Origin of the sequence: Oscillibacter sp. (genome assembly GCF_032018205.1) — a bacterium.
Classification (GTDB): domain Bacteria; phylum Bacillota; class Clostridia; order Oscillospirales; family Oscillospiraceae; genus Oscillibacter.
In genome coordinates this window covers 1-43,283 of the sequence record NZ_DALZOY010000010.1, presented here as the reverse complement: position 1 = coordinate 43,283, position 43,283 = coordinate 1, and the positions used below count along the sequence as shown (strand labels likewise).

46 protein-coding genes and 3 pseudogenes are annotated in these 43,283 nt (G+C 53.7%); 31 read left to right on the top strand and 18 right to left on the bottom strand.

Annotation, left to right across the window (positions count from 1 at the left end; all coding sequences use genetic code 11):
* The 9 genes from RTU96_RS09205 to RTU96_RS09165 all read left to right on the top strand — a co-directional run.
* Positions 1-1,191, top strand: a 1,191-nt coding sequence (locus RTU96_RS09205; protein WP_312636261.1) for a sodium:solute symporter family protein, incomplete at its 5' end; no start/stop codon positions are given.
* Positions 1,188-2,867 carry an ATP-binding protein gene (locus RTU96_RS09200; protein ID WP_312636260.1) on the top strand — a complete coding sequence of 560 codons (1,680 nt, stop codon included), beginning with the start codon at positions 1,188-1,190 and terminating at the stop codon, positions 2,865-2,867. The genes RTU96_RS09205 and RTU96_RS09200, both read left to right, overlap by 4 nt.
* Positions 2,864-4,213 (top strand): sigma-54 dependent transcriptional regulator, encoded by a 1,350-nt coding sequence (locus RTU96_RS09195; RefSeq protein ID WP_312636258.1) that lies wholly within the window; start codon positions 2,864-2,866, stop codon positions 4,211-4,213. The genes RTU96_RS09200 and RTU96_RS09195 overlap by 4 nt, the downstream gene beginning before the upstream one ends.
* A gap of 277 nt (positions 4,214-4,490) precedes the next feature.
* Positions 4,491-5,258: a 5-oxoprolinase subunit PxpA gene (locus tag RTU96_RS09190; RefSeq protein WP_312636355.1), complete on the top strand. Its 768-nt coding sequence runs from the start codon at positions 4,491-4,493 to the stop codon at positions 5,256-5,258.
* 38 nt (positions 5,259-5,296) lie between these two features.
* On the top strand, positions 5,297-6,529 hold the full coding sequence (locus RTU96_RS09185; protein WP_312636256.1) for a divalent metal cation transporter: 1,233 nt from the start codon (positions 5,297-5,299) through the stop codon (positions 6,527-6,529).
* 60 nt (positions 6,530-6,589) lie between these two features.
* Positions 6,590-7,327 (top strand): 5-oxoprolinase subunit PxpB, encoded by a 738-nt coding sequence (pxpB, locus tag RTU96_RS09180; RefSeq protein WP_312636255.1) that lies wholly within the window; start codon positions 6,590-6,592, stop codon positions 7,325-7,327.
* Positions 7,324-8,268, top strand: coding sequence for a biotin-dependent carboxyltransferase family protein (locus RTU96_RS09175; protein WP_312636254.1), 945 nt, complete (start codon positions 7,324-7,326; stop codon positions 8,266-8,268). Before pxpB ends, RTU96_RS09175 begins: the two co-directional genes overlap by 4 nt.
* 37 nt (positions 8,269-8,305) lie before the next feature.
* Positions 8,306-9,121: a putative hydro-lyase gene (locus RTU96_RS09170; protein ID WP_312636252.1), complete on the top strand. Its 816-nt coding sequence runs from the start codon at positions 8,306-8,308 to the stop codon at positions 9,119-9,121.
* A 281-nt stretch (positions 9,122-9,402) separates the two neighbouring features.
* Complete coding sequence (locus RTU96_RS09165; RefSeq protein ID WP_312636251.1) at positions 9,403-11,010, top strand: SulP family inorganic anion transporter; 1,608 nt, start codon at positions 9,403-9,405, stop codon at positions 11,008-11,010.
* Positions 11,011-11,188: 178 nt separating this feature from the next.
* Here RTU96_RS09165 and RTU96_RS09160 read toward each other — a convergent pair whose 3' ends face one another.
* On the bottom strand, positions 11,189-12,595 hold the full coding sequence (locus RTU96_RS09160) for an alanine/glycine:cation symporter family protein (RefSeq protein WP_312636250.1): 1,407 nt from the start codon (positions 12,593-12,595) through the stop codon (positions 11,189-11,191).
* A 159-nt stretch (positions 12,596-12,754) separates the two neighbouring features.
* The gene (gene glsA, locus RTU96_RS09155) at positions 12,755-13,702 is read right to left on the bottom strand and encodes a glutaminase A (RefSeq protein WP_293009574.1); all 948 of its coding nucleotides are present in this window, start codon (positions 13,700-13,702) and stop codon (positions 12,755-12,757) included.
* Positions 13,703-14,027: 325 nt separating this feature from the next.
* Here glsA and RTU96_RS09150 point away from each other — a divergent pair, with 325 nt between their 5' ends.
* A complete protein-coding gene (locus tag RTU96_RS09150; protein ID WP_312636248.1) occupies positions 14,028-14,963 on the top strand; it encodes a LysR family transcriptional regulator in 936 nt (311 codons plus the stop codon).
* 276 nt (positions 14,964-15,239) lie between these two features.
* Here RTU96_RS09150 and RTU96_RS09145 read toward each other — a convergent pair whose 3' ends face one another.
* The 3 genes from RTU96_RS09145 to RTU96_RS09135 form a co-directional block, all read right to left on the bottom strand.
* Positions 15,240-16,412, bottom strand: coding sequence for an FprA family A-type flavoprotein (locus RTU96_RS09145; protein WP_312636246.1), 1,173 nt, complete (start codon positions 16,410-16,412; stop codon positions 15,240-15,242).
* Positions 16,413-16,432: 20 nt separating this feature from the next.
* Positions 16,433-18,343: an acyl-CoA dehydrogenase family protein gene (locus tag RTU96_RS09140; RefSeq protein ID WP_312636245.1), complete on the bottom strand. Its 1,911-nt coding sequence runs from the start codon at positions 18,341-18,343 to the stop codon at positions 16,433-16,435.
* A 70-nt stretch (positions 18,344-18,413) separates the two neighbouring features.
* Positions 18,414-18,824 (bottom strand): Rrf2 family transcriptional regulator, encoded by a 411-nt coding sequence (locus RTU96_RS09135; RefSeq protein WP_312280207.1) that lies wholly within the window; start codon positions 18,822-18,824, stop codon positions 18,414-18,416.
* 297 nt (positions 18,825-19,121) lie between these two features.
* On the opposite strand from RTU96_RS09135, the gene spoIIID reads away from it, so the two are divergent.
* From spoIIID to RTU96_RS09115, 4 genes are all read left to right on the top strand, one after another.
* Entirely contained in the window at positions 19,122-19,376 is a 255-nt protein-coding gene (spoIIID, locus tag RTU96_RS09130; protein ID WP_293009569.1) for a sporulation transcriptional regulator SpoIIID, read from the top strand.
* 55 nt (positions 19,377-19,431) lie between these two features.
* Positions 19,432-19,692, top strand: a complete 261-nt coding sequence (locus RTU96_RS09125; protein ID WP_312636244.1) for a hypothetical protein — start codon at positions 19,432-19,434, stop codon at positions 19,690-19,692.
* Positions 19,693-19,970: 278 nt separating this feature from the next.
* Entirely contained in the window at positions 19,971-21,008 is a 1,038-nt protein-coding gene (locus RTU96_RS09120) for a YeiH family protein (protein WP_312636243.1), read from the top strand.
* A gap of 109 nt (positions 21,009-21,117) precedes the next feature.
* A complete protein-coding gene (locus RTU96_RS09115) occupies positions 21,118-21,300 on the top strand; it encodes a hypothetical protein (protein ID WP_312636241.1) in 183 nt (60 codons plus the stop codon).
* Between the two features lie 206 nt (positions 21,301-21,506).
* Here the strand turns inward: RTU96_RS09115 and RTU96_RS09110 are convergent, their stop codons facing one another.
* Complete coding sequence (locus tag RTU96_RS09110; protein ID WP_312636239.1) at positions 21,507-21,947, bottom strand: YaiI/YqxD family protein; 441 nt, start codon at positions 21,945-21,947, stop codon at positions 21,507-21,509.
* On the bottom strand, positions 21,944-22,552 hold the full coding sequence (locus RTU96_RS09105; RefSeq protein WP_312636237.1) for a CatA-like O-acetyltransferase, family 2: 609 nt from the start codon (positions 22,550-22,552) through the stop codon (positions 21,944-21,946). Before RTU96_RS09105 ends, RTU96_RS09110 begins: the two co-directional genes overlap by 4 nt.
* Positions 22,553-22,718: 166 nt before the next feature.
* Here RTU96_RS09105 and RTU96_RS09100 point away from each other — a divergent pair, with 166 nt between their 5' ends.
* From RTU96_RS09100 to RTU96_RS09065, 8 genes and pseudogenes are all read left to right on the top strand, one after another.
* On the top strand, positions 22,719-23,177 hold the full coding sequence (locus RTU96_RS09100) for a hypothetical protein (protein ID WP_312636236.1): 459 nt from the start codon (positions 22,719-22,721) through the stop codon (positions 23,175-23,177).
* Positions 23,170-23,376, top strand: coding sequence for a hypothetical protein (locus RTU96_RS09095; protein WP_312636234.1), 207 nt, complete (start codon positions 23,170-23,172; stop codon positions 23,374-23,376). Before RTU96_RS09100 ends, RTU96_RS09095 begins: the two co-directional genes overlap by 8 nt.
* A gap of 57 nt (positions 23,377-23,433) precedes the next feature.
* A complete protein-coding gene (locus RTU96_RS09090) occupies positions 23,434-23,679 on the top strand; it encodes a hypothetical protein (RefSeq protein ID WP_312636233.1) in 246 nt (81 codons plus the stop codon).
* A gap of 158 nt (positions 23,680-23,837) precedes the next feature.
* Complete coding sequence (locus tag RTU96_RS09085) at positions 23,838-24,011, top strand: hypothetical protein (RefSeq protein ID WP_312636232.1); 174 nt, start codon at positions 23,838-23,840, stop codon at positions 24,009-24,011.
* Positions 24,012-24,014: 3 nt separating this feature from the next.
* Entirely contained in the window at positions 24,015-24,425 is a 411-nt protein-coding gene (locus RTU96_RS09080) for a peptide deformylase (RefSeq protein WP_312636230.1), read from the top strand.
* Positions 24,422-25,183 (top strand): MBL fold metallo-hydrolase, encoded by a 762-nt coding sequence (locus RTU96_RS09075; RefSeq protein WP_312636228.1) that lies wholly within the window; start codon positions 24,422-24,424, stop codon positions 25,181-25,183. Before RTU96_RS09080 ends, RTU96_RS09075 begins: the two co-directional genes overlap by 4 nt.
* A 16-nt stretch (positions 25,184-25,199) precedes the next feature.
* Positions 25,200-25,919, top strand: a complete 720-nt coding sequence (locus RTU96_RS09070; RefSeq protein WP_312636227.1) for a DUF5131 family protein — start codon at positions 25,200-25,202, stop codon at positions 25,917-25,919.
* Positions 25,920-25,940: 21 nt separating this feature from the next.
* Positions 25,941-26,538 (top strand): annotated as a pseudogene (locus tag RTU96_RS09065) (abortive phage infection protein).
* 259 nt (positions 26,539-26,797) lie between these two features.
* Here the strand turns inward: RTU96_RS09065 and RTU96_RS09060 are convergent.
* From RTU96_RS09060 to RTU96_RS09035, 6 genes are all read right to left on the bottom strand, one after another.
* Entirely contained in the window at positions 26,798-27,514 is a 717-nt protein-coding gene (locus tag RTU96_RS09060; RefSeq protein ID WP_312636225.1) for a hypothetical protein, read from the bottom strand.
* Complete coding sequence (locus tag RTU96_RS09055; RefSeq protein WP_312636224.1) at positions 27,507-29,696, bottom strand: M1 family aminopeptidase; 2,190 nt, start codon at positions 29,694-29,696, stop codon at positions 27,507-27,509. The genes RTU96_RS09060 and RTU96_RS09055 overlap by 8 nt, the downstream gene beginning before the upstream one ends.
* The gene (locus RTU96_RS09050; RefSeq protein ID WP_312636222.1) at positions 29,693-30,559 is read right to left on the bottom strand and encodes an ATP-binding cassette domain-containing protein; all 867 of its coding nucleotides are present in this window, start codon (positions 30,557-30,559) and stop codon (positions 29,693-29,695) included. Before RTU96_RS09050 ends, RTU96_RS09055 begins: the two co-directional genes overlap by 4 nt.
* Entirely contained in the window at positions 30,556-31,824 is a 1,269-nt protein-coding gene (locus tag RTU96_RS09045) for a S41 family peptidase (RefSeq protein ID WP_312636221.1), read from the bottom strand. The genes RTU96_RS09050 and RTU96_RS09045 overlap by 4 nt, the downstream gene beginning before the upstream one ends.
* Before the next feature lie 89 nt (positions 31,825-31,913).
* The gene (locus RTU96_RS09040; RefSeq protein WP_312636220.1) at positions 31,914-33,437 is read right to left on the bottom strand and encodes an ATP-binding protein; all 1,524 of its coding nucleotides are present in this window, start codon (positions 33,435-33,437) and stop codon (positions 31,914-31,916) included.
* Complete coding sequence (locus RTU96_RS09035) at positions 33,421-34,086, bottom strand: response regulator transcription factor (protein WP_312636219.1); 666 nt, start codon at positions 34,084-34,086, stop codon at positions 33,421-33,423. The genes RTU96_RS09040 and RTU96_RS09035 overlap by 17 nt, the downstream gene beginning before the upstream one ends.
* A gap of 142 nt (positions 34,087-34,228) precedes the next feature.
* Here RTU96_RS09035 and RTU96_RS14775 point away from each other — a divergent pair, with 142 nt between their 5' ends.
* A complete protein-coding gene (locus tag RTU96_RS14775) occupies positions 34,229-34,486 on the top strand; it encodes a DUF4417 domain-containing protein (protein WP_397356787.1) in 258 nt (85 codons plus the stop codon).
* Between the two features lie 14 nt (positions 34,487-34,500).
* Here the strand turns inward: RTU96_RS14775 and RTU96_RS09030 are convergent, their stop codons facing one another.
* The 4 genes from RTU96_RS09030 to RTU96_RS09015 all read right to left on the bottom strand — a co-directional run bounded on the left by RTU96_RS09030 (position 34,501) and on the right by RTU96_RS09015 (position 37,792).
* Positions 34,501-35,157 (bottom strand): hypothetical protein, encoded by a 657-nt coding sequence (locus tag RTU96_RS09030; RefSeq protein WP_312636218.1) that lies wholly within the window; start codon positions 35,155-35,157, stop codon positions 34,501-34,503.
* Between the two features lie 166 nt (positions 35,158-35,323).
* Entirely contained in the window at positions 35,324-35,512 is a 189-nt protein-coding gene (locus RTU96_RS09025) for a hypothetical protein (RefSeq protein WP_312636217.1), read from the bottom strand.
* 324 nt (positions 35,513-35,836) lie between these two features.
* A complete protein-coding gene (locus RTU96_RS09020) occupies positions 35,837-36,838 on the bottom strand; it encodes an SPL family radical SAM protein (RefSeq protein WP_397356748.1) in 1,002 nt (333 codons plus the stop codon).
* A gap of 309 nt (positions 36,839-37,147) precedes the next feature.
* Positions 37,148-37,792: a DJ-1/PfpI family protein gene (locus RTU96_RS09015; protein ID WP_312636215.1), complete on the bottom strand. Its 645-nt coding sequence runs from the start codon at positions 37,790-37,792 to the stop codon at positions 37,148-37,150.
* 114 nt (positions 37,793-37,906) lie between these two features.
* On the opposite strand from RTU96_RS09015, the gene RTU96_RS09010 reads away from it, so the two are divergent.
* Positions 37,907-38,833: a YafY family protein gene (locus RTU96_RS09010; RefSeq protein WP_312636353.1), complete on the top strand. Its 927-nt coding sequence runs from the start codon at positions 37,907-37,909 to the stop codon at positions 38,831-38,833.
* A gap of 91 nt (positions 38,834-38,924) precedes the next feature.
* Positions 38,925-39,800 (top strand): AraC family transcriptional regulator, encoded by an 876-nt coding sequence (locus tag RTU96_RS09005; protein WP_312636214.1) that lies wholly within the window; start codon positions 38,925-38,927, stop codon positions 39,798-39,800.
* Positions 39,801-39,870: 70 nt separating this feature from the next.
* Here RTU96_RS09005 and RTU96_RS09000 read toward each other — a convergent pair whose 3' ends face one another.
* Positions 39,871-40,074 carry a helix-turn-helix transcriptional regulator gene (locus RTU96_RS09000; RefSeq protein ID WP_312636212.1) on the bottom strand — a complete coding sequence of 68 codons (204 nt, stop codon included), beginning with the start codon at positions 40,072-40,074 and terminating at the stop codon, positions 39,871-39,873.
* A gap of 94 nt (positions 40,075-40,168) precedes the next feature.
* Here RTU96_RS09000 and RTU96_RS08995 point away from each other — a divergent pair, with 94 nt between their 5' ends.
* From RTU96_RS08995 to RTU96_RS08970, 6 genes and pseudogenes are all read left to right on the top strand, one after another.
* Positions 40,169-40,348, top strand: a complete 180-nt coding sequence (locus tag RTU96_RS08995; protein ID WP_312636211.1) for a hypothetical protein — start codon at positions 40,169-40,171, stop codon at positions 40,346-40,348.
* Between the two features lie 82 nt (positions 40,349-40,430).
* Positions 40,431-40,840: pseudogene (locus RTU96_RS08990) on the top strand (peptide deformylase).
* Between the two features lie 49 nt (positions 40,841-40,889).
* Positions 40,890-41,429, top strand: a complete 540-nt coding sequence (locus RTU96_RS08985) for a DUF1697 domain-containing protein (protein WP_312636209.1) — start codon at positions 40,890-40,892, stop codon at positions 41,427-41,429.
* A 265-nt stretch (positions 41,430-41,694) separates the two neighbouring features.
* Positions 41,695-42,216, top strand: a complete 522-nt coding sequence (locus RTU96_RS08980) for a sigma-70 family RNA polymerase sigma factor (RefSeq protein WP_312636207.1) — start codon at positions 41,695-41,697, stop codon at positions 42,214-42,216.
* Complete coding sequence (locus RTU96_RS08975; RefSeq protein WP_312636206.1) at positions 42,213-42,923, top strand: DUF4367 domain-containing protein; 711 nt, start codon at positions 42,213-42,215, stop codon at positions 42,921-42,923. Before RTU96_RS08980 ends, RTU96_RS08975 begins: the two co-directional genes overlap by 4 nt.
* Before the next feature lie 112 nt (positions 42,924-43,035).
* Positions 43,036-43,283, top strand: a pseudogene (locus RTU96_RS08970) (hypothetical protein); the annotation flags it as partial.

Below are 43,283 nucleotides of genomic sequence, written 5' to 3'. Positions count from 1 at the left end.
ATACACGTCAGCGGAAAGCTGTATGCCACGGGCGTCACCACAGTGCCGGAGCTGTTTCGCGTCCGATACGGGTCCAAGGGACTTCAAGCGGCGTTCGGCGCGCTGCTTGCGGCGGTGTACGTGCTGTATCTGGTGATTCAGATCAAGGGCTTCGGCATTGTGGCTTCCACGTTGTTCGGCATCCCGTACAGCCTGTCCATTCTGCTGGTGTACCTGTTCATTTTGTACACGTCCTTCGGCGGCTACCAGTCGGTGACCCGCAGCGACGCGTTCAACCTGATTCTCATGATTGTGGGCTTAGGCGTTCTGCTGGTAATCATCGTGGCCCGGGTGGGAAGTCTGGGCGAAATCTATTCCGGCGCGGGGGGCGTGACGGGATACGCCCATGGGGGAATGGAGTATGCCACCGAGGCCGGGGACCTTCTTCGGCCCTTCGGGCAGGGAGACTTTGCGCCGCTTATGAGCATCAGCATGTTTTTCGGCTGGGGGCTGGGTCTGGCGGTAAATCCCCAGTATGCCGTGCGAATCTTAGCCTCGCGGGATGCCCGCTCCGCTCGGCGGATGATCTGGATTTCGCTGGCGCTGCTGGCGGGAATTTACTTCACGTTAAGCAGTATCGGCCTTGGTATGCGGGTGCTGATCCCCGCGGTGAATGAGACCTTGTCCACCGATGAGATTTTTACCTATATTCTTAACAACGACCTGTACAGCGAGTGGAGCGGATTTTTGCTGTTTGCCATTATCGGCGCGTGCGTTTCCACCGCCAACTCTCAGCTTTTGCTGATCGCGTCCAGTTGCTCCTGCGATATTGTAGGGGCGCTGTGGCCAAGACCGCTGAAGGAGAGCACGCTGGTGAATCTGAGCCGGGGGGCGGTGATGGCGGGGGGAACGCTGTCGCTGCTGCTGGCCTTGTCGCCGCCGGCCTCTCTTTTGACATATGGCGGGGACGTGTGGGGCGTGTTCAGCGTGACGCTGCTGGCCCCGGTGTTTGGGACCCTCCTGTGGGAGAGAACCACCCGGACAGGCGTATGCGCCGCGTTGGGGGCCGGACTTTTGGCGCTGGCAGTATTTTATCCGCTTTACTATGAGGGCCTGCTTCCCGTGCATCCCGCTCTGCCGGGAACGCTGATCTCCGCCGGGGCACTGTGGCTGGGGTCCGTACTGAGTCGGAAAAAGGAGGGGGAGGGATGAGGAGAAGACAGTCGCTGACCATTGAGAATAAGATTCTTATGGCGGTGGTGGGCATCTGTGTTCTTTCCGTGCTGTGTTTTGGCTTTTTGATGCTCCGGGAGGGGTATACGAGTAAGATGACGCAGGAGCGGGAAAAGGGCGAGGAACTGCTGGCCTATATTAGCTGGGATATCCGCCAGTTTGGAGACAATGTGGGGCAGGACGCGATTCTCGCGGGCTGCGCCGCTCTTGAAAACGACGGGCTTGTCATTTTGAACGACAGGGGCACCCGTCTTCTGGGAACGGAACAGGGGGCCGCTCTGGTGGCGGAGGGAAGCATCTTGGCAGAGCATCGGGACAATGGGTTTGGCTGGAGACTTTGTTATACGCTGGATGAGGCGGCGTTTCAAAGCGGTCTTGTGGAGGAGCAGAAATACGCCATTCTCGCCACCATTGCCCTGTTAATCATCACGATTCAGGTGGGCGTCTTTGTGTCTTACGGGATTTCGGAGCCGGTCCGGCGGCTGGCAGCGGCCTGCGCCGCCATCGGAGAGCGGCCCCAAGAGGCGTCGCCGGAGCTGATTCCCACGGATGTGGGCAGCGCAGAAACGCGGCAGTTGGCGGATGCGTTCCGCAGAATGCTGGAAGAATTGCGGCGATATAACGCAGCGCTGGCGGAGCAGAAAGCGTTGAACGAAAATATTGTGCAAAATCTGCCGCTGGGCGTGGTGGCCTATGGCGCGGACGGGCAGGTGCTGTGCGTCAACGACAGGGCCAGCGCCATGTTGGCGGATGAGACGTTTTTTGCCGCTGGACAGACGCTTCGTCTGGTGCTGGAGCGCCGACTTACACAGGCCAGCGTTCCCCTTGAGGCAATTCGGCTGGAGAATGGCGGGGGGGATGTGCGGGTCTATCAGATAGGAGTCTGGCGGCTTGGGCGGGGAAGTCTTGAAACGAAGCCCGGGACGCTTTGCACGATTGACGACGTGACCTATGACAAGATTATGGAAGAAAAGGTGGGCGAGAGCGAGAAGCTGGCCTATATCGGAAAGCTGGCCGCCATGCTGGCCCATGAGATTCGCAATCCTTTGGCGGGCATTCGCGCCTCGATTCAGGTGGTGGGCCGGGGACTGGAGCGGGAGCGGGACCGGACGCTGTGCGCCAGCGTCATCAAAGAGGTGGACCGCATCAATGAACTGATTGGGGACCTTTTGAATCTGTCCCGCAAGCGGGAAAGTCACAAGGCCGTGGTGGAGCTGAGGCCGCTGCTGGGCGAGGTGGCCATGCTATACTCCAAGCTGGCCGGGAATCACGGCGTTACCATGGAAACCACGGCGGAGCCGGGCCTTGCGATTTATGCCGACGAGGCAGAGCTGAAGCAGGTTTTGATAAATCTTGTGAGCAACGGGCTGAAAGCCGTGGGACAGGGGGGGCGCATTGCACTGCGGGCGCAGGGCGGTCCCGCCGAGATCCTTTTGTCGGTGACGGACAACGGCGCGGGAATGGACCGCGAAAAACTGCGCTCCGTGGAAAAGGGAATCGCCTCGGGAGGGACCGGACGATACGGCCTTGCCATTGTCAGCCGATTGCTGGAGCAAAATGGCGGCGAAATGAAAATACTCAGCAGTCCCGGCGGAGGGACGTGCATTGAAATGCGGTTTCGCCGGACGGATACAGGGGAAAAGGAGACGCTATGAAAGAACGGGTACTGGTCATCGACGATGAAAGTCTCATCCGCATTTCTCTGGAGGCGGGTCTGTCGGATATGGGCTATGAAGTTGCCACGGCGGGGACGATTGCCCAAGGCCTTGCAGCGGCGGAGCGGATGCGTCCCAATGTGATATTGCTGGATAACTGCCTGGAAGGGGATGTGGGGACGGATTATATCGAGGCGCTCCGCCATCTTGATGAGGAAGTGCGCATCATCATGATTACCGCTTACGGAACGGTTGCTCAGGCGGTGGAAGCTATCCGCCGGGGGGCCTATGATTTTGTGCAAAAGCCCTTTGATCTGGATGAGCTGCACCTGATCATTCGCCGTGGTCTGGACGAGCTGAAAAAAGACCGCAGCTTGAAGGCTGTGAAGGGCAAGCAGCGGGAGCTGATTGGAAACAGCCCCGCCACGGAGAAAATCCGGTCCCAGATACGCCTGCTGGCGAAGAACGACAACGTGGATTTGCTGATCCGGGGTGAAACCGGCACCGGCAAGGAGGTAGTGGTGAATATGATTCACTATGCCTCCGCCCGGCAGGCAGGCCCTATGGTAAAAATCAATTGTAGCGCCATCCCAGAAAATCTTTTGGAGGCGGAGCTGTTTGGCTATGAAAAGGGCGCGTTCACCGGGGCGGTGAAGACCAAAAAGGGCCTGTTTGAGCTGGCGCACGGCGGCACGGTGTTTCTCGACGAAATTGGCGAGATGCCCCTTGCCATGCAGGCAAAGCTTCTGACATTTCTGGAGGACCGCTGCTTTAAGCGGGTGGGTGGCCTGACGGATATCCCCGTGGATGTGCGGGTGGTGGCTGCCACCAACCGCCGGCTGGAGGAAGAGATTGCCAAAGGGACCTTTCGGGAGGATTTGTTCTACCGGCTCAATGTCATGCAGATATTTATCCCGCCCCTGCGGGAACGGGTGGAGGACATTCCCGTTATCGCGGATTATTACCTGCGGCACTTCAATCAGAAATTTTCCAAGGAGATTGAAACCATTGACCCGGCCTATCTTGGCGAAATGCGCCGCTATTATTGGAAGGGCAATGTGCGGGAATTAAGAAACGTTTTGGAACGGGAGGTTTTGTTTTGCGAGGGGAAGACCCTTCGGGGTGCGCCGTTGGCTGCTTTCGGCGGAGGGGGCGCCCCCGCTGGGGTAAAGGACCTTTCCTTGGGGCCCATTGATCTGGAGGCCGAAACTGCGGCATTTCAACGGGCTTATATCCGCCGGGCGCTTGCGCTGAGCGGGGAGAACAGCACCGCGGCGGCGGAGCTGCTGGGCATCAGCAGGTTTACGCTGAAGCGGCGGATGGAAGATGAAACCGTGCGGAATTGAACGATTGGCCCGTGCAGAATCGCACGTCCGCCTAGGAAAGTGGTTTGTTTTCCTAAGCGGACGTGTTTTTCTATGAAAAAGTCAGAGACTATGAAAGTGAAAATCACAAAAAGCAACTCGAAAAAATGTGAAATACAAACAATTATTTGGAGGATGAAACGGGAATGATGTGCGTTTGTAATAAAAACTTGAAAGCTTGGTATGAAACTTGCTGCTAAGTATGGCAGGTACATCTGGAATTGTGCCCATGGGGCAAAAAAGGAAGGAGCTTACAATTATGAATCTGGTGGATCTAAACAGCGATTTGGGAGAGAGCTTTGGTGCATACACCATCGGTTTGGACAGTGAGGTCATCCGGCACGTATCGTCCGTCAACGTGGCCTGCGGCTATCATGCGGGGGACCCGCTGGTAATGGCGCAGACCGTGGCCATGGCGAAGGAGGCGGGTGTGGCCATCGGCGCGCATCCGGGGTTTCCCGATCTGATGGGCTTTGGCCGGCGGAACATGGTGTGTTCGCCCAAGGAGGCCAAGGCCTATGTCCAATATCAAATGGGCGCTTTGCTGGCGTTCACCGCCGCGGCGGGAGTGAAGCTTCAGCATGTGAAGCCCCACGGTGCGCTTTATAACATGGCGGGCAAGGACATGGAACTGGCGTCCGCCATCGCGGAGGGCATCGCAGAGGTGGACAGGGATGTGATTCTGCTGGGCCTTGCCGGAAGCAAGATGATTGAGGCGGGCCGGGCCGCAGGACTGCGGGTGGCCAGCGAGGTGTTTGCGGACCGCGCCTATCAGGCGGACGGTTCTCTGGTTCCCCGCAAGCAACCCGGCGCGGTAATTCACGATAAGGACGAGGCCATTCGCCGCACGGTGCGTATGGTGATGGAGGGAAAGGTCACCGCCATTACAGGCGAGGAGGTTTCTATCTCCGCCGATTCCATCTGTGTACACGGCGACAACCCCTCGGCTGTGGAATTTGTGAAAAATATCCGTGCCGCCATGGAAGCACAGGGCGTGAAAATCGCGCCCATTGCCGCCATTGTTTAAGTGCGTGCTACAAATAAAATTGAAGTGAGGAAATCCCGATGAGTGCGAACGAGACGACAAAGAATAGATCTGTTTTGCTGGGCGCCGCGTTTTTGATGGCAACTTCGGCCATCGGCCCCGGCTTTTTGACTCAGACCTCCAAATTTACCGCACAATACGGTCCCGCGCTGATTCTCATTATTCTCCTGGCAATCCTGATGGATATTACCGCGCAAATGAACATCTGGTCCATCGTCAGTGTGTCCAAGATGCGGGCGCAGGACGTGGCAAACAAGGTGCTGCCCGGCCTGGGCGTCGTACTTGCTGCATTGGTGGCAATCGGGGGGCTTGCATTCAACGTGGGCAACGTTGGCGGCGTAGCGCTGGGCTTCAATGCTATGTTCGGCTTGAATGAAAAGGTGGGCGCGGTCATCGCAGGCTGCCTTGGCATCATTATCTTTATCAACAAAAACGCCAAAACCATCATGGATAAGGTTGCCACGCTTCTGGCTGCCATCATTCTGGTCACGGTGCTGGTGGTGGCGGTGATCTCTCAGCCGCCTCTGGGCGTGGTGGCGTCCAGCCTGACCAAAGTCAATGAAATCCCCTCCATGTTTGTGGCACTGACCACCTTGCTGGGCGGCTCCTGCGGCGGCTACATTGCCTTTTCCGGCGCGCACCGGCTGCTGGACGCGGGCATTTCCGGCCCCGAAAATGTGAGCCATGTGCGCAAGAGCGTGCTTCAGGGCTGCGGAACCTCCGGAACCGTGCGTATCTTGCTGTTTCTGGCTGTGCTGGGAACCTGCATGATCGGGTCCCAGTGGAATGCCGCCAATGCCGACACCATTATCAACGCCAGCAACCCCGCCGCCGAGGCATTCCGCCTGTCCGCAGGCAATTTGGGTTATCGGCTGTTCGGCCTGTGCCTGTTCTCCGCCGGCGTTTCCTCCGTGGTGGGGGCGGCATTTACCTCCGTCTCTTTCCTCAAGACGCTGCACCCCTTCATCAACAAGTATGAGCGCCAGTTCGTGGTGGGCTTCATCACCTTTTCCACGCTGATGATGGTGCTGGTTGGCAACGCCGCACAATTGCTGATTGTTGCGGGGGCTTTCAATGGCCTGATTCTGCCGGTCAGTCTGGGTGTGATGCTGCTGGCGTGCCGGAACAAGAAAATTGTGGGCGAGGAATACAAGCATCCTACATGGATGATCGTGTTGGGTGTCATTGTGGTCTGTGTCTCTCTCTACGCCGGAGTGAAAGCCGTTCCCGGCATTTTGAAGCTCTTTGCCTGATAAAAGGCGTATCATTGGCGCTGGGCGCGGCGGTGCCGCGCCCAGTGGAAAGGAACAAGTATGGACGAAGTGAGATTTTTAAATGCCGGAGATACGGCTGTGACCGTGGAATTCGGCAATGAGATCAGCGTGGCGATTAACAGCCGCATCCGGGCATTTAACATTGCCCTGCTGGAAAGCGGCATTTCGGGCATCGTGGAGACGGTTCCCACCTATCGCTCCCTAATGGTGCACTATGATCCGGGCGTCATTCGCTATGCCGCGCTGGAACAGAAATTAAAGGGGCTGCTGGGCGGGTTGGACAAGGTGCGGATTCCCCCCAGCGAGGTGCTGGAAATTCCCGTGCTGTACGGCGGAGAGGAAGGGCCGGACCTTCCGTTTGTGGCGGAGCAGGGAGGCAGGTCTGTGGACGAGGTGATCGCCATTCACAGCGCGCCGGAGTATCTCATCTACATGCTGGGCTTTACGCCGGGTTTCACGTATCTTGGCGGCATGGATGAGTCCATCGCCACGCCCCGGCTGAAAACGCCCCGGGTCAAAATTCCCGCAGGCAGCGTGGGGATCGCCGGGGCGCAGACCGGGGTGTATCCCATCGACTCTCCGGGGGGCTGGCAGTTAATCGGGCAGACCCCTGTTCGGATGTACGCGCCGGAGCGGGAAAAGCCCATTTTGCCGGAGGCGGGACAGTATATGAAGTTTTACCCCATTGATCGGGCGGAATATGATAGAATTGCAGGGCAGGAGGCCGCCGGGACTTATGTCTGCAAGCGACACTCCAGAGAGGAGGGGGCGGAATGAGTATCACGGTTCTGCATCCCGGTATGCTGACAACGGTTCAGGATCAGGGACGGACGGGGTATCAGCAGTTTGGCGTGCCGGTTTCCGGCGCGGTGGACCCCCGCTCCGCCGCTGTGGCCAATATTTTGGCGGGCAATGAAGAGGGCGAAGCCGTTCTGGAGTGTACCATTATGGGCCCGCAGCTCCGCTTCGACCAGCCTGCGGTCATCGCAATTAGCGGCGCGGACTTAGGCCCCACGCTGGACGGCGTCCCCATGGACAATTACCGCGCCGTCCGGGTAGGGGCGGGGCAGGTGTTGCGCTTTACCGGCCCCAAATCCGGCTGCCGTGCGTTTATCGCCGTGGCGGGCGGACTGGATGTTCCGCAGGTGATGGGAAGCCGTTCTACCTATATGAAAGCAAAGATCGGCGGCTTCTATGGCCGAAAGCTGGAAAAAGAAGACGTGCTTGGCCTCCGTGCGCCGGGAACGGAGCCGAAGGCACTGGCGACCCGCGCCATCGCGCCGGAGTTTCGCGCCCGGGCGGAATATACCCTCCGGGTGGTTCCGGGACCTCAGGACGATGCGTTTACCCATGCGGGAATGGAGACGTTTTTCTCGGGCCTTTATACCGTCACGGCTGAGTTTGACCGAATGGGCTGCCGACTGGAAGGCCCGGAGATTGCCCATGAAACCTCCGGCGACATTATTTCCGACGGCATTGCGTTCGGAGCGATTCAGGTGCCATCTTCCGGGCAGCCCATCGTGATGCTTTCCGACCGGCAGACCACCGGAGGCTACACCAAGATTGCCAATGTAATTTCCGCAGATTTCCGCATTTTGGGCCAGCTAAAGAGCGGAGACAAGGTCCGTTTTGAAAAGATATCTCTGTCCGCCGCGCAGGAGGCTTTGCTTGCCCAGCGAGCGTCGCTGCGGCTGCTGCGGCATGTGCTGGACAATTGACGAAAACAGGCGCTGCCATAAAAAAGGAGGAAGACCAATGTCATTTGATATTACGCCCTATATCGACCTTTCTCCCGCTGTGGTGCGGGGAAAAATACGCGCCGGGGAAATCGACTTTCCAACCGCCGGGATGTGCCGGGGCTATGCGCAGGCCAACCTTGTAATCCTGCCGCCGGATTATGCGGCGGATTTCAGAGAGTATGCCCGGCGCAACCCGTTCCCCTGCCCGATATTGGAAGTGATCGAGGGCACGCCCGCGACCCATGCCATGGGAGAGGGCGGGGACATTACCACCGACATTCCCCGTTACCGCATCTATCGCGCCGGTGTTTTCACGGAAGAACTCACCGATGTGTCCGCCTATTGGGAGGACGGCTATGTGGGATTTTTGATCGGCTGCTCCTTTTCCTTTGAAGAGGCGCTGCTTTCTGCGGGAATTGAAGTCCGGCATATTACGCAGGGCCGCAACGTGCCCATGTACAAAACAAACATTGCAACGGTGCAGGCGGGACCGTTTTATGGCCCCATGGTCTGCTCCATGCGCCCCATGACCCCGGAGCACGCCGAAATTGCCAGAGCCATTACGGAAAAGATGCCCAATGTCCATGGTGCGCCTGTCCATATGGGCGACCCGGCGCAGATTGGAATTCAGGACATCATGAAGCCGGATTACGGAGATGCCGTGGAGATCAAACCCGGCGAAATCCCTGTATTCTGGCCCTGCGGCGTCACGCCGCAGGCGGCGGTGGAACATGCGAAGCCGCCCATCGTTATCACCCATGCGCCGGGACATATGTTTATCACCGACGTAAAAAACGCAGAGCTGAACGATTATCTGGAAACGCGCAAGTAAAAATGATGAGACGCCGCCGCCCGCTTTCGCGGGCGGCGGCGTTATGCGTTCAGCATTTGCGGCAGGCGAATTTTTTACGGGGTGAAATGACTTGCGCGCTTGAATGATTTCACAATTTCCGGACGCTTGCCCGAATCCATATTAAAACTTGCCCCTCCAGATGAGTTGTGTTATACTGAAAAACGTATGTCTTTAGAACGATTTTGGGGGAATTTGCTTTGTTTTTGCGGTTCATATCGGATTTAAAAAATGAGTTTCGGGGATATGGCTCCCCGGGCCTGATGCAGGACGCAATGGCCGGACTGACGGCCTGCGCGGTGGCGCTGCCGCTGGCCTTGGCATTTGGCGTCAGCTCTGGCGCCACGGCGGCGGCCGGTCTTGTGACGGCGATTATTGCCGGTGTGGTGATTGCCTTGCTGGGGGGCGCGTCCTATCAGATATCCGGGCCCACCGGCGCTATGAGCGCCGTGCTGATTGGCATTGTGGGAACCTACGGATTGCAGGGCGTATTTTTGGCCAGCTTTGCCGCGGGAGCACTGCTGCTGATTGCGGGAATTTTCCGAATGGGCCGCCTGATTTCATTTATTCCAATGCCCGTGGTGATGGGGTTTACCTCCGGGATTGCGGTCATTATTGCCATGGGGCAGATTGATAATTTTTTTGGAACTGTTTCTCAGGGAAGCTCTAATTTGGAAAAACTGGCCTCTTATGGAAGACTCGGGTTTTATCCCAATTGGCAGGCGGTGGGTGTGAGTGTTCTGGTGGTGGCGGTGATGCTGCTCTGGCCTAAGAAATGGGGTGCAAAGGTGCCCGGGTCTCTGGCGGGAATTGTTCTGGCGGCTGTGGCGTCGATTGCGTTTGGCATGGACGGCTTGACGACCGTGGGCGATATTCCGCGCTCATTGCTGCTGAGCGACCGCCTGACCCTTGACGGCGACAGCTTTGGGATGCTGGCGAGCTTAGGCTCGCCGATTGTCACCATTGCGGCGCTGGGCATGATTGAAAGCCTGCTGTGCGGTGCGTCCGCCGCCCGAATGAAAAACGAGACGTTCAATGCCGATCAGGAATTGATTGCACAGGGCGTTGGAAACATGCTGCTGCCCTTGTTTGGCGGCGTACCCGCCACGGCGGCCATCGCCCGCACCAGCGTGGCGGTGAAGTCTGGGCAGCAAACCAGACTTACCAGCGTGTTTCACTCCGTATTTCTGCTGGCGTCCATGCTGCTGCTGGGCGGCGTTATGGCAAAGCTGCCGCTGGCGGCGCTGGCAGGGGTGCTGATGGTCACGGCATGGCGCATGAACGACTGGGACGGAATCCGGTACATCTTTTCGCACCGCTTTAAGTCCGGCATCAGCCAGTTTTTCGTGACGATGCTGGCCACTGTGGTCTTTGATCTGACCATGGCAATTTTGCTGGGTGTGCTGTACTCCGTTATTTTGTATATGTCCCGTGTCAGCCATATCTCCGTCAGCTTTTCTGCGATTGACGCAAATCGGCTGCGGGATGTGCCGGATGAAAAAGCCGCTGTTTGGGAGACTTCCGGCGTGGCCTATGTGACCGGTTCTTTGTTTTTTGGCGCGGTGGATGAATTTAATCGCTGCATCAGAGAAATGCCCCCATATGATCATGTTATTTTGTCTCTGCGGGGAATGCCCAGTGTGGATGTGTCGGGCGTTCAGACGATGTTGGAGCTTTGCCAGAGCATGAAGGAAGAGGGAAAGACAGTCGCCTTTTGCGGTGTGACGACTTCCGTCCGCGCTTATTTTGATCGGGCGGGAATTACCGCATTGCTGGGAGAGTCTGCTTATTATTGGAGCGCCGACCTTGCAATCCTTGATCTTTTGAAGAAGGAGTTGAAGGAGCAGGAGCAGGCGGCATCCGTCGGGTGAGGAAAAAGCAGATTACACCCCAAACGTTATCCAACATACTATGCTGGATAACGTTTGGAGTGCTTTTTTGTGTAAAATTAAGACAGGCCGTTCCGCAAGAGCTTTAGCCCTTACGGAGCGGCCTATTCTTTGGCAGACTCCAATACTCGCCGCCTGAAGCAGCCTCAGAGGAGAAGAATTACTTCCAGTAGTCCAACTGGCTGACATCCATCCCGATGTCGGCGGCGTGGAAGACGGGATTATTGCCCGCTTTCTTCTGGGCCACATAGTCGCGGCAGGCATTGACCGCCACCTTGCTGAGAACAATGCACGCCGGAAGGTTGATCAGGCACATAATGGCCATCATAATATCAGCAATGGCCCACGCTGCGGACATGGACAGGGCCGCGCCGATGACAATTATCGCCGCGCACACCAGACGGAAGCCCAGCATAAAGCGCTTGCTGGGCACTTTGCGGTGAATAAAGGTTAAGGCGTTATCCACATAGAAGAGGTTGCCCAGCAGCGTGGTAAACGCAAAGAGGACCATTGCCGTCGTGACAAAGATAGGGCCGAAATTACCCATGATGGTTTTGACGGACTCCTGCACGTAGGGCGCGCCGGCAAGCTCGGCGGTGGGCTCCACACCGGAGCACAGGCACATCAGCGCCGTGGCGCTGCAAATCAGAATGGTGTCAATAAACACGGACAAAACCTGTACGAGCCCCTGTTTGACAGGGTGGGAAACGTCGGCAGCCGCTGCGGCGTTGGGGGCAGAACCAACGCCCGCTTCGTTGGAGTAAAGTCCGCGCTTGATGCCATACATCATGCAGGAACCTGCAATACCCGAGAAAATCGCCTTGAAATCAAACGCGTCGCGGAAGATTTCCTTGAATACGGCGGGAATCAGGCTTGCGTTGGAAACCAAAACGATCAAAGAAACGGCGATGTACATCAGGCCCATGAAGGGGACGATGGCGCTGGTGGCTTTCACCACGCGGCGGCCGCCGCCCAGAATGCACCAGCCCACGAGGATCGCCAGAATCATGCCGATCACCCACGGAGAGGTTTTGGCATCGTAAAAGCCGTATACAGAGAAGGTGGATTGCAGGTTGTAAGAAGCCAGCATGTTGAAGCCGCCCGCATAGGTGAGAATCAGACACACGGAAAATAAAACGGCAAGACCGCGGTTATGGAGGGCCGTTTCAATGTAATAGGCCGGGCCGCCATAGCTGTCGCCGTTTTCGTCCCTGCGTTTGTAGACCTGTGCCAGAGTGCTTTCCACAAACGCGGAAGCGCCGCCGATGATGGCGATCAGCCACATCCAAAACACCGCGCCATAGCCGCCCAGACACACCGCGGTGGAAACACCCACAATGTTGCCGGTACCCACGCGGGAGGCAGTGGAGACCATCAGCGCCTGAAATGAAGAAATTTTTCCCTCGGAAGAGGGCTTTTCCATCACCACGCGGATCGATTCGGGGAAGAGCCGGAGCTGAACAAAGCCGGTGCGCACGGAGAAAAACAGACCGGCTGCCAGCAGGACAACAATTAGTACCGGGTAGTACAAAAAGCTGTCCAGTCCATCCAAAATTTTCAATATCATGGTGTACCTCTCTCTTTCGTCCTTAAATTTGCAGAAATCCTTGGCGCCTTACCGCAATTCGCGTTTGGCAAGGCAAAGCTGTTGATAGAACACCCCCTTTGTCTGTGTCGCCGTTTTACGCGGCAAGCTGTGTGCGAAGCCGTCAGCCGCGATTTTACATTATACCGTATAACCGGAGCCGGAGAAATAGTGAAGTCCCAAATAATGCGAAAGATATTCCAGCACACGGTATGCGCCCACGCTGTTTCCCTTGGGGTCCAGCGCCGGATTGAAGGCCGCCAGCCCCATTTTCCGCTCCACGGTTCCCATAATGCCGCCGCCCACGCCGCTCTTGGCCGGGATGCCCACCTTCATGGCAAACTCTCCGGAGGCGTCATACATTCCGCAGGTCACCATCAGGGTTTTCACAATGCGCACAATCCAGTCCTCCAAAAGCGTCTCGCCGGTGCGGGGGTCCACGCCGTTATTGGCCAGAATCAGCGCATAGTTTGCCAAATCCTCCACGTTCACGCTGAGCGAACACATCCAAAAATACAGGTCCACCACGTCTTCGGCGTCATGTTCCAGAATATTGTCGCCCTGCATGAGGTATGCCATGGAACGGTTGCGCATCCCCGCCTTTTTTTCAGACTGAAACACCGCTTCGTCCAGATGAATGGTATCCCTGCGGCAAAGTCTTCGGGTGAGCGCCAGAAAATCCCCGGAGGGGTCCTTGCTGTCCATGCAGCAGTCAGCGGTGGCAATGGCGCCTGCGTTAATCATGGGATTGAGAGGATGGGTGTTTTTCGTTTCCAGCCGCACCAGCGAATTAAATGCGTCGCCGGTCGGCTCCACCCCCACCTTGCTGAACACTCTGTCATAACCCGCCGTCTGCAAAGCCATGATAAGAGTGAGGGTTTTGGAAATGCTTTGGATGGTAAATTCCTGATGCCAGTCGCCTGCGGAATAAATCTCCCCGTCGGTGGTGATGACGCAGGCCCCCAGTTTGTCGGGATATCCTTTGGCAAGCTCGGGGATATAGGTCGCCACCTTTCCTGTGTGAAGGAAGGTGCGGGCATAATCCATCGCATCAACCAGCGTTTTTTCAATCAGTTCATTGCGAGCCATCGGAAATCATTCTCCCTTTTTCTATCGGTTTGCCTTTAAATACGGAGATGGAATTGGGCAAAACGCCTTATATTTAACAATATCCTAACATATTTTTTGGCAAATGTATAATAGCAATCTCCGATAGGGTTATGCAGCAGCCGTTATAGCAAATTCGACTGATTTGCCAAAAATTCTTTGTCGATTTCGCATACTAAATCACTGCATCATTTGTCTGAAAAATGCGCTATAATAGAAAATATATGCAAAAAGGGGAAGGCGAGGCCCAGCCTGTCCGGGCGGACGCACGCCCCGGCGTGTGTGCCGGGATAAAGGAGAGAGCAGCATGGATATCAAGCATCTGGAGTTTTTCTGTGCGGTGGCCCGCTATGGGTCAATCAACCGCGCGGCGCAGGAGCTATACATTTCCCAGCCACATCTCAGCCACATCATTCGGGACATGGAGACGGACGCGGGAGTGCCCCTGTTTCAGCGGACCAAACAGGGCGTTACGCTCACGGCGGAGGGACAAGCCTTTTTGGAGCACTCTAAGGTCATTCTTAAGGAGATGGAGAGCCTTAAGCAGGTCTCCTGCCGGACCGAGCCGGAGGGGGACTGCATGAGGCTCTCCATGACCAAATTTACTCATACGATGGAAAGTTTTAACGAGGTGTGCACCCGCCGACAGCGTCTTCCTAAATTTACTTATTTTCTAAACGAGGGGACTACGCTGGATGTGGTGTCAGATGTGGAGGAATGCGTTTGCGATGTAGGGTGCATTCACTTTGCAAGCCATGAGGCAGAGCGCTTTCACAAGCTTCTTTCCGAAAAAGGGCTGGAGCTGACGCCGCTGGTCACTATGGCGCCGCACATCGTCGTGTCCAAAAACCACGAGCTTCTGCGCAGGAACATTCCTGTCACGCTGAAGAACTTGAGGGACTATGGGTTTGTCCGCTATATAGGACAGTATGAAGATTTTATTTATAATATTTCCACGGAGGACCATCAGACCGATCTGAACAATTCTTCCCGCATCATCTATGTGTATGGACGGGCGGCGCTGATGCACCTGATTTCCGAGAGTGATTTTTATACAATTGGGATTCAGGGCTTTTCCACGCAGGATTCTCTGTATCAGTGCGTCTCCATCCCCATTCAAAACTGCAAGGAGAGGTTGGAGTTCGGCCTGATCACCCGTAAAGGGGCCGTGTTGTCTGACTCTGAGCAGGAGTTTATCCGGAACGTGACCACCCGTTACCACGCGCTTCAAGAGACGCCCTGACTTTGGCCGCTGCCCGGCTGGGTTTCTATGCGGTCCCTTGCCGGGAGGAGAGCGGCGGATCATCTGCGCCTTCGGAAGGGAAGTCCGAGAGGTGAAGTCTGGCCATAGTGGTTTTCGTAATATTCGCTGCTTTAAAAAGTGGTTAAACAGATACCCGGCACACAGATGCAAAAATGCAAATAAAAAACGGGACCTGTCGCAAGCCTTAGGCTTGCGACAGGTCCCGTTTTCTTGCGTATTTAACAATGTTGGGGGAGGGAGCTGATTCCGCGGGTCTTACTGCATGGACTCCATGATGGCGTCCGCCAGTGTTTCCAGCTCAAATGCCTTGTCCTCGTGCAGAGAGGAGGCCATGCTCACCCGCTCGTTCAGCACGGTCATATTCTTCATTTCCTCGTCGAGGAACTTCTGCATCAGATCGCCAGATTTGATGGCCCAAGACCCATTTTCCATAATGGCCACAGTGCGGCTTTGCACGTTCAGCGCCTTCATATCCATGAGGAAGTTGTGCATCGCCGGATAAATCCCAAGGTTATACGTAACCGAGGCCAACACCAGATGGCTGTACTTAAAGGTTTCCGAAATAAGCTGGGAGACGTCTGTGGAGGAGACATCATAGATGGCGACCTTCGTCATGCCCTTGTCGCACAGCCGCGCGGCCAGCGCCTGCGCGGCGGACTCCGTATTGCCGTACATGGAGGCGTATACAATCATCACGCCCTTCTCCTCCGGCTCATAGCGGCTCCACGTATCGTACTTCTGGATAAAATACATCAGGTCCTTGCGCCACACCGGTCCGTGGAGTGGGCAGATGTATTTGATCTGGTTCAGGATGCCTCCGGCCTTTTTCAGGATGAGCTGAATATGAGGGCCGTATTTTCCAACAATGTTGGTCAGATACCGGCGGGCAAACAGCTTCCCGTCCAGAGCGCCAAAGGTTCCGAACGCGTCGGCGGAAAAGAGCACGCCGTCGGTGGTGTCAAAGGTCACCATGACCTCCGGCCAGTGAACCATGGGGGCAAACACAAATGTAACCAGATGTTTCCCGAAGCTGAAGGTATCGCCTTCCTTCACCTCAACGATCGTGTGCTCATCCACCGGGAACTTGAACTGGCGCATCATCATGAAGGCCTTTTCGTTGCTGATAATCACCACGTTGGGCCACCGGAGCAAAATTTCTTCAATAGAGCCTGCGTGGTCTGGTTCCAGATGATTGATAACAAGATAGTCTAGCGGGCGGCCCGCCAAAACGTGCTCCATGTTTTCAAGAAGCTGGCGGCAGCCGGACCAATCCACTGTATCAAACAGGGCGGTCTTTTCGTCCATCAAAAGATAGGAGTTATAGGAAACACCTCTGGGAATGGGATATGCATTTTCAAACAGAGAAAGGCGATGGTCGTTGGCTCCTACCCAGTATACGTCCTCGGTTACATTTCTTACACTATACATATTTTTTCCTCCCTTCGGTTTTAAGCCTGAATGAATTGGTCCTTGGACTCGGCACACTCAGGGCAGGCCCAGTCTTCCGGCAAATCCTTGAACTGCGTACCCGGCGCGATTTCGCTCTCCATGTCGCCAAACTCAGGCACATATTCATAACCGCAGCCGCTGCAAACATAGCGGGGGCCGATGGGCTCCGGCTTGGGCATGCGGGGGCGCTTCATCTTCACCATGGGAGGGGCGGGCTGCTTGTCACCGGTGTCCAGCGCAGCGGTGAGCAGGGGCAGAATTTCATTCACGTCGCCCACGATGCCGTAGTCGCAGTTCTTAAAAATCGGGGCGTTGCCGTTTTTGTTGACCGCCACGATGATTCCCGCATCCTTAATGCCTTTTAGATGCTGGCTGGCCCCGGAAATACCGCAGGCGATATAGAGGTTGCCGGTGAATTTCTGGCCGGACATACCAACGTAGCGGTTGAGCGGCAGATACTTCAGCGTTTCAGCCACCGGGCGGGAGGAGCCGATTGCGGCGCCCGCGGCCTTGGCCAGATTCTCCACCAGAAGCATGTTTTCCTTGTCTCCGATGCCCTTGCCTGCGGAAACCACGCGCTCTGCCTGCACAATGGGCGTATCCAGAGGAATCCCCACCGCAAAGTCAAAGCCGTCCTTTTTCAGCGCATCCACCAATGCGGAAACCTGCTCCGTGGCGGCCCCATCCCGGAAAATCTGCTTTTTCCGGATTCCGGTGATGGGCGCGGGCTTTTTAGACCGACTGGAGGAAGCGCTTTCCTCCTTGGGCGGCTTTCCCAGAATGTGCGAGGCAATGACCACCCGCTGAATCTCGTTGGTGCCCTCATAGATGGTGGTGATTTTCGCGTCGCGGTACATCCGCTCGACTTCCATGCCCTTGAGATAGCCGCTGCCGCCGAAAATCTGGAGCGCGTCGTTGGTGACCTCCAATGCAATGTCGGAGGCATACTGCTTGGCCATGGCGGATTCCATGCCGAAGGGCTCGTGGTTCTCCTTCAACTCTGCCGCCGAATAGACTAGGAACCGCGCCGTGCGCAGTTTGGTGGCCATGTCCGCGATTTTGAAGGAAATGGCCTGCTGGAAGCCGATGGGCTTGCCAAACTGGACACGCTCCTTGCCATAGCTCACCGCCTGCTCGAACGCGCCCTGCGCAATGCCCAACGCCTGCGCCGCGATGCCGATGCGTCCGCCGTCCAGCGTGGCCATGGCGATTTTAAAGCCCTCGCCCTCCTTGCCCAGCAGATTTTCCTTCGGAACCTTTACATCGTTGAAAATCAACTCCGCGGTGGAGGAGGAGCGAATGCCCATTTTGTCGTAGTGGTCGCCAAATTCAAAGCCCTTCCAGCCCTTTTCCACAATAAAAGCGGAAATGCCTTTTACGCCGATGTCGGGAGTGGTCACTGCGAACACCACATATGTATCGGCCTTGGGCGCGTTGGTAATGAAAATTTTTCCGCCGTTCAGCAGATAATGGTCGCCCTTATCCACTGCGGTGGTTTCTGTTCCGCCCGCGTCGGAGCCTGCGTTTTGCTCGGTCAGACCGAATGCGCCGATTTTTTCGCCCTTACACAGCGGGACGAGATATTTTTTCTTCTGTTCCTCGGTGCCAAACCCGAAGATGGGCCAGGTACCCAAGGAGGTGTGCGCCGACAGAATGACGCCGGAGCCGCCGTCAACTCGGGACAGCTCCTCCACCGCGACGGCGTAGCTGATCATGTCCAGGCCTGCTCCGCCGTACTCCTTCGGGAAGGGAATGCCCATCAGCCCCATTTTTCCCAGAGTTGCCACCGCTTCATCGGGAAACTGGTTTTCCTTGTCCATGAGGAAGGCGAGGGGCTTAATCTCCTCTTCCGCAAACGCTCGGACCTTGGCACGAAGCTTTTCCTGCTGCTGCGTGGTCGTGAATAACATACTGCTTCCCCCTTTTTAATTGACCACCATATTCGACAAAATATGTCCACTTTGAAAGCGCAAAAAGTAATTACCCGTCGAATAAGATTTCCTGAAGGCTGTGAGTCTCCAGTTCCTGATCCAGCTTTTTCTGGATGGAGGTTAAATTGATATGCGCGCGGCAGACGGTGTTTCCGTGCGCCTTGCACCAAAGGCACTGATAGTCTGGATTCATACATGGACTGATGAAGGAATCCTCTTCCATGACCTGCATCAGTCGGAAAAGCGACACCTGTTCCAGCTTGGCCGCCAAAATATAGCCGCCATCCGCTCCGCGTAAAATTCGGACAATCCCGCCTTTTTCAAGCTTTTTTAAAATTTTGTAGGCAAACTGCTGGGGAATCTGTTCTCCCCGGGCAAGCTGCGCCGCAGTGGCCCGCTCCTCGTCCGCAAGTACCCGCAAAATCCGCAGAGCGTAATCCGTTTCCTTTGTAAGAAGCAATGTTTCATCTCCTTTGTGTCTTCCACTCTACTATTCTGGATATAAATTGTCAAGTATATTCTGGGAGAAATTTAAACTTTTTTGTACATATTAATTAACAAAAGAATTTGGTGCTTTCTTATAGTTGGAGTAAATTGCAAAAGGGGCATATGAACATGCAGATTTGCCGCAATCGGGGGCGAACTGTCTTCTAAAAGACAGCGAATTTCCGCATCGGGCCGCCCCGCGCGTTTGGCGTACATAACCGCCCGGCTTTTTGCATAGGATGGAGCAACGCAAGGCGGGGAGTGTTGCTTTTTGAAGGGAAACATGGAGGAGCGGGCCGAGCAACTGGCCCAGTACATTATAGAAAACCGGGCGACGGTCCGCGCCGCCGCCGGAAAATTTGGAATTTCCAAATCTACCGTACATAAGGATATCACAGAGCGGCTGCCCAGAATGAATCCGGCGCTGGCGGCGCAGGCGCGGCGGGTGCTGGACGTGAACAAGCAGGAGCGCCATATCCGGGGCGGAATTGCCACCAAGGAAAAATATCTCCACGGGCATCGGTGACGGGAGGCAAAAGCCGCCCGGAAACCGGCACAGTTTAGAACTGGAGGGAGCTTTGATGGAAAACAAATTCAATCGGGACCGGAGCGCGGCTGCTTCCCCCATCCCGGAAGCGGGCGCCTGCGAACCGGAGGTCCGCCGGTGGGTTCATCCTATCCCGCAGCCCGGCGGCCCGGCGCTCCCGGAGTCCACGCTGCATTATATCTGCTGCGCCCTCAGCTATCAGAACGAACTGCTCAGCGAAATCAAGACGCTGCTGGAGCAGTTCTGCGGGGAAGAGTCTAATCATTCGCCGACTGGCGAGCAGGCTCCGGAGTAAACGGAGAAAAACGGAAACCGTCGTCTTTTCGCACAAGGTGCAGGCGCAGCAAAACAGGCCAGCCGGCAGGCTGGCCCGTTTTGCTTTTGGAAGATTGGATGAAAAGAAGTTTTGTCTCTTGCAAGTATTATAATAACGGCAATATGTTAACCGAAAAAGCGAGGATTGTTACAAAAGTATGAAATCTTCTATCGCCAATTAAAACAAATAAGACGTTTGAATTTCCGCGATAAAAGGCGTATGATAGCAAGAGAATTTTGTGAAAAGAGGAGAGACCAATGCAATTTTTAAAGAAAAATGGGCTGGGGCTGTTGCTGTGTCTGGCGATTGCCGCGCCGTCCTGGCTGCTGGGCAAGCGGTTTCCTGTGGTGGGCGGGGCGGTGATTGCCATTCTGGCGGGAATGGTGATCGCGCTTTTCCTGCGAAGCAGGGGCCGTTTGGAGAGCGGAATAAAATTTGCCTCCAAAAAGATTCTTCAGTGGGCAGTGATTTTACTTGGCTTTGGGATGAATCTGCGGGTGGTGATCGAGACGGGGAAGCAGTCCCTGCCCATCATCCTATGCACCATCGCAACCTCTCTTGCGATTGCCGCCGCACTCCACAGGGTGCTTCGCATCCCCGGAAACATCTCCACGCTAGTGGGGGTAGGCTCCTCCATCTGCGGCGGCAGCGCCATCGCCGCCACCGCCCCTGTGATCGACGCGGACGATAAAGAGGTGGCGCAGGCCATCTCGGTGATTTTCTTTTTCAATGTGTTGGCGGCGGTGCTGTTTCCTCTCCTTGGAAGCGTGTTGGGCTTTGACACTGGTTCCGGCGAGGCGTTCGGCGTGTTTGCAGGCACGGCTATCAATGATACCTCCTCTGTCACCGCCGCCGCTTCCACATGGGACAGCATGTGGAATCTCGGGTCCGCCACGCTGGACAAGGCCGTGACTGTAAAGCTGACCAGAACCCTTGCCATCATTCCCATCACGCTGGTGCTGGCCCTGATGCGCGCCCGCCGGGAAAAGGCTGCCGGAGGCACGGGGAAGGCCCTGCGGCTCCGGGATATTTTCCCCTTCTTTATTCTCTACTTTGTGGCGGCCTCCGTTGTCACCACCGTGGCGCTGCGGATGGGGGTTCCGGCGGCGGTTTTTGGCCCGGTGAAGGAACTGAGCAAGTTTTTTATTGTGGTGGCAATGGCGGCCATTGGGCTGAACAGCAATCTCGTTGAGTTGATTAAAACCGGAGGGAAGCCTTTGGCTCTGGGGGCCTGCTGCTGGGTGGGTATTACCGTGGTCAGCCTTGTGCTGCAAAGGACCTTGGGTATCTGGTGATACAGGACGGAGAGGCCCGCAAATTCCGGATTCTCGGGTATATTTCCATTTGCATCATCACATTCAGCGTAGCGGAACAAATTGTTCTAAACTATACCCTGTGAGGTGAATGGATATGCCGGATTATCCGGATTATAAAGAGATGTACCTGAAGTTGTTCCGTGCTTCGGAGGAGGCGGTCAACCCGCTCATCGCTGCTCAGCGGGAATGCGAGGAACTATACGTGAACACTCCTGAACCGGAGCTTAAGGTCATAACCATGCCAGTCGACGACGCAAAAGATGAAAAATAAACGCCACATAGCAAGAGAACGGGGAATTATCACCCGGCCTCGTCTGCATCCGGCCGTTCTCGCCGGCGTATTTCTTTGATTACAGCCATGCAGATTTTCCAGATGCCTTACCCAACATGATAATTAGCTGCGGGCACGTTATCTCCAATGAGTTGAACCATTCGGTAATTTCGAATGGTTCAACTTCTATTGCCTGTATCAGCAGCCTAGCCGAAACATTGATTGAGCAGATCTTCCAGCTTAGCCCGAAACGCGTCGTCCTGCTCATGTCTGCGTTTGGAGGGACCCTTGAGCCGCCCGCCGGCGTTGCGGATCTTTTTGGCCACGTGGCGCTGTAAGAGTAGGGCGTCGATATTGTTCGGCGTGTACTCCATGCCGTCCTGATTGAGCACCACGGCGTTCCGCGCAAGGCACATGGCGGCAAGACCGTAGTCCTGCGTAATCACAATATCGCCGGGCTGAACCAGATTGACCAATGCGAAATCCACGCTGTCCGCCCCCTTAGAAAAGGTCAGCGTCTTTGCACCATTTCGTTCAAAGACATGGGAAGTGTCGCACAGCAGCAAGCATTCTATGTTGTGCGCTTTTGCCAGCGCAATGGTGCTGTCCACCACCGGGCAGCCGTCCGCGTCCACCAAAATCCTCATCGGTTCATACACTCCTGTAAGTTTTCGAGAAAGCGACAGGCCTGCTCACCGTCCATCTGCACATGATGGAATTGGAAGGACAGCTTCAACTCGGTTTTCAGCCAGCGGCGGCGGTATTTGCTCCAGATGAGGAAGGGGTTGTTAAAGATGCCGCTGTAGAAATTCGCCACACCGTCCAGATCGTAATTGACCAGCGCAGAGGTGCCGACGATCATGCGATCGGGCAGCTCGTAATTCTCGCAGTTTTCCCGGCAGCGCTCCGTCAGCTCCGAATAGGTACGGGCAAATTCGTCCAGCTCGCCGCAAAACGGAATGTCGCAGGTGCACAGTTCACCGCGCTTGTTTTTAACAATCACATTGACGCCCAGACTGTCGTACTGCATCAGCTTCTTGCCCACGGGCAGCAGATAGAATTCCGGAACACTCTGCGCGGCGCGGGCGATGCACCAGCACATGAGCATGTTAAAAGGATATCCCTTTTTCGCGAGCCTTGCGAGGTGCGTCACATCCATCGTTTTGAAGATGGTGACCATGGGCATGGGCGCGTCGATATAATATTCGTAGCTCATAGCGCGGTTGGTGTTTTTGGGGTCAACTTCTCTCATTTTGCGTTCTCCGTCCGCTGCTTCAATAATGTTTTTAGTATAACCCCTTGCGTGAGGGTTGGCAACAAGAGCGCAGGGCAGGGGGTTCAGGATGCTGTAATCGCTTCAGAAAAGCATGACGATCTCTTGTTTTCGTGCTATGATAGTTTCACAAGGGGGTGGCCGTATGCAGTTCGGTTTTCTGAATCTTACAGGCTTTTTTATCGTTGCGCTGATGATGATTCCTAACTTAATTTACGCACGGCGCAATCCTCATATAGAAAATAAATGCATCTGCAAGCCGATGCCCATGCTGGAGCAGGTCGGGCGGTATGGCTCCATGTCGATGATGGTCTTTCCGCTTTTCGTGTGGGAGTTCGGCTTCAAGTCCCCGGAGGAGCTTGTGATCTGGCTGTTTCTGCTTCCTGCGCTGCTGCTGGCTTATTTCATTTTCTGGGCGGTCTATTTTCGCAGGCCGTCGCTGTCCGCCGCGTTGTGGCTGGCGATCTTGCCCAGTGCCATCTTCATTCTGCGGGGCGTGATTTTTCGGCATTGGCTGCTGACGGCATTCGGCGTTATATTTGCAGTTGGGCATATCTATATCACTTGGTATAACAACAGGTCGGGGGGGACGGATGATGAGTAAATATGAGCCGCTTTGGAAGGCCATCGGCGGGCGCACGGAGGACTGCTTCACGCTGACCTATGCCGAGATAGAACAGATTCTGGGCTTTCCCATTGACCACGCCTTTCTGACCTTTAAGAAGGAGCTGCCCGCCTACGGTTACGAGGTGGGTAAAATCTCCATGAAGGCGCAGACGGTGGCGTTCAAACGCTGCGTTTGACAAGCGGCTGTGTTTCTGCTATCATCGGCTACACCCATCCACGAAAGGAGAATCACGATGGAAAAATTCATTCCCTTTGAGAAGCTCTCCAAGAAGGAGCAGCAAAAGAGGAACGCCGCACGGCGCGGCAGCTGGTACGGCCTGAATCCCGTAACCCGCACACCGGAAAGCTCAAAAGCGTATAACAGACGAAAGGCACAGAAATGGAGTGATGACTCCGGTTCTGTGCCTTTTGTTATCTCGGTGCGCCTTTCATCCGCCGCCGTATTCTTTGATTACAGCCCCGCAGATTTTGAACGCTAATTAAACCTTGGCAAATTCTTCGAATGTCCAGAGTGGCCCCTCGTCCGAGTGGGGAGAAAACGCGGAATAGAGAATATTGTGCGCCCAAACACTTGGATGTTTTTTCACGACAATAATTGGAAAGTGTGATAGAATGATAAAAAAGGGCGTTGATGTCAGTGATGAACTATATTGCGAATATACTGACCGCGTCCGGCTTGATTTTATGTGTGGCGGCGCTTTTCTCCTCCGTGGAGGAGTTTGCGATCACCGTCAGCTCTCCCACGTTGAATCGGAATTGCAAAGGGTTCTATCAAAAGGCAGACTTTTTGGCAACACAAAAGGAGCGATGAATAATGGTATGTGAAATCATGATAGATGAGGACTTTTTAAAGCAGGTCTCGGAGCCTGCAACACAGGCGGACATTCCGGTGGCGGACGACCTGCTGGAGACGCTGACCGCCCACAAGGACGGCTGCGTGGGCATGGCGGCGAATATGATCGGCATTTCCAAGCGCATCATCGCCATTGATAATGACGGTGAATGCATGGTGATGTTCAATCCGGAAATCATCAAAAAAACCCAACCTTATGATGCCGAGGAGGGCTGTCTGTCGCTAATCGGCACACGCAAGGCGCTGCGTTGGAAGTCCATCAAGGTACGCTGGCAGAACCGGGATTTTCAGGTTCGTATCAAGACCTTCACCGGCTGGACAGCTCAGATTATTCAGCATGAAATCGACCACTGCGAGGGGGTTATCATATGAAACCATGGTTCACCATCGACCAGATTGATGAAAAGACGCACATCATCAGCGAATACCGCCACTGGGAGGAGACTCATTGCTATCTGCTGGAGGGAGGCGACCGGGCGCTGCTCATTGACACAGGACTTGGCATCTGCGACATTTCAGCGGAGGTAAAAAAGCTGACGGACAGGCCGGTGACGGCGGTCGCCACACACATCCACTGGGATCATATCGGTGGCCACAAATATTACTCCGACTTCTACGCCCATGAAGCGGAGTTGAACTGGCTTTCCGGCGAGTTTCCCCTGAGCATGGAGACAATTCACGGCATGGTGGTTGACCGCTGTGACCTGCCGAATGGCTATGATGTGGCTACTTACCAGTTCTTTCAGGGAACGCCGACGCGGGTTCTGCAAGACGGCGATACCATCGACCTCGGCGGAAGGGAAATCACCGTGCTCCACACACCGGGGCACTCCCCCGGGCATATGTGCTTCTGGGAAGACGCGACAGGGTATTTGTTCACCGGCGACCTGGTCTATAAGGACACGCTCTTTGCCTACTATCCCTCCACCGACCCGCAAGCGTATCTTAAAAGCCTTGAAAAAGTCGCGGCGCTGCCGGTGAAACAGGTGTTTCCCGCCCACCACACGCTGGATATCCAGCCCGAGATTTTGATTCGTATGCGGGACGCATTCCGCGAGTTTGACGCTGAGGGCAAGCTGCATCACGGCAGCGGCACGTTTGACTACGGTGACTGGGCAGTCTGGCTGTAAGTGCAGGAGGTTTACCATGGCAATGTGGAATCCGTGGCGGGGCTGCCACAAATACAGCGAGGGCTGTCGGTTTTGTTACATCCACAAGGGGGACGCAAGGCGGGGCGTGGACACGAATGTGGTGACGAAAGCGGATAGCTTCTGTGCGCCCGTAGAGCGGTATAAGAGGGGCGAAAAGAGGGGCGAATACAAGATAAAGTCCGGTGAAACGGTCTATCTCTGCTTTTCCTCCGACTTCCTGCTGCCCGACGCAGACCAGTGGCGCAGCGACTGCTGGCGCATGATGCGTGAGCGGCCCGATCTGAACTTTCTATTTCTGACGAAACGCATTGAGCGGTTTGTGGACTGCATCCCACCCGACTGGGGCGACGGCTACGAGAATGTGACCGTTGGCTGTACTGTGGAAAATCAGGCGGAGGCAGACAAGCGGCTGCCCCTCTTTGATACGCTTCCCATTGTTCATAAAAACATCATTCTTCAGCCCATGCTGGAGAAGATGAACATTGAGCGGCATCTGGGCGATGTGGAACTTGTGGTGGTGGGCGGCGAGTCCGACCGAAATGCAAGACCACTGGACTATGCTTGGGTCTTAGATGTGCGGGAGCAGTGCCTGCGGCAGGGTGTGAAGTTTGAATTTCGCCAGTGCGGCAGCAATTTCGTGAAGGACGGAAATCTTTATCAGCTTCCTGTCCGTCAGCTGATGTCACAGGCCAGAAAAGCAAACATCAATATATGATTAAGAACCACCTGTGATGGAATTTTCCAAGCTTTGGCTGTGATTGCCGCAGGCGTTCCCAAGCCGGTGTTTTACCAATACATCCGGCAAAATAATTTAGAGCAGGCTGCACATGGAATCTATGTTTCCAGAGACGAATGGGTCGATGAAATGTATCTGCTGCACCTGCGCTGCGCACAGGCAGTGTTCTCCCATGAAAGTGCACTGTTCTTCCATGACCTCACTGACCGCGAGCCGTCGCCTTATTCCGTTTCGGTTCAAAGGGGGATATGGCCCGACCCGATTAAAAGCGGACGGAATTACCGTTTATCCGGTGAAAAAGGAGCTGTACTCCATCGGCATTACCCATGCAAAGACCCCCTTCGGACATACTGTGCCGACATTCGACATGGAACGCGCGGCCTGCGATTTGATTCGGTGTCGGAACGATATGGAAGCACAGACCTTTCAAGATGCATTGAAACGATATACAAAACGAACCGACAAAAACCTGAGTAATAATCGAGGGGCGACAGGATATGCTCTTCGTTCAGCTTTGCGGCAATTTTTCGGTATCCCCAGCCCTTGCGCCGATTGGCAAATATCTTCCGCACCACCCCGGCGGCAACCTCATCAATGACAAAATTGTGCTTATTATCAGGATGCGCCTTGTACCCATAGGGCACATAACAGCCAAGGTAATTCCCCATTTTGGCGTTCGCCTGCTTGACTGCCGTGATTTTCTTGCTGGGGTCCCTGCTTTGGAACTCGTTGAACAGATTCCGGAACGGCATAATGTCGTTGTCATTGCGAATGATGTCCACACCGTCATTCAGGGAAATAAAGCGGCAGCCAATCATGGGAAATTAATACGTAAACTGCCTCACCTGAATGTTTGCTCAATTTCCGCGAAGGCGGACTCTTTTGGATACCATAGTTTGAAGCAGTAATCCGACACCAACAAGCAGCACAGCCAATTTCCCAATTGCCACGGATGGCGGCATGGAGAATGCGGGGTCAAGCACGCCGAGGGTAAGAGGATATTCCGTAAACAGCGATGCTCCGTAGAAATCGCCCGGCAGGAATCCGACTCCAAAGGCCAGGGCCATGAGCACAAACAGCGTCCACGAGTGCAAGCTGCCTGCCATCGCGCCGACCCCCAGCAGCAGAGCAGCCGGCGGCACCAATGTAATAACGGCCACCAGAAGCAGTGACGCCACAGGGACAGAATCGCCAAAGAGTGTCCACAGGAAGCTGATACCAAGCATGGTCAGCACCACGACCAACGAGAGCCACGCAGTCAGCGCCGCCAAATATTTTGTCAGATGATAGCGTTCCCGCCTCACGGATGCGGCGTCTGTCAGGCTCTGCACCCCACGCGCCTGCGCATTGCACAGATTCCAAAGGAAAAACAGAAGCACCACGCCAAGCAGTGGCAGCAGTCCGGTCAGATATGCACCGAAGCTCCATGGGGAGAAAGGCGCGGTATTCGCTATGCCCAAAATAGTGACGTTGTTCAAAAGCTGCCAGCCGTACCACAGAATAACCGCCCCAAAACCGAGATAAAATTTACTGCCCAGCATCCGGCGCAGTTCATAGAGAAATATCTTACTCACGTCCAACATCCCCCTTCTCCAGACCGCAAGCGGTCAGAAAGTCATTCAGGCTGATATACGGCGGCAGCTCCGTTCCGCCTTCGGTGAAGAGCTGGGCCCAGACCCCGTCCAGCTTCTCCTCTCCGATCAACTGCGCCGCGCGGTAAATCATCAGCGCGTTGCCGTCATACCAGTTCGCGCCGTCAGCGTTGGCCCGGATGCTGGACTGCAACCGCTCCGGCAGAAGCTTCACATACTCCGGATACCGCTGGTAGAAGGATGCATTGAGATTGTCCATCGTGTTTTCCCACTTCTCAACATAATTTTTCCGCGCGTATTCCTGCCCCTTAATCTGGCACATCAGGCGGTAAGTTGTGTAGACGGTGATGCCTTCGTCGTTCCAGGCGCTGTCCTCCATGTCCATCAGCGCTGCACTCAGCCCCCACCACTGGTGGATAATCTCATGTGCCAATATCTCCGCGCTTCCCGGACCCTTGTCCGGGTCGTTGAGATTTTCGTCGCTGAAATAGCTTTCGCCCATGCCGCTGATATTACCGTTGGCAAAGCCGCCGAAGTTGAAGGCCGTGGTCTGGATGACATGGAAGCCCTCGTCGCCGGTAAATTTGGACCCATAATGAGCTGTACAATACTGCACCGCCTGCTCCATCAGCTCCAGCGCGCCATTTTCCAGCCGGGACTGATACTTTTTGCTGTAATAAAACGGAATGGCCGTTCCGTCGCCTGCGCCCAGATCCTTGCAAACATAGTCCCCTGCGTAGAGGAACAGCCGATCGGTGCCCGTGTCCTCCATGCGCCACGTCACCGTCCCGTTATCATTCTCGGAAATCCGGGTCAACGTCCCGCTTCCCACCGGCGTAAGGCTGCTTTTCAAATCAATCGACAGAGAAACCTTCGCATCGTCGGAGATCATCACGCAACCTGATACCACAGGCGCAAGCGACCGGCTGGTCATCGTGACGCTTTCGCCGCTGATGACATCCGCACTAAGGGCGTATTCCTGCTGATTCCACATCTGCGCCATGCCGCCGTACTCCACCCGCAGGTCGATTTCTGCGTCTGCGGGAAGTGTGCAGCGCACCTCGTGGGCGGCGATGCTGTCATTTTTTAAATCCTCCCATGCAATCGGCTCACCGTTGGCCGTAATAGAGCGGATGGCATGACCGGATTTCAGGCTTAAGTACAGCTCCTGCGCTGCGCCGGATGCGTTTTGAATGCGATACTCCGCCACCCCTGACATCGTTCCCAGCAGATAGCTTTCAATTTTCACATTCAACTGCGTGCTTTGCAGCGTCAGGAACGCGTTGCTGCGGTCCGGCTCCGTGTCCATCAACTTCTGCCAGTTGGCGGGGGTGTGATCAACAAAGGGTTGATTCCGCCACAGCAGACCACCGCCGCAGAGCAGCATCACGGCCAGCAGTGGCAGTGCCCACTTGCGAGCATGTCGGAGAAACGAGCCAAGCAGACCTTTTCCGTATTGCCTCACGCAAAGCAGGGACAAAAACCATGCGCCGCCCAGCAGGCACAGCCAGACCATCCGGCTGTAGATGGCCGTGCGCCAAACGATGGCGCTGCCAAAGGCATCAGATAGCGTAGGTACCAGCGGTACGTTCCAGTGCAGCAGAAAGAAACCGCTGCAAATGGAGCTGCGCGTGAACACCCATGCGGCCAAAATGGCGACAAGGCTCACATCCAGCCGACGGGTCAGATGCCAGAGCGCGGCGGCGGCAAGGACGCCCATCACAGGTCCGGAAAGCATAAACAGCAGCACCGCCAGCACATAGTCGGACAGAGAAAACACGATGTCCAGCTTCCATGCGGTATAGGGCAGATATAAAAGGCCGATGGTCACTGATGCACCCAGCGCCGCCGTCAGCACCGCAATCAGGCGTGCGGCACATATGGTCATGGGACTAACGATGGCGTCCGTCAATGCATTCAGGCCATTCTTGCAAGCCTGCTGCAAGGTGGTCAGCATCAAAATCGCAAAGCACAGCGTCCCGGCGATACCGCAGGTGAGCAGAGGATTGGCAAGGTATAGCGCCGCCATGGAATCCCCAATGGTTGGATGAAAAAACTGATATCCCGCCAAAGGGGCCAGAGCGGTCAGCGCACACGCCAGCCAGGTCAGGCGGCTGCGCGCCACCCGTCCCAGCTCCACGCGAGTCAGAGCGGAAAATTTCATTGCGCCCCGCCCTCCCTAGTGATGAGGAACAGGTATGCGTCTTCCAGCGTCGGCTCCACCGCCTGCGCCCCACCGGGCAATGTCTCCGACACACCGCGGCAAAGCACCCCTTGGGCTGTGTTGACCCGAGATGTAATATGCAGGCTGGGATTTTCACTGTCGCCCCGCTGTTCCAGAAACATGCCAACATGGCCCTCCGCTTGCCGGATGAGGGCTTCCGGTGTGCCGGTAAAGAGAATCCGCCCCTGATCGATAACAATGAGCTGATTGCAGACTGACTGTACGTCTTCGATGATATGAGTGGAGAGGAGTACCAGCTTATCCTGCGCCGTTTCCGAAAAGAAATTGCGGAAGCGAATGCGCTCCTCCGGGTCCAGGCCCACCGTCGGTTCGTCAAAAATTAAAAATTCAGGGGTTCCCAAAAGGGCTTGGGCAATGCCCACCCTCTGGCGTTGGCCGCCGGAGAGAGTGCGGATTTTGGCCTTGCACTTTTCCGCTAAATCCGTTGCTGTAATGGCTCGGTCGATGGCGGATTTGCTGTTTTGAATGCCCTTCAGGGCCGCCATGTAGTCGAGAAACTGCCAGACGCTCAGCTCGTCATAGAGGCCAAAGTGCTGCGGCAGATAGCCAAGGCTGGATTTCAGATGCTTTTCACAGGCTGTCAGCGGCGTGCCATCCACGGAAATACTTCCGGTGGTAGGCAAAAGCGCCGCCACCAGCAGCTTCATCAATGTGGATTTTCCCGCGCCGTTGGGGCCCAGCAAACCAATGAGACTGGGCGTCTCTATTTGCAGATTTATGTCCCGCAGGGCTTGCTTGCCCGTGGGGTAGGTCATACTCAGGTGGTCAATCGTGATGTTCATGATTCGACTCCTTTCTGTGCGTTGATGGCGCGGAGCGCCGTGACAAGTGGGTTTTCTCCGTCGGAGGATACGATATCCGGCGTGGTGCCAGTCTCTTCATTGCTGCTGCCGTCTGCGTTCAGACCGAACAGGGCGGTGAATTGGACGAGGATGCCGCTGTTTGGGAGCTGAAGGAAAATCGGGTCGATACCGATGCCGTCGCCGCTGGTCTGCGTACCCACCAAGGTGGCAAACCCAGTGTCTTTGCAGAAGATGGAAAACGACTCTGAGGCGGAATAGACAGCGTTACCCACCAACACCCAAAAACGGCCATGGAACGGACTGCGCCGGGCAGCGGGGACAATCGTGTGATCGATGGTGACATAGTGGGTTGCCAGCGCCCGGTCCGCAGCATCCAGCTTTGGCAGGTCCGGCAGCTGGGCGATGGTATTTAGCTCACTTGCGGAAAAGACGTTTTCCAGATAAGGCGTATTATTTTCGCTCATCCGCACCAGCGCCACATGACTGGCGCTCAGGGTTTTATCGATATTGGGCGCGACAATCAATTGTTCCCAATAGTCCTCACTGCCGCCGCTGTTTGTCGTCAGGTCGAGAATTAGGTCGTCGCAATTGGCGCACTGAGCATAGGAATCTGCAATGGCTGCACCGTCTGTTTCCATATTCCCGGAGAAGCTGCTGATTTTCAGATAACCAATATTGCCCGGCAGGATCATGGACGTTACGTTGGCGATGGGAGCTTCCATTGGTTCGTCCTCATCCTCGTCCCCACCAAGCAAGCTGAGCAGGTTGTCCAGCTTTTGATACCCGCTTGCAGTTTTTTCACTTTTCAGCACCTCTGCCCAGCGGCCCCGGTCAGCATCCTGATACGCCGCCAGATTCTCTACATAGGATGCATAAGCGTCCGGCTCCGCGATCCACAGATGACCGTTGGTACCCAGCCGCCACAGCGCGCTGTAAATAGCGGAGTAGAAATCCACGTCACTATCACTGTCCGACACTAACTCCTTATATTCCTGATAGATGGCGTCCACGTCCACACCCTCACGCTCCAAAATTCCCCAGCAGGGATAGCTGTCCCGGAGTGTGGCCCAGAGAGCTTCATAGTCCTCCATACGCTGCTGTGCTGTCAGGCCCAGCGCGTGAACGGCCGGTTCAGGGACATCGCTGTCCGAGGGCGTTTCCGCCGGTTCCGGCGGGTTTGCGCCGCAGGCGCAGAGACTGGCCGCCAGAATTGCCGCAGCCACCCAGATGGTCCATTTTTGCATAAAAAACTCCTCTCAAACGAACTGTGTTTCATACTACACAGCTCGTTTGGAGAGGAGTTGAATTTTAGATGGAGTTTGTGTGAAGTGATTTACGGCTGCGGCGGAAAGAGCACAGTTGCCCTGACGCCGTCATCGGTGTTGCAAATCTCGTACGCCGCGCCATGTCGGTCCAGAATCATGCTCACAAGATATAGGCCAAGGCCACTGCCGCCGGTCTCCCGGCTGCGGGATGCTTCTACACGGTAAAAGGCTTCAAACAGATGCGGCATCGCTTCCTCCGGGATATGCGCGTTATTGTTCTCCACGCCGAGCTGTATCCCCGCTTCGTTCAATTCCAGGCAAACAGAGATGCAGGAGCCGGACGGTGAATAGTTCATGGCGTTGGTAAGTAGATTTAGGATGGCGCGTCCTATCAGCGTTTCGTCCCCCATGACTGTCAGGCATGGCGCGATTTCTGCGCGGATGGTCTGCTGGCGCTGAATGGACAAATCCTCCGCAAGCTCGATCTGTGCCTTGAGAAGGCCGGAGAGCAGTATCACTTCCCGCTTGACCGCGCCGCCTGAGCGTTCCATCCGGGAGATGGTCAGCATCTCCTGCACCAGCGTTTCCATCCGTCCGGTGACGGCGAGGGAGCGAGCCAGATATTTGTCTCGATCCTGATAGACGTCCACCCCAGCCAGCATCCCGGAAAGCTGCCCACGCAGTACCGTGATGGGCGTTTTCAGCTCATGGGAGGCGGCGGCGAAGAAGGCAGTGCGCTGGCGCTCCAGCTCTCGTTCGTAGTCAATGTCCTCTTGTAGCGCTGCGTTGGCGGTTTTCAGGTCCGTCAATGCCGTGGACAGACTGCGGGACAGTTCATTCAGGTTTTGTCCTAAAATGCCGATCTCGTCTCCTCGGTTTTCTCCGCACTGCCATGAAAAATCCAGATCCGCCATCTTCTGAGAAATCCCGCTGATCCGGACGATGGGTCTTGTAATATAACGGGAGTAAAAAAGGGCACCCAGCAGGGAAATGGCGAGGATGACCACCGCAAGCCACGGCAGCACCCGCCCCATGGCCTCCACGGTCTGGTTAACCGCCGCGATGCTCACCGTCACCATCAGCTCATACGTCTCGCTGCTGTCGGCAAACGCAAACGGAACATTCCAGTCGGAATTGGAAATGGCCACTGCCGTGACGATGCCAACGAGCCCGCCCAAAGGGGAATCCTCACTCCATGCCGTGGCCGTTTGCGTATCGGATGCTATGAATTCATCCGATACCGTCGTGGTGATGACGTCACTCCTTGCCGTGGCCGTGTCCTCGGTCACAAAGTATGTCGGCACATCTACGATCTTGCCGCTTGCGTCAGTAATTCTCACATCGGCCCCTGTGTCCATGCGAAAGCTGTCCAGCAGCGGGCCGCTTTCCTCCAGAGTGGTGCTCTGCAGCCTGTTGGCCAGTTGATACGTCTGTTCCTGCAGTGCGTCTGTTGCAATGGACTGATAGGTGATGGGCGTGGCCCAGGCGATAAATAGATAGGTGATAGCGCAGGCTGCGAACAAAATCAGCGCGGTGATGAGAAAAATTCGCAGAGTCAGGCTGGAACGCACCCCTTCAAAGCACTTTTTCAATTCGGTATCCCACCCCTCGCACAGTTTCGATATAATCCCGCTCCAGTTTTTTTCGCAGGTTTTTGATGTGACTGTCCACAATGCGCTCGTCGCCCAGAAAATCATAATTCCATAACCGACCCAGCAGCATGGCGCGCGTCAGGACCCGCCCCTGATTTTGCAGCAGTTCCCGCAGCAGCTCAAATTCGCGGGTGGTCAGGTCCAATGGGCGGCCGTCAACGCTGGTGCGGTAGTCATCCAAATCAAGGATGATGTCCTTGTAGACGAGCTGATGGGTTTCCGTCTCTCCATCTGTCCGCCGAAGCACCGCGGCAATTTTCCGCAGCAGAATCTGAGTGGAAAAGGGCTTGGTCACGTAGTCGTCAATTTGCAGATCAAAGCCCCGAAGCTGGTTTTCCTCCGCGTCCAGCGCGGTCAACATGATAATGGGTACCGTCGATTCCTGCCGCACCAGTTCACACACGCCGTATCCGTCGATCTTTGGCAGCATCAAGTCCAGCAACAGCAGGTCCCATTTTTCTTTGTGAAAAAGCTCCAGCGCTGCCACGCCGTCCCCAGCGGTGCCTGTTTCATAACCAGCGTCCCGCAGATAGGCGCAGAGCAGCTCCTGAATGTCCGGCTCATCTTCTATAATTAAAATTCGCTTCATCGTATCACTCCTACTGGCAGTATAACACGACTTTTTGAATTTTGTATGGATTTGTATAAAAACGCCGTGGAAACCGAAACAGCCGATAGATGCTCTATGGAGGATCAAAATCATCTTGACCGCATGGGGCACTTCTTCCACTGTGACTACCGTTTTGAATAGGTTTGGAAGAATCCCGACAGCGGTCTTGAGAAAGCTATCCCGCTATCAAGCCGTGCTCTCTCCGAATTTCATCATGTATCTGAAAATAGCGCCTGTCGTGCAGCGATACAACGTATTCCGCAATCGCTGGTGTGGGGTCTGCTGGGATCGCAAAGACCAGAAAGAATGGTTTATGGCGGGCAACAGCGAGATGCAAAGATCGGCGGATTTTTTGTTGGACTGTATGTATCATGCATAGTGAATTATTAAAATTCATTGCGGAAAGAATGACCATTCTACTGACTGACAAGTTGTAGTAAAAGCGTTGAAAATTTTTTCTACCGGATACTCCAGAACAGCCTGTATGATAAAAATCGGATGGTCGTCATCGATATGCAAGTTTAAAAGCGCAGCTTCTTTGATTGATGCAATATCAGCGTCTTTTTGATTGCCGTTTGCTAGAGCTGAATATGTGATATAAATATTTTGATAGCGGCAATCTCGATTGATCAGTTGATAAATCATCTCAAAAAACAAATCCGGCAGTGCGTCAAAAACAAACAGATATTGTTTGCAGCGGGCGTCATGAACCATCAGCAGCTTACCGCCCTCCGAAATTGCCATTTCCCTGATCTCAGGAATTTTATCAGTCCACAAATTTGCGCCTCCGCGTGACATATCTTTAATCAAAATCACAGAAGGACTTCCCCTGAGCAACCGCTTAATTGTACTGCGAGCAACCCGATGAAATTTCTCTTCGTTTTCTATCTGCTCGGGTATGTTTTCCCTGTAGAAAAAAGAGGGAATTCCATAATAGCTGACGAATCCGGGCATAGCTTCATCGTCCCGAAAATCGCCCTGTGACAGGCGGAATTCATCCGGCTTGGGAGAAGTCCCTTCTTTTTTACTATGCCATAAGAACATATTCATTCTCCAATCTCCGTAATATCGATCATCCACTTGCCTAGGGAAGATCCGGCGTAAGAACCAGCCACGCCAAGGATTAATCCTCATCATGCAAATCATCATCAATCGTATTGGCAAGCTCAAGTGCGTCCAAGGCTGCACCCGCTACTAGAAATATGCGTCCGGCTGTTTATACAACCTTGGCGGAATGTTGAAAATCCTTTAAAATATCGTAGACTTCGTCGGGACGCAACGCACTCGCCGCTGTGGCTACAGGAGCCGCCAGCCGTTTTACATACATCATACAGTCCTCGAACTTGCTTTGCAAGGGCGTTTCGCCGGCCGGAGTCAATGAAACGAGGCTGGTTTTTATGCCCATGCAAATCGTCGTAGATTTCTTCGGTCAAGTCGCCTGCCCGTCTACCGGTTTCCCGCAATGCTTCATAGTAATTGGTCTCTGCTGACTGTCTGTAAACCATTGATATTGCTGGACTTCTCCGAATCATATAAGTTCACCCCGGTTAATAAAAATCCGTCGACTTTGAATCGACGGATTTTTGGTTTGCCTGTATTATGGGGGGCAGGAAGCAAGTCCTATAAGGACACGCAAAAGCAAATTGAGCGAGAGGAACAATCCGGATTTGTTATAATATCTGTGAAAACACTTAAATCTGCTGGGATGGTACGGATTAAATCCACAGAGTTATGAAATATATAATATTGGCATAGCGGGCAGTTGCTGGGAAATCTCCTTTCTCAAAAAGGACTCAACTTCTGCACGTACATCGTTCCGATAGCAGTATTTTCCACGACCGCGTCCGGTCATAGTCTCCTGGTTAAAAAGCCGTATGGCATTGGGGAAGGCATCTGTGTTAATGGCATTTTGCACGAAGCTGTACGTCATCAGTATGATTTCTATAAACCCATTTTGTCTGACCTTTTCGCTTAACTCGTCTGCAAGCTGCTCAATCAATTCCCCATAGAGCTTCTTCCAATCTGAAAGCAGAATCACTGGCGCAATTAGCAGTCCCACCCGATATCCGGCTTCTGCTACATCGTTAAGCGCGCGGATTCTCGCGCGCAGCGTTGATGTACCCAGCTCTATGCGCTGAATGATCTCTTCGGGATTCATGCTCATACGAAATATAGTCTTGCCTCTGTGATCAAGCGCAAGCAACGGCTCTACCATGTCAAATTTTGATGGGAAAGTCAGACTTCCGCGGCCTTCACGCGCAAAACGCTCAATTGTAATGTGTAAATTATCCGTGATGGCATTTTCCACTAATAGGTCGCTGTTGCTTCCAATTTCAAAAGTCTGAGGCACAACGGCCTGGGCATCTTTTTTAAGCAGTCTATCTAACATTTGCTCGCGGTTTACAAACAGGCGGAGGTACGCACATTTATTATAGTTGCAAACCAGATAGCAATATAGGCACATGGCGGGGCATCCAGAAGAGGTATATGGTACCAGCCAGTCGGATACCTTGTGGTTCGGCACATATCGGTGTGTCTTTCTCACTCCAACGATAAGATGCCGCTTTAGCTTCGGAAAATCCCGGTTATCCGCCGCTGTCAGTTCTGGTATACGGTTATGATTTTCAATTTCCATCCAAGGTAAGTTTGCATATTTGGACCGGAGCATTTGCCCCAGCTCATAATCAAGTGCATTTGGCTCGTAATACACTGTATCGAAGCGTATATCCATTTTAGCTCCTCCATATTATTGTATAGTGTGCCACAAATATCGGATGCTATCAAGAACCGATAAAACAGACGTGCGCACTGTTCTTTGCTTTCGGGAGAAACAAAAATGGCATTTGAAAACAAATGCGTAAATACTGCTTGCGACTATCTTCAAACAATTGATAATACTTGCCTTTATGCCTTATATTACACTCTGGCCAAAAGGCCACTGAAATCATTGATTTCAGTGGCCTTTTTTTGAAAAAGTTGGGATTTTGCATCTACGCCTGCCACTGATTTCGAGAGCTTTTGAGACCGACGTTTTCTTTGTTTATTGCTGTGCAGAATTTGAGGATGGCAGAGTTTGCATGAGGGCATAAAAATACTCGGGCTTGCCGGTGCTGAAATAGGCATACCAGGCTTCCAGCGTGTCCGCTTCGAAAACACCCAAACGTTTAATAATCTGCTTTGCCCATGCAAGTCCTCCGGTGGAACCTGCGGTAATCAGATTACCATCCGTCACGGACTGCTCATCCACATAGAAACTTGTCCCTTTGTAGCCGGGAGCAAACATTTCCAGGAATCCCGGCCCGTTGCTGGTATGGGGGCGGTTGTCCAGCAGCCCCGCACCTGCAAGCGCAGCGGTTGCCCCACAGATCGCGCAGACCGTAGTACCCACCGCAAGAAGTTCGCTTGCTTTTTTGATAATCGCGCCATGCTTCGGGTCATTCCATGTATTGGCCCCCGGCAACAACAGCACGCTGGTATCGCTCACAGCAATCTCATCAATCAGGCAATCAGGCACCACCGTCAGCCCGCCCATCGTATGGATCGGCGCTTTGGAAGCACCCACCGTTTTCAGCGATACCCGCGGTGCGCCCTTTTTGAAAAATCGACCAGAATTTAGTTCTGAAGTGACGTATCCCAGTTCCCAGTCGGCCAAGGTGTCCAGAACGTAAACATAAACTGTAAACATAAATTTCCTCCGTTTTCATTGCGTTTCTTACAGACTTATTGTACCATGGGATTGTTGACAACGGCATGGCAACAATCTGCAATGAAAAAGGGAGTTTTGGAGGGATGCCGTCAGATGAAAGTAGATAGACTTGTTAGCATTATTATGATACTCCTTGAAAAAGAGCGGATCGGCGCACAAGAGCTGGCAGATATGTTTGAAGTTTCGCCCCGCACAATCTACCGTGACATCGACGCCATCAACATGGCGGGGATTCCTGTTCGCGGAGCGGCGGGAGTGGGCGGCGGTTTTGAAATCATGCAGAAATACAAGCTTGATAAAAATGTTTTTTCCACCGCCGACCTTTCCGCTATATTGATGGGGCTTTCCAGTCTTTCCAACATGATACGGGGGAATGAACTGGTAAACGCCCTTGCGAAAGTCAAAAGTTTTATCCCCGCCGACAGAGCAAAAGATATTGAAGTAAAAGCAAATCAAATATGTATAGATTTAAGTCCATGGATGGGCAACAGGAACTTACAACCATATTTAGAAATAATCAAAACCGCTTTGCAGAAAAGCAGGCTGCTGACCTTTGAATATATAGCCCACCATGGAAATAAGACTGCGCGAACAGCCGAGCCGTATCAGCTTGTGTTGAAAAGCAACCACTGGTACTTACAGGGGTATTGCTATAAAAGAAATGCTTTCCGCTTATTCAAGCTGTCCCGCATGTCTAACCTGCAAATTCAGGAGGAGGTTTTCGCGCCGCGGGATTATGAAAAGCCGCAGTTGGAGTTTGACGGCATTTTGAAAACCATGCAGACAAAAATCAAAATTCGCGTCCACAAGTCTATCATGGACAGGGTGCTGGATTACTGTGCTTATGAAGACTTCTCTCCCGACGGAGAGGAGCATTTCATTGTAGACTTTCCCTTCATTGAAAATGAATATTGCTATGATATTCTTCTGAGTTTTGGGGATCAATGCGAATGCTTGGAACCGCACATTCGCAAGGAGATGAAGCGCAAAGCACGGGATATCGCCGCCCTATACGCTTAAACAATTCCTCCCTGACACAACTCCGCAAGGAAAGTCATGAGGCTGCCGGCGAACTGCGATAGAATAACAGCATACGGAAGGAGGCCGAAGAATGGATTGGATCACGGGAATCCAGCGGGCGCTGGACTATACCGAGGCGCACCTTACAGGCGAGGTAGACTATGAAGAGGTGGCGAAAGCGGCGTGCTCCTCGCCCTTTCACTTCCAGCGGATGTTCACCATGCTCTGCGGCTTTACGCTGGGCGACTACATCCGGATGCGCCGACTGGCCCTTGCCGCCGAGGACCTGATGCGCACGGGCAACAAGGTCATCGACATCGCGTATCGGTATGGATATGACACGCCCGAGAGCTTTTCCCGCGCATTTACCCGCTTTCACGGCGTCACGCCCACCCAGGCGCGGCACGGTGGTAGCGTCAAATCCTTCTCCCGGCTCTCCGTAAAACTGATTTTATCGGGAGGAACGACCATGGATTACAGAATCGAAAAGAAAGACGCATTCAAAATCATCTGCAAAAAGATTCAAGTAAGCAAGCCTCAGGGCGATACCGCCACAGAGGACATCTCCGCGTTTTGGGGGAAGTGCAGCACGGACGGCACAATGGAGCAGATTTGCAAGTGCGGCAAGTTTGACAGTCTGCACGGTGTTCTAGGCATTTGCTTTTCCGACGAACTGGCGGACTCCAGCTTTCCCTACGGCATTGGCGCGGAGTACAACGGCACGCCCCTGAACGGCGAGGGACTGGACGTCATCGACATTCCGGCTTACACCTACGCGGTGTTCATCTGCCGCGGCAAGATGCCCGACGCATTCAAGGACACCTATAAGAAGATTTGCACGGAGTTCTTCCCCCAGAGTAACTACGACTATGGCCACGGTGTAGAACTAGAGGTTTATCCCTCGGCGGATGTGCAGGATCCAAACTACACCTGCGAGATCTGGATTGCGGTCAAGGAGAAAAAGTAAGGGAGACGATGTTCTCTCGCAACACAAAGGCGGTATCCTGCAATTGACAGGATACCGCCTCGTTGTTTGTTCAATTTTTGGTGTCTGTCCGCCCCAGCAGATAATCCACGCTCACTTTATAAAAATCAGCGAGCTTAATAAGTGAAATACTGGGAACATCCAAAATCCCGCTCTCATAGCGAGAATACGTTGCCTGGCTGACACTCAACAACTCGGCGATATCCTTCTGCCCCAAGTCGTTGTCTTCCCGCAAATCCCGCAGTTTTTGATACAATGTCCTCACCTCAATGATATTGTAGATTATGCGGTTATTGCATATTGCGTTTTATGCAGTTTTCGTATGAACTATACCTTGAGGAGGGCTGAGCATGCCGGATTATAAAGAGATGTATCTAAAGCTGTTCCGTGCCACGGAGGAAGCGGTCAATTTGCTCATTGACGCCCAGCAGGTATGCGAGGAGATCTACATTACTGCGCCAGAACCAGAGTTAAAGATTGTTGCAATGCCGCAGCAGAACGGCGAAACGAAAAAAGACGGCTCAGACTGATTTTACAGTCCGAGCCGTCAGGCTGTTTTTCAAGGGAAAATCGTGATATCATGAGAAAAAGAATATCCGGAGGATTTTAAATATGGTTCGAGAGATTTGCAGGGACGAGGTCTTCCTCGCACAAAAGGCGGAAACGGCAACTGAGGCGGATATGCAGGTGGCGGAAGACCTGTTGGAAACGCTGATCGCCCACAAACACGATTGTGTAGGCATGGCGGCGAACATGGTTGGCGTGAACAAGCCATCATCGCCTTCGCGGGCGACGGGGCGTACATAGTAATGTTCAACCCTGAGGTTGTGAAAAGGTCCGGTCCGTATGACGCGGAGGAGGGGCGCCTGTCCCTTATCGGCGCCCGAAAAGCGAAGCGTTGGAAGTCCATTAAAGTGCGGTATCAGAACCCCGCCTTTCAGGAGCGCTTTAAGACCTTCACCGGCTGGACGGCGCAGATCATCCGGCACGAGATCGACCACTGCGAGGGAATCATTATCTGATCGTCAGTGAGCGAGAGATAAATCGGGATATGAGGGGGAATTTACGAATATGAAAAGGCAGATTGCGTTTTTGCGTGGCATCAATGTAAGTGGTAAAAACAAGATTCCAATGGCAGAATTAAAGGATGACTTTGAAGAACTCGGCTTTCAAGAAGTTAAAACCTATCTAAATAGCGGCAATGTAATTTTTTCAAGTGATGGAGATGACGTAAGGAGTCTTACAAACCAGATTGAAACAATGATAAAAAATCAATTTGGACTGGATATTCCGGTTTTTGTGATATTAAAAGAGGAACTTGAAGACATCTTGCGCAATGCACCTGATTGGTGGGGTGATGAAAATAAGGAAATCTATGATAACCTAATTTTTATGATGCCTCCGGCTACATTTGCTGAAGTGTTCAACCAGATTGGAGAACCCAAGGAAGAATTAGAAAAGATAAGGGACTACAAAGAAGTGGTATTTTGGTCTTTCAGTCGAAAAGATTATCAAAAAACAAATTGGTGGTCAAAGACGGCAAGTACAAGTATCAGCAAGAAACTGACAATCAGAACGGCAAACACCGTCAAAAAAATAGTTGGAATGTAATTGCGCTTGAAAGAGCCGCCTCCAGCGCCAGATCAATGTTACCAGCTTGCGGATCGCCGCCCTTTTCCCAGCAGTCAACTCGTGAGCGTTGAAGTTATTGACCGCAGGGCCTTTACCGAGGTGCTGTATCCAAAAATATCTATGATATGATTGACTGCTTTGTGCGGGTGTTTATGAAATGGAAAATCAGCTTGCAGGAGTTTATGGACTGGCTGAAGGAGTCTTGATTTTCGACAGATAAGCGTCATAGAGAGGAGAAAGTTGGATGCTGATTTTCTTATCCATGCTGGAATCCGATGCGGAACGGCAACTATTTTTAGAGCTTTACAATCAGTACGGAAGCGCAATGCTGCGGGTTGCCCAGCGCTATTTTCCAAAAAGCCAGCAGGACGCGGAGGACGCCGTCCAAAATGCATGGTTGAAGGCGGTGCAAAACTTTTCAAAAATTCTGGAGGTTTCCTGTAAGAAAAGGGGTGCTTACCTCGTCATCATAGTGAGGAACGAAGCGATTACAATTCTGCGAAAGCGCAAAGAAGAACTGCCCCTCGAGGATGCTTTTTCCGACGAAACAGCCGCCTTTGGAGACGGTGATGGAAAGTTGATTATTGAGATAATCCAAACAATGCCGGAAACCTTCCGCGCGGTATTGGAGATGCGCTTTGTAGAAGAGCGCAGTACAAAGGAAATCGCCAAGGCGCTCAATTTGAAGGAAACAACCGTCAACACGCGGATTCATCGAGGACGGGCAATCTTAATCAAAAAATTGCGAGAGGAGTATGCACGATGACAAACGATACAGAGCGTTCCGCATTGCGGGGGCTTTTTTTAGACGCTGCTGCCGTTGAATTTGCGGCGGAACTATCTGATACGAAGCCAGTCGCCGTATCCCCTCGCTTTCAGCGGCAGATGAACGCCATGCTGACAAATCCACAGCGTTGGGCAAAGCGCCGTGTTCGCCCTCTTTGGAAAAAGTGCGTGCAGACGGCGGCGGCAATCCTCTTGGTGTGCTCTTTGTCGTTGGGAACGCTGATGGCGGTCAGCCTCGACGTGCGCGCCGCCGTGATCCATTGGGTAACGGAGTGGTACGAGACGCACATCCTCTATCGCTATTCCGGGGAGCAAATTTCCGGGGAACTGCCCAAGTATGAAATCACCGCGCTGCCGGAGGGCTATGCGGAAACCGAGCGGATTGAAATGCCGTCGGCGCTCTATGTGACCTATGAAAATGTAGAAGGCAGGCGTTTGTATTTTGACTATACATATATACAGCAGGGGTCCGCGCTTGACATTTTAACAGAAGACGTGAAAACGCAGGATATCACGGTCAACGGTCTTGAAGGACAAATTTTCTTATCGCTTGATCCAAAGAACGATAACACGCTTACTTGGATCGATCCCAGCGCGAATCTTCAGTTTACGGTGCAAACACTTGCCGATGAATCCGCTCTTTTACACATAGCAGAGAGTGTTTCTTTGGTAGAATCGACAAAATAAAATAATTTTCACAAAATTTTTGAAAATTATGTAATAAATACACCTCCTCAAAGCGTTAACAGGATAAAGGCAAAATGAAAGCCTTACCCAACGCGGAGAGGAGGTGTATTTGATGAAGAGACGTATGTTTTCTTTGGCGGCACTGATGTTGCTGGTGTTATCGATTTCTGTTCAGGCCGCGCAGCTACGGGCTGCTGGCAATCCCAGTTTGTCTTTCAGTGGGACAACCGCAAACTGTTATGTGAATTATAGAAGCGCAAGCACTAGCGACAAGGTTTCCGCCACGCTGACCCTCTATCAGGGGATGATATTGTCAATATTACTTTACACTTTTTTCTCAAGGATGTTCGACCTACGCTG

Bases quoted from the DNA above. Each gene is read 5' to 3' on its own strand.
- RTU96_RS09200 (WP_312636260.1), top strand. From the start codon at position 1,188: ATGAGGAGAAGACAGTCGCTGACCATTGAGAATAAGATTCTTATGGCG.
- RTU96_RS09195 (WP_312636258.1), top strand. From the start codon at position 2,864: ATGAAAGAACGGGTACTGGTCATCGACGATGAAAGTCTCATCCGCATT.
- RTU96_RS09190 (WP_312636355.1), top strand. From the start codon at position 4,491: ATGAATCTGGTGGATCTAAACAGCGATTTGGGAGAGAGCTTTGGTGCA.
- RTU96_RS09185 (WP_312636256.1), top strand. From the start codon at position 5,297: ATGAGTGCGAACGAGACGACAAAGAATAGATCTGTTTTGCTGGGCGCC.
- pxpB (WP_312636255.1), top strand. From the start codon at position 6,590: ATGGACGAAGTGAGATTTTTAAATGCCGGAGATACGGCTGTGACCGTG.
- RTU96_RS09175 (WP_312636254.1), top strand. From the start codon at position 7,324: ATGAGTATCACGGTTCTGCATCCCGGTATGCTGACAACGGTTCAGGAT.
- RTU96_RS09170 (WP_312636252.1), top strand. From the start codon at position 8,306: ATGTCATTTGATATTACGCCCTATATCGACCTTTCTCCCGCTGTGGTG.
- RTU96_RS09165 (WP_312636251.1), top strand. From the start codon at position 9,403: ATGCAGGACGCAATGGCCGGACTGACGGCCTGCGCGGTGGCGCTGCCG.
- RTU96_RS09160 (WP_312636250.1), bottom strand. From the start codon at position 12,595: ATGATATTGAAAATTTTGGATGGACTGGACAGCTTTTTGTACTACCCG.
- glsA (WP_293009574.1), bottom strand. From the start codon at position 13,702: ATGGCTCGCAATGAACTGATTGAAAAAACGCTGGTTGATGCGATGGAT.
- RTU96_RS09150 (WP_312636248.1), top strand. From the start codon at position 14,028: ATGGATATCAAGCATCTGGAGTTTTTCTGTGCGGTGGCCCGCTATGGG.
- RTU96_RS09145 (WP_312636246.1), bottom strand. From the start codon at position 16,412: ATGTATAGTGTAAGAAATGTAACCGAGGACGTATACTGGGTAGGAGCC.
- RTU96_RS09140 (WP_312636245.1), bottom strand. From the start codon at position 18,343: ATGTTATTCACGACCACGCAGCAGCAGGAAAAGCTTCGTGCCAAGGTC.
- RTU96_RS09125 (WP_312636244.1), top strand. From the start codon at position 19,432: ATGGAAAACAAATTCAATCGGGACCGGAGCGCGGCTGCTTCCCCCATC.
- RTU96_RS09120 (WP_312636243.1), top strand. From the start codon at position 19,971: ATGCAATTTTTAAAGAAAAATGGGCTGGGGCTGTTGCTGTGTCTGGCG.
- RTU96_RS09115 (WP_312636241.1), top strand. From the start codon at position 21,118: ATGGATATGCCGGATTATCCGGATTATAAAGAGATGTACCTGAAGTTG.
- RTU96_RS09110 (WP_312636239.1), bottom strand. From the start codon at position 21,947: ATGAGGATTTTGGTGGACGCGGACGGCTGCCCGGTGGTGGACAGCACC.
- RTU96_RS09105 (WP_312636237.1), bottom strand. From the start codon at position 22,552: ATGAGAGAAGTTGACCCCAAAAACACCAACCGCGCTATGAGCTACGAA.
- RTU96_RS09100 (WP_312636236.1), top strand. From the start codon at position 22,719: ATGCAGTTCGGTTTTCTGAATCTTACAGGCTTTTTTATCGTTGCGCTG.
- RTU96_RS09095 (WP_312636234.1), top strand. From the start codon at position 23,170: ATGAGTAAATATGAGCCGCTTTGGAAGGCCATCGGCGGGCGCACGGAG.
- RTU96_RS09090 (WP_312636233.1), top strand. From the start codon at position 23,434: ATGGAAAAATTCATTCCCTTTGAGAAGCTCTCCAAGAAGGAGCAGCAA.
- RTU96_RS09080 (WP_312636230.1), top strand. From the start codon at position 24,015: ATGGTATGTGAAATCATGATAGATGAGGACTTTTTAAAGCAGGTCTCG.
- RTU96_RS09075 (WP_312636228.1), top strand. From the start codon at position 24,422: ATGAAACCATGGTTCACCATCGACCAGATTGATGAAAAGACGCACATC.
- RTU96_RS09070 (WP_312636227.1), top strand. From the start codon at position 25,200: ATGGCAATGTGGAATCCGTGGCGGGGCTGCCACAAATACAGCGAGGGC.
- RTU96_RS09055 (WP_312636224.1), bottom strand. From the start codon at position 29,696: ATGAAATTTTCCGCTCTGACTCGCGTGGAGCTGGGACGGGTGGCGCGC.
- RTU96_RS09050 (WP_312636222.1), bottom strand. From the start codon at position 30,559: ATGAACATCACGATTGACCACCTGAGTATGACCTACCCCACGGGCAAG.
- RTU96_RS09045 (WP_312636221.1), bottom strand. From the start codon at position 31,824: ATGCAAAAATGGACCATCTGGGTGGCTGCGGCAATTCTGGCGGCCAGT.
- RTU96_RS09035 (WP_312636219.1), bottom strand. From the start codon at position 34,086: ATGAAGCGAATTTTAATTATAGAAGATGAGCCGGACATTCAGGAGCTG.
- RTU96_RS09030 (WP_312636218.1), bottom strand. From the start codon at position 35,157: ATGAATATGTTCTTATGGCATAGTAAAAAAGAAGGGACTTCTCCCAAG.
- RTU96_RS09025 (WP_312636217.1), bottom strand. From the start codon at position 35,512: ATGGGCATAAAAACCAGCCTCGTTTCATTGACTCCGGCCGGCGAAACG.
- RTU96_RS09020 (WP_397356748.1), bottom strand. From the start codon at position 36,838: ATGGATATACGCTTCGATACAGTGTATTACGAGCCAAATGCACTTGAT.
- RTU96_RS09015 (WP_312636215.1), bottom strand. From the start codon at position 37,792: ATGTTTACAGTTTATGTTTACGTTCTGGACACCTTGGCCGACTGGGAA.
- RTU96_RS09010 (WP_312636353.1), top strand. From the start codon at position 37,907: ATGAAAGTAGATAGACTTGTTAGCATTATTATGATACTCCTTGAAAAA.
- RTU96_RS09005 (WP_312636214.1), top strand. From the start codon at position 38,925: ATGGATTGGATCACGGGAATCCAGCGGGCGCTGGACTATACCGAGGCG.
- RTU96_RS08995 (WP_312636211.1), top strand. From the start codon at position 40,169: ATGCCGGATTATAAAGAGATGTATCTAAAGCTGTTCCGTGCCACGGAG.
- RTU96_RS08985 (WP_312636209.1), top strand. From the start codon at position 40,890: ATGAAAAGGCAGATTGCGTTTTTGCGTGGCATCAATGTAAGTGGTAAA.
- RTU96_RS08980 (WP_312636207.1), top strand. From the start codon at position 41,695: ATGCTGATTTTCTTATCCATGCTGGAATCCGATGCGGAACGGCAACTA.
- RTU96_RS08975 (WP_312636206.1), top strand. From the start codon at position 42,213: ATGACAAACGATACAGAGCGTTCCGCATTGCGGGGGCTTTTTTTAGAC.